At 42.8% G+C, this 57,671-nt stretch carries 55 protein-coding genes, 3 tRNA genes and 1 pseudogene (1 of these 59 running past the window's edge); 12 read left to right on the top strand and 47 right to left on the bottom strand.

All coding sequences use genetic code 11. The annotated features are described in order from the left end of the window. The 4 genes from B7725_RS03090 to B7725_RS03075 all read right to left on the bottom strand — a co-directional run. A protein-coding gene (locus B7725_RS03090; protein WP_000159802.1) for an ABC transporter ATP-binding protein crosses the window boundary here: on the bottom strand, positions 1 to 249 show its 5' portion. Its footprint begins 819 nt before the window's first position; 249 of the gene's 1,068 nt are visible here — the first part of the coding sequence; it begins with the start codon at positions 247 to 249; its stop codon lies beyond the left edge, outside the window. 8 nt (positions 250 to 257) lie between these two features. Then, positions 258 to 1,184, bottom strand: a complete 927-nt coding sequence (oppC, locus tag B7725_RS03085) for an oligopeptide ABC transporter permease OppC (RefSeq protein ID WP_000103693.1) — start codon at positions 1,182 to 1,184, stop codon at positions 258 to 260. Continuing rightward, on the bottom strand, positions 1,184 to 2,680 hold the full coding sequence (locus tag B7725_RS03080; protein ID WP_000759886.1) for an ABC transporter permease: 1,497 nt from the start codon (positions 2,678 to 2,680) through the stop codon (positions 1,184 to 1,186). Before B7725_RS03080 ends, oppC begins: the two co-directional genes overlap by 1 nt. Positions 2,681 to 2,746: 66 nt before the next feature. After that, positions 2,747 to 4,726, bottom strand: a complete 1,980-nt coding sequence (locus tag B7725_RS03075) for a peptide ABC transporter substrate-binding protein (RefSeq protein WP_084874509.1) — start codon at positions 4,724 to 4,726, stop codon at positions 2,747 to 2,749. A 304-nt stretch (positions 4,727 to 5,030) separates the two neighbouring features. Here B7725_RS03075 and B7725_RS03070 point away from each other — a divergent pair. Then, positions 5,031 to 5,101: transfer RNA gene (locus B7725_RS03070), tRNA-Cys, on the top strand. 133 nt (positions 5,102 to 5,234) lie between these two features. On the opposite strand, the gene B7725_RS03065 is transcribed toward B7725_RS03070, so the two are convergent. From B7725_RS03065 to B7725_RS03015, 11 genes are all read right to left on the bottom strand, one after another. Beyond that, on the bottom strand, positions 5,235 to 6,566 hold the full coding sequence (locus B7725_RS03065; RefSeq protein WP_000390007.1) for a hemolysin family protein: 1,332 nt from the start codon (positions 6,564 to 6,566) through the stop codon (positions 5,235 to 5,237). Between the two features lie 125 nt (positions 6,567 to 6,691). After that, the gene (locus B7725_RS03060; RefSeq protein ID WP_084874508.1) at positions 6,692 to 7,525 is read right to left on the bottom strand and encodes a DNA/RNA non-specific endonuclease; all 834 of its coding nucleotides are present in this window, start codon (positions 7,523 to 7,525) and stop codon (positions 6,692 to 6,694) included. Positions 7,526 to 7,565: 40 nt separating this feature from the next. Further along, positions 7,566 to 7,760, bottom strand: coding sequence for a DNA-directed RNA polymerase subunit beta (locus tag B7725_RS03055; RefSeq protein ID WP_061415718.1), 195 nt, complete (start codon positions 7,758 to 7,760; stop codon positions 7,566 to 7,568). Beyond that, positions 7,747 to 9,030 (bottom strand): UDP-N-acetylglucosamine 1-carboxyvinyltransferase, encoded by a 1,284-nt coding sequence (gene murA, locus B7725_RS03050; RefSeq protein ID WP_084874506.1) that lies wholly within the window; start codon positions 9,028 to 9,030, stop codon positions 7,747 to 7,749. The genes B7725_RS03055 and murA overlap by 14 nt, the downstream gene beginning before the upstream one ends. A gap of 23 nt (positions 9,031 to 9,053) precedes the next feature. Then, positions 9,054 to 9,284, bottom strand: coding sequence for a DUF1146 family protein (locus tag B7725_RS03045; RefSeq protein WP_084874505.1), 231 nt, complete (start codon positions 9,282 to 9,284; stop codon positions 9,054 to 9,056). Between the two features lie 55 nt (positions 9,285 to 9,339). Continuing rightward, positions 9,340 to 10,377, bottom strand: a complete 1,038-nt coding sequence (locus B7725_RS03040) for a SepM family pheromone-processing serine protease (protein WP_057489243.1) — start codon at positions 10,375 to 10,377, stop codon at positions 9,340 to 9,342. Beyond that, positions 10,361 to 10,849, bottom strand: coding sequence for a pantetheine-phosphate adenylyltransferase (coaD, locus tag B7725_RS03035; protein WP_001280714.1), 489 nt, complete (start codon positions 10,847 to 10,849; stop codon positions 10,361 to 10,363). The genes B7725_RS03040 and coaD overlap by 17 nt, the downstream gene beginning before the upstream one ends. Continuing rightward, positions 10,839 to 11,378, bottom strand: coding sequence for a 16S rRNA (guanine(966)-N(2))-methyltransferase RsmD (gene rsmD, locus B7725_RS03030; RefSeq protein ID WP_000706936.1), 540 nt, complete (start codon positions 11,376 to 11,378; stop codon positions 10,839 to 10,841). Before rsmD ends, coaD begins: the two co-directional genes overlap by 11 nt. Positions 11,379 to 11,442: 64 nt before the next feature. Continuing rightward, positions 11,443 to 12,435: an aspartate--ammonia ligase gene (gene asnA / locus B7725_RS03025; RefSeq protein ID WP_000747987.1), complete on the bottom strand. Its 993-nt coding sequence runs from the start codon at positions 12,433 to 12,435 to the stop codon at positions 11,443 to 11,445. A gap of 109 nt (positions 12,436 to 12,544) precedes the next feature. Then, positions 12,545 to 13,228, bottom strand: a complete 684-nt coding sequence (locus B7725_RS03020; RefSeq protein WP_061598747.1) for a Bax inhibitor-1/YccA family protein — start codon at positions 13,226 to 13,228, stop codon at positions 12,545 to 12,547. A gap of 54 nt (positions 13,229 to 13,282) precedes the next feature. Beyond that, positions 13,283 to 14,023 (bottom strand): TrmH family RNA methyltransferase, encoded by a 741-nt coding sequence (locus tag B7725_RS03015; RefSeq protein ID WP_084874503.1) that lies wholly within the window; start codon positions 14,021 to 14,023, stop codon positions 13,283 to 13,285. 33 nt (positions 14,024 to 14,056) lie between these two features. Here B7725_RS03015 and B7725_RS03010 point away from each other — a divergent pair, with 33 nt between their 5' ends. Then, positions 14,057 to 14,335 carry an acylphosphatase gene (locus B7725_RS03010; RefSeq protein ID WP_001174619.1) on the top strand — a complete coding sequence of 93 codons (279 nt, stop codon included), beginning with the start codon at positions 14,057 to 14,059 and terminating at the stop codon, positions 14,333 to 14,335. A 77-nt stretch (positions 14,336 to 14,412) separates the two neighbouring features. Beyond that, entirely contained in the window at positions 14,413 to 15,342 is a 930-nt protein-coding gene (yidC, locus tag B7725_RS03005; RefSeq protein WP_007522396.1) for a membrane protein insertase YidC, read from the top strand. A 72-nt stretch (positions 15,343 to 15,414) separates the two neighbouring features. Here yidC and pflA read toward each other — a convergent pair whose 3' ends face one another. From pflA to B7725_RS02945, 12 genes are all read right to left on the bottom strand, one after another. Beyond that, entirely contained in the window at positions 15,415 to 16,209 is a 795-nt protein-coding gene (gene pflA / locus B7725_RS03000) for a pyruvate formate-lyase-activating protein (protein WP_001288284.1), read from the bottom strand. A gap of 121 nt (positions 16,210 to 16,330) precedes the next feature. Further along, complete coding sequence (locus B7725_RS02995; RefSeq protein ID WP_084874501.1) at positions 16,331 to 17,587, bottom strand: diaminopimelate decarboxylase; 1,257 nt, start codon at positions 17,585 to 17,587, stop codon at positions 16,331 to 16,333. Positions 17,588 to 17,653: 66 nt separating this feature from the next. Then, a complete protein-coding gene (purR, locus tag B7725_RS02990; RefSeq protein ID WP_002874197.1) occupies positions 17,654 to 18,481 on the bottom strand; it encodes a pur operon repressor in 828 nt (275 codons plus the stop codon). A gap of 104 nt (positions 18,482 to 18,585) precedes the next feature. Further along, on the bottom strand, positions 18,586 to 19,527 hold the full coding sequence (locus tag B7725_RS02985) for a 3'-5' exoribonuclease YhaM family protein (RefSeq protein WP_084874500.1): 942 nt from the start codon (positions 19,525 to 19,527) through the stop codon (positions 18,586 to 18,588). Further along, positions 19,517 to 20,773 carry a DNA recombination protein RmuC gene (locus tag B7725_RS02980; protein ID WP_162279001.1) on the bottom strand — a complete coding sequence of 419 codons (1,257 nt, stop codon included), beginning with the start codon at positions 20,771 to 20,773 and terminating at the stop codon, positions 19,517 to 19,519. Before B7725_RS02980 ends, B7725_RS02985 begins: the two co-directional genes overlap by 11 nt. Before the next feature lies 1 nt (position 20,774). Next, positions 20,775 to 21,437 carry a thiamine diphosphokinase gene (locus B7725_RS02975; RefSeq protein ID WP_084874497.1) on the bottom strand — a complete coding sequence of 221 codons (663 nt, stop codon included), beginning with the start codon at positions 21,435 to 21,437 and terminating at the stop codon, positions 20,775 to 20,777. Next, positions 21,400 to 22,056 (bottom strand): ribulose-phosphate 3-epimerase, encoded by a 657-nt coding sequence (rpe, locus tag B7725_RS02970; RefSeq protein WP_084874495.1) that lies wholly within the window; start codon positions 22,054 to 22,056, stop codon positions 21,400 to 21,402. Before rpe ends, B7725_RS02975 begins: the two co-directional genes overlap by 38 nt. A 10-nt stretch (positions 22,057 to 22,066) precedes the next feature. Continuing rightward, the gene (gene rsgA / locus B7725_RS02965; protein WP_084874494.1) at positions 22,067 to 22,945 is read right to left on the bottom strand and encodes a ribosome small subunit-dependent GTPase A; all 879 of its coding nucleotides are present in this window, start codon (positions 22,943 to 22,945) and stop codon (positions 22,067 to 22,069) included. Between the two features lies 1 nt (position 22,946). Next, the gene (rsmA, locus tag B7725_RS02960) at positions 22,947 to 23,819 is read right to left on the bottom strand and encodes a 16S rRNA (adenine(1518)-N(6)/adenine(1519)-N(6))-dimethyltransferase RsmA (protein ID WP_084874492.1); all 873 of its coding nucleotides are present in this window, start codon (positions 23,817 to 23,819) and stop codon (positions 22,947 to 22,949) included. A gap of 19 nt (positions 23,820 to 23,838) precedes the next feature. Next, positions 23,839 to 24,546 (bottom strand): dimethyladenosine transferase, encoded by a 708-nt coding sequence (locus B7725_RS02955; RefSeq protein ID WP_084874491.1) that lies wholly within the window; start codon positions 24,544 to 24,546, stop codon positions 23,839 to 23,841. 203 nt (positions 24,547 to 24,749) lie between these two features. Next, on the bottom strand, positions 24,750 to 25,313 hold the full coding sequence (gene rnmV, locus B7725_RS02950) for a ribonuclease M5 (RefSeq protein WP_084874489.1): 564 nt from the start codon (positions 25,311 to 25,313) through the stop codon (positions 24,750 to 24,752). Continuing rightward, complete coding sequence (locus B7725_RS02945) at positions 25,313 to 26,086, bottom strand: TatD family hydrolase (RefSeq protein WP_084874487.1); 774 nt, start codon at positions 26,084 to 26,086, stop codon at positions 25,313 to 25,315. The genes rnmV and B7725_RS02945 overlap by 1 nt, the downstream gene beginning before the upstream one ends. A gap of 151 nt (positions 26,087 to 26,237) precedes the next feature. Here B7725_RS02945 and B7725_RS02940 point away from each other — a divergent pair, with 151 nt between their 5' ends. Further along, positions 26,238 to 28,082 carry an APC family permease gene (locus B7725_RS02940; protein ID WP_084874486.1) on the top strand — a complete coding sequence of 615 codons (1,845 nt, stop codon included), beginning with the start codon at positions 26,238 to 26,240 and terminating at the stop codon, positions 28,080 to 28,082. 199 nt (positions 28,083 to 28,281) lie between these two features. Here B7725_RS02940 and rpmH read toward each other — a convergent pair whose 3' ends face one another. Beyond that, positions 28,282 to 28,416, bottom strand: a complete 135-nt coding sequence (rpmH, locus tag B7725_RS02935) for a 50S ribosomal protein L34 (RefSeq protein ID WP_000831902.1) — start codon at positions 28,414 to 28,416, stop codon at positions 28,282 to 28,284. A gap of 144 nt (positions 28,417 to 28,560) precedes the next feature. After that, positions 28,561 to 29,775: a pyridoxal phosphate-dependent aminotransferase gene (locus tag B7725_RS02930; RefSeq protein ID WP_000657746.1), complete on the bottom strand. Its 1,215-nt coding sequence runs from the start codon at positions 29,773 to 29,775 to the stop codon at positions 28,561 to 28,563. A gap of 241 nt (positions 29,776 to 30,016) precedes the next feature. Here B7725_RS02930 and B7725_RS02925 point away from each other — a divergent pair, with 241 nt between their 5' ends. Continuing rightward, a complete protein-coding gene (locus B7725_RS02925; protein ID WP_084874484.1) occupies positions 30,017 to 30,469 on the top strand; it encodes a universal stress protein in 453 nt (150 codons plus the stop codon). A 35-nt stretch (positions 30,470 to 30,504) separates the two neighbouring features. Here the strand turns inward: B7725_RS02925 and B7725_RS02920 are convergent, their stop codons facing one another. Further along, the gene (locus B7725_RS02920) at positions 30,505 to 31,890 is read right to left on the bottom strand and encodes a Cof-type HAD-IIB family hydrolase (RefSeq protein ID WP_084874483.1); all 1,386 of its coding nucleotides are present in this window, start codon (positions 31,888 to 31,890) and stop codon (positions 30,505 to 30,507) included. Between the two features lie 65 nt (positions 31,891 to 31,955). Between B7725_RS02920 and B7725_RS02915 the strand changes: the two genes are divergently transcribed. Beyond that, positions 31,956 to 32,918: an asparaginase gene (locus B7725_RS02915; RefSeq protein ID WP_007519608.1), complete on the top strand. Its 963-nt coding sequence runs from the start codon at positions 31,956 to 31,958 to the stop codon at positions 32,916 to 32,918. Positions 32,919 to 32,971: 53 nt separating this feature from the next. On the opposite strand, the gene ccpA is transcribed toward B7725_RS02915, so the two are convergent. Further along, positions 32,972 to 33,982: a catabolite control protein A gene (gene ccpA, locus B7725_RS02910; protein WP_084874481.1), complete on the bottom strand. Its 1,011-nt coding sequence runs from the start codon at positions 33,980 to 33,982 to the stop codon at positions 32,972 to 32,974. 206 nt (positions 33,983 to 34,188) lie between these two features. Here ccpA and B7725_RS02905 point away from each other — a divergent pair, with 206 nt between their 5' ends. Beyond that, positions 34,189 to 34,506, top strand: coding sequence for a DUF960 domain-containing protein (locus tag B7725_RS02905; RefSeq protein ID WP_084874479.1), 318 nt, complete (start codon positions 34,189 to 34,191; stop codon positions 34,504 to 34,506). 46 nt (positions 34,507 to 34,552) lie between these two features. On the opposite strand, the gene B7725_RS02900 is transcribed toward B7725_RS02905, so the two are convergent. The 7 genes from B7725_RS02900 to B7725_RS02870 form a co-directional block, all read right to left on the bottom strand. Next, positions 34,553 to 35,836: a hypothetical protein gene (locus B7725_RS02900; RefSeq protein WP_084874478.1), complete on the bottom strand. Its 1,284-nt coding sequence runs from the start codon at positions 35,834 to 35,836 to the stop codon at positions 34,553 to 34,555. Beyond that, a complete protein-coding gene (folK, locus tag B7725_RS02895; protein WP_084874476.1) occupies positions 35,829 to 36,650 on the bottom strand; it encodes a 2-amino-4-hydroxy-6-hydroxymethyldihydropteridine diphosphokinase in 822 nt (273 codons plus the stop codon). The genes B7725_RS02900 and folK overlap by 8 nt, the downstream gene beginning before the upstream one ends. 42 nt (positions 36,651 to 36,692) lie before the next feature. After that, positions 36,693 to 37,247, bottom strand: a complete 555-nt coding sequence (folE, locus tag B7725_RS02890) for a GTP cyclohydrolase I FolE (protein WP_000380931.1) — start codon at positions 37,245 to 37,247, stop codon at positions 36,693 to 36,695. Further along, positions 37,228 to 38,550: a bifunctional folylpolyglutamate synthase/dihydrofolate synthase gene (locus B7725_RS02885; protein WP_084874474.1), complete on the bottom strand. Its 1,323-nt coding sequence runs from the start codon at positions 38,548 to 38,550 to the stop codon at positions 37,228 to 37,230. Before B7725_RS02885 ends, folE begins: the two co-directional genes overlap by 20 nt. Position 38,551: 1 nt before the next feature. Then, positions 38,552 to 39,526, bottom strand: coding sequence for a dihydropteroate synthase (folP, locus tag B7725_RS02880; RefSeq protein WP_162279000.1), 975 nt, complete (start codon positions 39,524 to 39,526; stop codon positions 38,552 to 38,554). Between the two features lie 75 nt (positions 39,527 to 39,601). Continuing rightward, on the bottom strand, positions 39,602 to 40,309 hold the full coding sequence (locus B7725_RS02875) for a CPBP family intramembrane glutamic endopeptidase (protein ID WP_084874471.1): 708 nt from the start codon (positions 40,307 to 40,309) through the stop codon (positions 39,602 to 39,604). A 53-nt stretch (positions 40,310 to 40,362) separates the two neighbouring features. After that, complete coding sequence (locus tag B7725_RS02870; protein ID WP_000359305.1) at positions 40,363 to 41,781, bottom strand: NCS2 family permease; 1,419 nt, start codon at positions 41,779 to 41,781, stop codon at positions 40,363 to 40,365. 189 nt (positions 41,782 to 41,970) lie between these two features. On the opposite strand from B7725_RS02870, the gene B7725_RS02865 reads away from it, so the two are divergent. From B7725_RS02865 to B7725_RS02850, 4 genes are all read left to right on the top strand, one after another. Continuing rightward, entirely contained in the window at positions 41,971 to 42,783 is an 813-nt protein-coding gene (locus tag B7725_RS02865) for a Cof-type HAD-IIB family hydrolase (RefSeq protein ID WP_084874469.1), read from the top strand. Positions 42,784 to 43,063: 280 nt separating this feature from the next. Then, a complete protein-coding gene (locus B7725_RS02860) occupies positions 43,064 to 44,053 on the top strand; it encodes a PTS sugar transporter subunit IIB (protein ID WP_000021989.1) in 990 nt (329 codons plus the stop codon). Positions 44,054 to 44,127: 74 nt separating this feature from the next. Further along, on the top strand, positions 44,128 to 44,940 hold the full coding sequence (locus B7725_RS02855) for a PTS mannose/fructose/sorbose transporter subunit IIC (RefSeq protein WP_009730710.1): 813 nt from the start codon (positions 44,128 to 44,130) through the stop codon (positions 44,938 to 44,940). Between the two features lie 14 nt (positions 44,941 to 44,954). Beyond that, positions 44,955 to 45,866 carry a PTS system mannose/fructose/sorbose family transporter subunit IID gene (locus B7725_RS02850; RefSeq protein WP_000818319.1) on the top strand — a complete coding sequence of 304 codons (912 nt, stop codon included), beginning with the start codon at positions 44,955 to 44,957 and terminating at the stop codon, positions 45,864 to 45,866. A 61-nt stretch (positions 45,867 to 45,927) separates the two neighbouring features. On the opposite strand, the gene B7725_RS02845 is transcribed toward B7725_RS02850, so the two are convergent. The 7 genes from B7725_RS02845 to B7725_RS02815 form a co-directional block, all read right to left on the bottom strand. Then, complete coding sequence (locus B7725_RS02845) at positions 45,928 to 48,156, bottom strand: HAD-IC family P-type ATPase (RefSeq protein ID WP_084874468.1); 2,229 nt, start codon at positions 48,154 to 48,156, stop codon at positions 45,928 to 45,930. A gap of 165 nt (positions 48,157 to 48,321) precedes the next feature. Beyond that, positions 48,322 to 49,656 carry an aminopeptidase C gene (gene pepC / locus B7725_RS02840; RefSeq protein WP_084874466.1) on the bottom strand — a complete coding sequence of 445 codons (1,335 nt, stop codon included), beginning with the start codon at positions 49,654 to 49,656 and terminating at the stop codon, positions 48,322 to 48,324. 110 nt (positions 49,657 to 49,766) lie between these two features. After that, positions 49,767 to 50,489 (bottom strand): pseudouridine synthase, encoded by a 723-nt coding sequence (locus tag B7725_RS02830; protein WP_084874462.1) that lies wholly within the window; start codon positions 50,487 to 50,489, stop codon positions 49,767 to 49,769. A gap of 72 nt (positions 50,490 to 50,561) precedes the next feature. After that, positions 50,562 to 50,792: a GlsB/YeaQ/YmgE family stress response membrane protein gene (locus B7725_RS02825; protein WP_084874461.1), complete on the bottom strand. Its 231-nt coding sequence runs from the start codon at positions 50,790 to 50,792 to the stop codon at positions 50,562 to 50,564. Between the two features lie 9 nt (positions 50,793 to 50,801). Next, a complete protein-coding gene (locus tag B7725_RS02820) occupies positions 50,802 to 52,043 on the bottom strand; it encodes an aminopeptidase (protein WP_084874459.1) in 1,242 nt (413 codons plus the stop codon). Positions 52,044 to 52,064: 21 nt separating this feature from the next. Then, positions 52,065 to 52,217 carry a hypothetical protein gene (locus tag B7725_RS09975; protein WP_061409820.1) on the bottom strand — a complete coding sequence of 51 codons (153 nt, stop codon included), beginning with the start codon at positions 52,215 to 52,217 and terminating at the stop codon, positions 52,065 to 52,067. Between the two features lie 19 nt (positions 52,218 to 52,236). Further along, a complete protein-coding gene (locus B7725_RS02815; RefSeq protein WP_084874457.1) occupies positions 52,237 to 56,628 on the bottom strand; it encodes a PolC-type DNA polymerase III in 4,392 nt (1,463 codons plus the stop codon). A 231-nt stretch (positions 56,629 to 56,859) separates the two neighbouring features. Here B7725_RS02815 and B7725_RS02810 point away from each other — a divergent pair. Next, positions 56,860 to 57,344 (top strand): annotated as a pseudogene (locus B7725_RS02810) (transposase family protein); the annotation flags it as partial. Positions 57,345 to 57,510: 166 nt separating this feature from the next. Here B7725_RS02810 and B7725_RS02805 read toward each other — a convergent pair. Together B7725_RS02805 and B7725_RS02800 are read right to left on the bottom strand one after the other, a co-directional pair. Continuing rightward, positions 57,511 to 57,584 (bottom strand) — tRNA-Pro (locus B7725_RS02805). A gap of 15 nt (positions 57,585 to 57,599) precedes the next feature. Continuing rightward, positions 57,600 to 57,671: transfer RNA gene (locus B7725_RS02800), tRNA-Arg, on the bottom strand.

The following is a 57,671-nucleotide window of genomic DNA, read 5'->3' as shown; positions in this document are numbered from 1 at the left end:
CAAGGCTGTCAAGTCTTGTCCACGATAGTCGATGCTTCCTTGGGCAATGCGTCCATTATCTTCCAACATTCCTGTAAAGGTTTTTGTTAATACAGATTTACCAGAACCAGACTCACCTACCAAGGCAAGAACTTCCCCTTCAATCAGTTCTAGAGAAACGCCTCTGATAGCCGTCAGAACTTTGTCACGAACGTCAAATTCCACGACGATATCGCGAGCAGTCAAAATTACATTACTTTCTTTTGTCATGTCTACTCCTATCTATGTGTACGTGGATCACTAGCATCCGCTAAGTTCTGACCAACAACGAATAGAGATAGGGATACCAAAATCAAAGTTGTCAATGGAATCCAGAACAAGTACGCGTTGGTCGTAACGTTTTGTGAGTAATCTGAGATCAAACGTCCCAAACTTGGCACTGTTACAGGCAATCCCAATCCAAAGAAAGAAAGGAATGCCTCATAAGAGATAAAGCTTGGCAACATCAAGGTCATCGTAGAAACAATAACAGATACCAATTGTGGCATGATGTTTTTCACGATAATCTTAAAGGTTGGTGTTCCAAGTGTTTGAGAAGCAAGGTTGTATTCCAAGTCACGGTAACGCATGATTTGAATACGAATTGAATAAGCAATACCAATCCAAGTCGTCACACTCATAGCGAAGATCAAATTCCAGAAACCAGCACCAATTGAGTAAGTCAAGACGATAACAATCAAGAGAGATGGAATGTTTGAAATAATGTTATAAACTTCCATCATGACGCGGTCAACAGATTTTGAAATTCCCCAAATTCCACCAACAATAACCCCGATCACAAGGTTGATAAAAGTAGCAATTACAGAAATGAGGATAGAATTACGCGCACCAAACCAAACTCCATCAAACAAGGATTTACCATTGCTATCAGTACCAAACCAGTGTTCGGCATTGGGCTTAATAAAACGAGCGCTAAAGTCATTAACCTTACTTACATCGTTAAAGTCAAAGTCTGAAAACATCGGATAGATAAAACTCATCAAAATAATAGCTACCAATATTCCCAACATAATGACTGTTGATTTTTTCTTTAAAAACTGTCTAAATACAGAGCCCCAGTAAGAGTAGGCAGGAGCATCAATCGTTTCAGAGGCAAAATCATCACGTTTTACGAACTGAAATTTTTCTTTATCAATTGTTGACATTATTTGCCTCCTTTCTCTGTCAATTTAATACGTGGGTCAAGCATAGTCATCCAGATATCTCCTACAAAGAGTGAGAAGATAGAAATACATGTAAAGATGAAGACGAGACCAACTACCATTGAGTTATTTGATGCCTTAACAGAGTCAATCAACATTTTACCCATACCTGGGAAGGCGAAGACTGTTTCTGTCAATGTTGCACCACCAATAACCCCGATTACGGCACCTGGAATACCTGAAACCAAAGGAACCATGGCATTTTTAAAGACGTGTTTATTTGAAATTTCTTTTTCAGATAAACCTTTTGCACGAGCAAAACGGACGAAGTCTTGAGATTGCAAGTCAATCATATAACGACGAATCCAGATTGCTGTACTTGGTGCTCCCAGCAAACCTAGAATGACTGCTGGCAAGACATAGGAACGCCAATCTCCAGCACCTAGGATAGGGAATGAGTCTGGAAGACCAATAGATGAGCCAATCAAACGCACGATATAAACCAAGGCAATCGTTGGAAGTGCAAGCAAGAAGGTTAGAGCACCTGTTGAGAAGCTGTCAATCCAAGTATTCTTGTGGCGAGCCATAGCAGATCCAAGAGGAATCGCAATAGCATAAGAAATAATCAAACCAATCAAACCAGCAACAGCTGAGCTTGCAATCATAGATGGATATTGGTAGTTACTTTCTGTAGCTGTATATGGATCGTCTTTACCATAGTTAGCTATTTCACGCGCATCTGCTTGACTTGGAGATTTGTAGGTACGAGAGTAAATATCTACAGACGAAGTCTTTTTACCAGTAGGGAATTGAACTTCTGATGTCTTAGTTTGTCCTTGACCTTGTGTGATAACTTGAAGCACTGGCGTGTTCGCATAAGTTGGGTAAGAGTCACCCAAGTTAATGTTCACAAAGTTTTGGTGTACAAACGGGAATTGATTGTTGAAATACAAAAGGTATTTATGTTTGGTACCTGAACCAACCAATGACCAACCGATAGCAGGGTCATTTTCAAAACGAAGATAACGTTCCAAGTTTGGATTTTCAGGGTCTTGAATCTTGTTTGTATGATCAATATCAAGTAAGTTCGCATAGAATTTGAAAACACGTTCAAAAATCGGAATTTCACGCGTAGCATAGAACTGACCACTCTCTGAAAAGACACCTAACGTCCAACCATTACCGAGTTGGTTGATGTATTTTTCGTAGATTGCCTTATTGGTATCATTGGCATCTACTGTTACAGATGAGTCCATTGTGCTAGCTTTTTCTTGCAACTCCTTGGTATCGTAGTACTCGATATAGCCCATACGTTCATAAACGGTATTCTCATAATTATCTCGCTTATCTGGAGTCGTTGCAATCTTGTTGTAGTTGGTATCCTGCTTGAAAATCAGTTTCCGAGGAACCATCGTATAGATAATCGTGTAGGTCAAGGTTGTCACCAAGAAAATAGACAACAATGAGCGCAAGACACGCATAAAAATATATTTTTTCATATCGTTTCCTTTTAAAATCCCAAAAGAACCTTCTCCTCATGGAGAGAAAGTTCTCTTGAGAGTTATTTATTTAACGTGATTCGTCAATTCTTTTTGAACTTTTTCGTTTGATTCTTTTTTCTCTTTGAGCCATTTCTCACGAGCTTGTTCGTAATCAGCTTTCGTTACAACCTTGTCTTGCAACTGAATATACTTGAAGTATACATCTGAACCCTTATCTCCAGATTGACTGTATGACGCAGAGAATGGTACTACACGAGAAATGAATGGCGCTGCTCCACTAGATGACATAGCAGGAAGGAAGAGAGAGCTATCTGTCAACCAAGCTTGAGCTGCTGCGTATTTTTCATAACGAACATTCAAATCGCTTGTTTCTTTAGCAGCTTCATCAACTAACTTATCGTATTCTTTCAAACCAACTTGAGCTGCTGCAGCATTATCTGCACCTTCGTAACCCATGTATGTTTTTGTTTGTTCAGCATTCGTTGTCTTCAAGATATCAAGGTAAGTTGATGGATCTTCGTAGTCTGGACTCCATGCAACTGCTCCTGAGAGATCCCAATCTTCTGCCGCAGCGCTTGCTGCATAGTAGGTGATATTGTTCAACTCATCTTTAGAAACTTGTTGGATATCAATCACTACATTATCTTCACCAAGTACTTTTTCAACTGATTGTTTAAAGGATTGAATACGAGCGATATAGCTCTTAGCAGTTTGGTCTACTGGAATATCCAAGTGGATAGGGAATTTCGCACCTTCTGCTTCCAATGCAGTTTTGGCTTTCGTAAATTCAGCCTTGGCTTTGTCGGCGTTGAAGAGTCCATCTTGACCATCCGCAAAGTTTACATTCTTCCACTCATCACCATAAGTAGCCATCTTTTCAGTTACCAAGTCACCAAAAGTTTTTTCACCTGCAGAGACAAAACCTGGTTTCACAAAGAGGTTACGAACTGCAAGAGGAGCACCTTCTTTACCATTGATTTGTGCTGAGTAAGAAGTACGGTCAAAGGCAAAGTTCAAAGCCTGACGGAAATCCTTGTTAAGAAGAGCTTTCTTAGTAGAAGTCTTCTCTTCATCAGTTGTCTTAGAAGTGTATTTGTAACCTTGACGGTCAATATTCACACCCAAACCAGCAATCCCTGGTCCTGATGGAGTGTAGAAGATGTTATCCTTATAGCTTTCTGCTACCTTAGAATAGTTTGAACTTGTTGGGAAAAGGCGAGCATAGCTGTATGCACCACTTGTAAAGTTACGTTCAATGGACTCTTGGTCTGACCCATCATAGAAAGCAAGGGTAACTTTATCAAGGTGAACATTATCCTTATCCCAGTACTGCTCATTCTTAGCAAATTCGATAGAAGATTTAGTAGTCAAACCTTTTAGCAAGAACGGACCATTATAAAGTAAGGACGTAGGATCTGTTGCTTTGGCAAAATCTGATCCTTTTGATTTTTCAAAATCTTCGTTCAATGGCCAGAAGATTGAATAAGCCATCTTAGAGTTCCAGTATGGTTCTGGTTGGTTCAAGGTATACTCAAGAGTATAATCATCAACTGCCTTCACACCTACCGTAGAAAAGTCTTTTGAATTTCCAGACAAATAATCAGACAATCCTTTAACAGAAGTTTCTGCTAAATATAGGGCTTCGGATTTCTTATCTGCTGCGTGTTTCAAACCATTTACGAAATCTTTAGCTGTTACTTCAGCGTACTCTTCTCCATCAGATGTCATCCATTTAACACCTTTACGGATTTTGTAGGTATAAGTCAAACCATCTTTTGAGACTGACCAATCTTCTGCCACTGCGGGAGTCAAATTCCCATATTTGTCATTTGTGAAGAGACCATCAATACCATTTGAAGTGGCAATCTTAGTACTTTGTTTACCTGAAATGAGGTAATCCAACGTTTCTGGGTCAGCTGAATAGATATAACCATAATTTTTTGGCGCTGTTGAATCAGATGATTTTGAAGAACCGCAAGCAGCGAGAACGCCAGTTGCCAGCAAAGCAATCCCTGCTGTAACAAATACTCTACTTTTTTTCATGTATGTAACTCCTCTTAAAAAATTTAGGCTTATTGCCAATTATACCATAGATTTCTCAAAAAGTAAACGAATTTTCAGACTATTTAGGCGTGTAACCACAAAAAACTTTCATTTATCAAATTTCTTTATTCTTTGTTTGCTATCTATCAAGTCATAAGGCAAACTTAATGCCCATAAAGCCTGATTTTCAGGTTTTCTCTCCCCATTTTTCTATCCAATCAGAAAGGGCAATCTTCTAAATTGGATTTTCGATTAAGAAACTATTGACGGGAAATGATTTTCAAGGTATAATAATAAACGTTGAGGCGGTATAGCCAAGTGGTAAGGCACGGCTCTGCAAAAGCTTGATCGTCGGTTCAAATCCGTCTACCGCCTTTCAGTACCTGAATTAACAGGAATTAACCAAATGAAAAGCCCGTAAAATCGGGCTTTTTTGTTATTCCAAATAGATAGGGATAACTGTATCTACCATATAGATTTACAAAAAGCAGCGACTCAAGTCACTGCTTTATTCTGTTTCTTCTTCAGTCTCTATTTCAGTGATTTGGACTTTTACCTTGGTAACACGTCCGTTTTTCACCTTGTCATTGGTTAGGATGATTTGTTTGTTTTGGCTGACCAATTCATAACTGAGTTTTTCAGTCGTTGGAATCATTCCCACACCCGTCAAATAATAACCGGCGATGGTATCAACATCATCACTTTCCAGTTCTACATCAAAGTAGTCATTAAAATCATTAAGATTCATGGTACCTTGAACGATATAGGTATCTTCTCCTATTTGATGGACTTCAATTTCAGCCTTGTCAGTCTCATCATCAATCTCACCAACAATTTCTTCTAAGAGGTCCTCCAGAGTTACCAAACCAGCCATTCCACCATATTCATCTAGTAAGATGGCCATTTGATTTTGGGTATTTCGAAGTTCTTTAAGAAGATCGTCCACAAAGATAGTCTCAGGAACAAACAGTGGCGTTTGGAGAATTCGTTTCCAGACAATATTGTCAAAGCCATCCACAAAAGCAGCATTCAACAAGCGCTTGGTGTGAATCAAACCAATCACATTATCCTTATCCCCATCATAAACAGGGATACGTGAGAAATTTTGCTTTAAAATACTCTCGATAATCGTTTGACTGTCATCCTGAATATCCACCATAAAGGCATCTGTCCGAGGAACCATGACTTCTCTCGCCATCAGCTCATCTAGAGAGAAAATCCCTTGTAACATCTCGATTTCGTCTGCATCCAAAGTTTCCTCACTTTTGGTCAACATGTACTCAATTTCATCTCGAGTCATTTTTTCATCCGCATCATCAAAGGTCATTGGCGTTAAACGACTCAAGAGATTAGTTGAAGCAGATAACAACCAGACAAAGGGACTGACAATCTTTCCAAGACCAATAATAATTGGTGCTGTTCGAATTGCCAAAGCATCTTTTAGATTAAGGGCAATCCGTTTAGGATAGAGTTCACCAAAAACAATAGAGATGTAGGTCAAGATTGCCAAAGAGAGAAAACTTGCAATGGCGTAAGCCGTCTCTCCGCTTCCCATCCAAGATGCGATCACTTGTCCAAGGGTATCCGCCAATTTGGCCCCTGACAAGATGGTAATCAAGGTGATACCAACTTGAATCGTTGATAAAAAGTGGTTAGGATTTTCAAGTACCTTTAGCAAACGGATGTAACGTTTGTCTCCCTCTTCTGCCTTTTGTTCTACTCGGGAACGGTTTAGTGACACCATTGCCATCTCAGTGGCTGAGAAAAAAGCATTTAACAAGGTCAAGATAAATAATAATACAAACTGTAGCAACAAATGCTGACTGCTCGGGTCTTCCATAGTCCTTCTCCTAAAATAGTATCTTGTGTTTCATTATATCATAAAATTCTTCAGGATTCACATTATTTTTCATTTAAACTACAACTCCCCTGCCTCTAGAAGACAAAGGAACTGTTTTATTGTATCTATTGTTTCTGATCTGTCACCGTTACTTGACCTGTTCGGTAATCAAGCTGGATTCCCTTTTGAACATTGGGGATTAGCACGTTGAACTCCAATTCACCATCCGAAGATTTGGCTTCAATTTGTGAAGCGGATGGAACTAGATCTTCATTTGTCGCATAGTGGAGTGTCACGCGGTAACGGACCCTCTTATTTTGGTCCAAGGCTTTTCTGACCAAACTCTCATAGTAGTTCTGACCTGTCGAATCCTCAGCCTGCGCTTGGTTAGCCCAAGCTGTCTGGACTGCAATGTTCTTAGGATTGCTGGTAGAGGCATCAAAACCATCCAAACCACCTATCAAGGCATAGCCCAGCAGGTGTCCTCTATCGACTGCATGTGTATAGGCTCCCTTTAGATTCTTGACCTGATGCCATCCTGGTGGCGTCCAAGAAGTGGATCCATTTCCAGTCTCTTCACGATTTTTATACTGCCGAGTCGCTTTAGATAAGATGGCATTGGCAACAGTTGGGACTGTTTCTTTTCCAACTATCTTTGTTTTATTATCCGCATAGGGTTTGCTAGAAACTTTGGCATCTAGATTGGTTTTATTGCCATTGACAATGAAGGCTCCTGCTCCATTCCACTCGAGATCCCCCTTGATTTGGTTCTTAATTGACTCAGTTAAGACACTTTCAGCCAGCTCCTGACTGGGAGCTTCTGAAGCTTGCTTTTTCTGACTAACCCTAGTTCTAGGGGTGTTTGGCGCTGTCTGCATCTGCTTGATATAATAGCTTCCCGCAGCCAAGAGTAAGAATAGAAGTAACCCTATCAGAGCTTGTCTTGTTTTTTTGTCCATTTTTCTCCTTATTTCTTTAGAAAAAGACTGGTCTCCCAGTCTAATTTCCTGTAAATTTGCTAATCAATTCCTGCCACTTTGCCGGAGATAAGATAGCCCACGGATCCTGTCCCTTTCCTAGGATGCCATAGCCAACCATCAAGCCGATTCCTAAAGCAAGGAAACCTATCAAGAGAACAATAAAAATCAACAATAGGCGACGGAGTACATAGCGTAAGTTTTTATTCTTCTTCATCATTTGCCTCAATTCGCTGAATCTTCGCTCCTAGCTGAGCCAATTTCTCATGGAAGCGGTAATAACCTCTATCAAGGTGGACTAATTTACCGACAACTGTTTCTCCCTGCGCAACCAGACCTGTCAAAATCAAAGCAGCACTAGCGCGAAGGTCCGTTGATAGAACTTCTGCCCCCTGTAAAGCCTGTCCCCCTACAATACGAGCTGTATCACGGATAATCTCTGAATGTAAGCCCATACGGCGCATTTCCTCCAAGTGTTGGAAGCGATTCTCAAACACCGTTTCCACCATGGTGGATTCCCCTTTTGCAACTGTCATCAGAGCTGTAAATTGTGCCTGCATATCTGTTGGAAATCCTGGATGTGGCAAGGTTTTTACATGAACAGCCTTGAGATTTTCAAGTCGGGAACGAACACGAATACCTTCAGATTCCTCTGTCACTTCAACACCCATCTCAAGTAGTTTTGAAATCAAGGGGCGATTATGCTCCCATACTGCATCACGAACGAGAACATCCCCACCTGTCATAGCTGCAGCCACCATAAAGGTTCCGGCTTCGATACGGTCCTGTACCACATTGTGGGTCGTACCATGGAGTTCCTCAACACCAATCACGGTGATTGTTTCTGTGCCAGCTCCCTTGACCTTGGCTCCCATTTCATTAAGGAAGATAGCGAGATCAACAATTTCTGGCTCACGCGCAGCATTTTCAATCACTGTCACACCATCAGCTAGAGTTGCTGCCATCATGAGGTTTTGTGTTGCGCCGACACTAGGGAAATCCATGTAGATATGAGCGCCATGCAAGTGGTCTGCCTTGGCTTCGATGTAACCAGCTGCCTGAGTGATTTTAGCCCCCATAGCTTCCAAACCTTTGAGGTGGAGGTCGATCGGACGACTCCCGATGGTGCACCCCCCTGGCATAGAAACTTTGGCATGGCCTACACGAGCAAGGATTGGCCCCAAGACAACGATGGATGCTCGCATCTTGCTGACATATTTATAAGGAGCTTCCTCCGTGATATCACCAGTCGCATCGACCTCGACAATATGAGCTTCCTCATCAAAGTCCACCTTGGCATTCAGACCACGAACTACTTGATTCATGGTGAACACATCTGACAAGATAGGAACGTTCTGCAAGACTGTCTTACCCTTGCTTGCTAGAATAGTCGCTGCCAACAAGGGCAAGACTGCATTCTTTGCTCCCTCGATCGTCACACTCCCGACCAGACGATTATCCCCGCCTTGAACCACAATTTTTTCCATAGTTGTTTCCTTTACTTTTGATTTTATAATAGTCCCTTAAGTGCTTCTTGCCACAGTTGATATAAACTGATAAAGAATGAACTCAAGATGTAGCCCATTACAATACTAAAGAAGCCTACCAACAAACGAACTTTTTTTGTGTTAGTAGAGGTCACTTTTAAAACCTTTTCCCATCTCACAAGATCTTTCAAAAGGTAAAAACTCAAATAAATAAAGAGTATATGACTACTTAAAGTGAATAATAATTGAACCATTTGACTATTATACCATCTTATCCGCTTGCGCGCTAGTTTTCGATTTTTCTACGAATCAGGGGTTGTTTTTAAGGTAATCAATCGCATCCTGCAAGGTTTTAACGGGAACGATTTTCATCTCTGTCTTGATAGTTTTGGCAGCTTCTAGGGCTGTTTCATAGTTGCTTTTCGCATTGGGATCTGCTTTTTTTGCTTCCTCGGTGACTGGATTGTCAGGGGCAAAAAAGACGTTGGCTCCCTGACGAGAGGCTGCAACTACTTTTTTGTCAATTCCACCAATGTCGCCAACATTTCCGTCCCGATCAATGGTTCCCGTTCCCGCAACGATACGGCCATTACGAAGTCCTGGATCTGCTATCTGGGTGTAAATAGCTAGACTAAACATAAGACCGGCACTTGGTCCCCCGATACCAGCTGTTGAAAAGCGAATGGGAACATCACTGGTCACTTCCGTACGGTCAATCAAACCAATCCCAATCCCGTTTTTCCCGTTTTCGAGAGTGATAATTTTACCTTCTGCAGACTTGACTTTTCCGTCTTCTTCATAGGTTACCTTGACCGTGTCCCCTAATTGTTGAGAGTTGACATAGTCGACCAAGTCTTTTGAACTGTCAAATGTTTTGTCATTAACAGCCGTCACGGTATCTGCGATGTTCAGAATGCCCTTAAAAGTTGAATTGTCCGTCACGGTCAAGACATAAACTCCCAGGTACTTGAGTTCGATATCCTTACCAGCCGTCTTCAGTCCTTGATACTTGGCCATGTTTTGAGAAGTTTGCATATAGAACTGATTGATCCGCATAAACTCTGCATCCGTAGAGCCACCCGTTGTCTCCTTAGCGCTTCGAATATCCGTAAATGGTGTTAACCAAGCATAAACAAGATGCGACAGGGTTGCGTGTCGAATCCCAACTGTCACAAACTGGTAAGCTCCTGCTTCCGTATCCTCTGTTTCATTGACTTTCAAAACTCGACGAATATCTTCCGCTCCACCTGGAACTTCTATGTAGTATGGTAAAGGTACTACAAAGGCTAAAAAAGTCAATACTAGTGCTAGGATGACATATAAGGGCCATCTAGTTTTTTTCTTCATGTTCTAATTCCTCCACAACACTGTTTGGGACATATTGCTGAATCTCCTGACCAAACTTCAGAAGTTCTCTCATGGCTGAAGAGCTAATATAAAGATGCTCTGGGCGACTATATAGGTAAATGGTTTCGATTTCTGGAGCCAGTTGATGATTGTAGTAATCAAAACTAGACTCGTATTGCAAGTCGGTGGTATTTCGCAAGCCACGGACAAGGGTCTTAGCACCCAGTCTTCTTGCAACATCTACGACTAGTTGGTCATGAGAAGCCAGCACCTCTACATTATCTAAATGCGCCACCGCTTTTTCGACTGCTCGTTTGCGATTTTCAACAGGGAGAAAGCCTTGTTTGTGGGGATTGTAGAAAACCCCGACATAGAGCTTATCAAAAAGTTTGCTGGCACGTTCAATGATATCTAAATGTCCATTTGTCATCGGATCAAATGAACCTGTAAATAATCCAATTTTATCTGACATAGACTGTCACCTTACTAATTCCATAAATTTTTTCCTTCCAGATGCCTAAGCAGGTGATTTCTTCTGGAAGTTCTACAGACTTATCGGTTTCACAGACAACCATGATCTCTTCGGAGAAAAGGTTTCTTTCTGCCATTTTTTCGATATCTGCAACGATTTGTTCCTTGGCATAGGGAGGGTCTAAAAAGACCAGGTCAAAGGGACCTTTCACTTGCTCCAAGGCCCGTTCAGCCTCCATCTTTAAGAGCTGAAATTTGGAAACTTCCTTGGTCATTTGGATATTTTCAGCGATGATAGCTTGTGCCTTTCGATCCCGTTCCACTAAGACAGCATGGGACATCCCACGCGAGACTGCCTCAATAGATAAGCCGCCACTGCCAGCATAGAGATCCAATACACGACCACCATCAAAATAGGGACCTATCATGTTAAAGATAGCTCCACGCACCTTATCCGATGTCGGCCTCGTCGTCTTTCCTTCTAGCGTCTTGAGAGGACGCCCTCCGTAGATTCCTGATACGATTTTCATACCGTTTATTATACCAAATTATAGGCAAAAAGAGAAAGAAAACCGAACCTTGCGGTTCGATTCTCTACAAGATATTTTCGTAAGTATCGCGGACTTCTTGAGGCCAAACACTAGTCTGAACTTCTCCAATGTGTTTCTTGCGAAGTAAGAACATGGCCATCCGAGACTGTCCGATACCCCCACCGATTGTCAGTGGGAAAAGACCGTTAAGCAGAGCTTTATGCCATTCCAGCTCAAGCCGATCTTCGTCTCCTGTAAGAGCCACCTGGCGACGAAGTGTATCCTCATCTACCCGAATCCCCATTGAGGAAAGTTCAAAGGCACAACCAAGAGATTCGTTCCAAACTAGAATATCGCCATTCAACCCTTTGTAGCCATTTTCAGACTCTGTTGTCCAGTCATCGTAGTCAGGTGCACGGCCGTCATGAGGTTTGCCATCAGGCAACTCGCCACCAATACCAATCAAGAAGACAGCACCAAACTCTTTACAGATTGCATTTTCACGCTCTTTCGGTGTCAAATCTGGATAGCGTTCCACCAACTCTTCTGTATGGATAAAGGTGATTTGTTTTGGCAAGATGGATTCAATATCGTAGCGCGCTTCTACGGCTAGCTCTGTCAGACGAATAGCCTTGTAAATCTTCTCAACGGTTTCTTTAAGATAAGCGATATTGCGTTGACCATTTGGAATCACTTTTTCCCAGTCCCACTGGTCCACATAAACTGAGTGAGTCGCATCAAGCGAATCTTCATCTGGACGAAGGGCCTTCATATGAACAAATAGACCTTCACCTTCTCCAAAACCAAAGCGAGCCAAGGTGTGGCGCTTCCATTTGGCTAGTGAGTGAACGACTTCATAAGTTTCATCTGGAATCTGCAAGACCTTTACGGATACTGGATGTTCGACACCGGACAGGTTATCCTGCATCCCATCACCAACCTTGCTCAAGATAGGGCCTTGAACTTCAACAACTTCTAACTTATCTTTCAAATACTGGGTAAAGGTGTTTTTGACAAAGGAAATCTCTTCTTGCTGATGGATAAAACTTTTCTTCATAAACGGCTCCTCAAAAATTAGTTAAAAGCATTATACACCTATTTCCAAGAAAAGAAAAGAGTAAATAAGAAAAAGTCAGAGCTCTTTCGAACACTGACTCTGTCATTCATTAATCGTTTCGACCAAAGATTCGTAAGATGCTAAGGAAGAGGTTGATAAAGTCTAGGTAGATGCTGAGTGCCATTGAGATGATCCAACCTGTCGCTACTTGTCCTCGTGACTGCTCATAAACATAGCGAATCTTTTGGTTGTCCCAAGCAATCAAACCTGAGAAAACCAAGACCATGGCAATACTAATCATGTAGTCAAAGAAACTATTGGCTAAAAATAGATTCACAACCATAGCAATGATGAGACCAACAAGCGCCGCCATCAAAGCTCGACCCATGCCACTCAAATCTTTCTTGCTGAAAATTCCGATCACCGCCATGACAAAAAAGAGAAGGGCACTGGATATAAAGGCTGATAAGACGGTCCCAGGCGTATAGAAGGCTACGACAAAACTGAGCGTAAATCCATTTAAAACAGAATAAACTAAAAATACTGGGAGAGCTGCTGGGCTGTTCTTCGCAGCCATGCTACTTGCAACAAAGACTAGAGCAAGTTCTGCAAAAGTTGCAATCATCAACCAGAGACGACCATGCATTAAAAAGTAAATCAACTGGGACTGAAAAACTGTCAACATCAAAGCTGACACGAGAGCTGATAGACCAATCCCAAGTCCTACAAAGGCATAAACCTTGGCGTAAAATTGATTGAGACCTGAACGTTCTTGAATAATTGTTTGATTCATTCTGATTCTCCTTTTTCTATAAATATGTCTTGATTATAACAAAGATTTTATAAATTAGCTAAAATAAAACATCAATATACCTGCTGCAACTGCCACGTTGAGACTTTCTGCTCGACCTTTCATGCCAATATGAACCAGCTGATCAGCACTCTCAGCCATGACAGAACTAATCCCCTGTCCTTCATTTCCCATGACTAAAGCAAAGTTTTCTAAGGGAGAAAGCTCATGATAATCCTTGGAATCTTTAGATAAGGTCGTTGCCAGAATGGGCAAGTTGCTCTTCTTTGCCTCTTCTACAAAGGAAGCAAGAGACATCCGATAGATGGGCAAGTGAAAATGACTTCCTTGCATGGAACGCAGGGTCTTGAGACTGTAGATATCCGCTGACTTATCTGAAACAATAACCCCTGTAAAACCTGCCGCATCCGCAGTTCGAATCATGGTGCCAACATTACCAGGATCTTGGATATCCTCTAAAAATAGAAACTTACCCTGACGGAAATCAGGCAGCCCCACTTCTTCTTTCTGAATCACCGCAACAATCCCTTGAGGAGTTTGCGTATCTGCCAAATCCAGCAAAATCTCCTCTGAAACCCAGATAGTTTGAGGAAAGGCGGCTAGCTGATCTCGGTAACTTTCTAGGGCAAAGATCTTTTCAATCGTCACTCCAGCTTGAACAGCTTCTTCAAACAAGTGCCAGCCTTCAATCAAATAGGTAGACTTTCGATATTTTTTTTGATGCAATTTCTTGGCATTTTTTACCACAGAATTGGCTTTTGAGGTTATAATAGTCATAGAAATATTATAACACAATCAAAGGGGTTTGGTATGCAAAAGGTTAGAATGATTGCCCAAGGTAGGGTGCAGGGTGTTGGTTTTCGCTGGGGTGTTTATACTTTAGCGCTTGAAATCGGTGGCATCACTGGTCGTGTCTGGAATAATGACGATGGCACAGTGGAAATTCTTGCTCAGGCAGACTCCTCTGCCACTATGGCAAAATTTATCCAAGAAATCCGAAAAGGTCCGACACCCTTTTCAAAAGTTACCTATCTAGATGTACAAATGAGCAACTTTTCATCCTATCCAGACTTCAAAGTCGCAAATTAGGTCTCTAGAACTATTGTATATTTTACAAAAAAACAGTAGAATAGAAAGGTATAATTTTTAAAGAAGGAATGAAAACATTGAAATCTATTAAACGTTTTGCCCTCTCTGCTATGGGAGTGGCTATGCTACTCGTCTTGACAGGCTGTGTCCAAGTAGACAAAGCAACAGGACAACCTACTGGTTTTATCTGGAACACTATCGGATCGCCTATGGCAGAGGCTATCAAATACTTCGCTACTGATAAAGGTCTAGGCTTTGGTGTGGCTATCATTATCGTAACCATTATCGTACGTTTGATTATTTTGCCACTTGGTATCTACCAATCATGGAAAGCAACGCTTCACTCTGAAAAGATGAATGCTCTCAAACATGTGCTCGAACCACATCAAACACGCCTTAAAGAGGCAACAACTCAGGAAGAAAAACTAGAAGCACAACAGGCTCTCTTTGCTGCACAAAAAGAAAACGGCATCAGCATGTTCGGTGGTGTAGGATGCTTCCCTATCCTCATTCAGATGCCTTTCTTCTCTGCTATCTACTTTGCAGCCCAGTATACTGATGGAGTATCTAGCTCTACCTTCTTGGGTATCAATCTCGGTTCCCCAAGTATGATCCTTGTCGCCTTCGCTGGTATCCTCTACTATCTCCAATCACTCCTTTCACTTCACGGAGTAGAAGATGAGATGCAAAGAGATCAACTCAAGAAAATGATTTACATGAGCCCACTCATGATTGTCGTCTTCTCCCTCTTCGCACCAGCCAGTGTGACACTTTACTGGGTTGTCGGTGGTTTCATGATGATTCTCCAACAGTTCATCGTTAACTATGTTGTTCGTCCAAAACTTCGTCAAAAAGTACGTGAAGAATTTGCCAAAAATCCACCAAAAGCAAGTTCAGCATCAACTACAGGCGGGCGAAAAGATATCACTCCTAACCAAGCAACTGCAATTACGACTACTAAGAAACATAAAAAACGTAATGCTGGTAAACAACATTCTAGAAAATAAGGTAACGGCTTAGCTGAAAGGCTAAGCCTTTTTTGCATTACAAAAGCCTGATGTTCCCATCAGGCTTCTTTTTTATCCATGTACACGTTTCATATAGTCTTGATAGCTTTCTGTGTCCATGAGTTTTTTGGCATTCTTGACACGATCTGCTGTTGGTGGTTTTACCCCTTCAAGTGAGTATGGAATTCCAAGTTCACGCCACTTGAATTCTCCCATAGTGTGATAAGGTAGAATTTCAAACTTATCAACGTTTTTGAGGGTTTTGACGAATTTACCGAGTTCAATCAAGTCCTCATCTCTATCTGTCAAGCCTGGAACCAACACATGGCGAATCCACACAGGCTTCCCAATATCTGATAGATATTTTGCACAAGCCAAGATGTTTTTATTGGTTTGGCTGGTAACAATTCTGTGTTGTTCATCGTTGATTTCCTTGATATCCAGGAGAACCAAATCTGTCACAGCCATGAGTTTATTAAACTTTTCGAGATAACGTGGTTTATTACGGAATGGAAGGGCACAGGTATCCAAGGTACAGTGGATTCCTTTTTCCTTGGCCTTGGTAAAGAGGGCAATTAGGAAATCAATCTGTAAGAGGGCTTCTCCTCCACTGACAGTAATTCCTCCCTTGTCTCCCCAGAATCCACGGTAGCGAAGGGCTTCTGACAAAACATCGTCTACTGTCCGTCTTCGTGATTTATTGGTCTCCATAGCCCATGTATCAGGGTTATGGCAGTATTGGCAACGCATCTGACAGCCCTGCAAAAAGACAATAAACCGAATCCCAGGGCCATCTACCGCCCCAAAACTCTCTGTCGAATGCACCATTCCTGTCACTTGTCCATAGTCAATTGTTTCTTCAGACATATCGTCACCTTCCTTGAAACCGTTTTATAGTTTTATTATATCACGAGTAAGGTGAAAAACAAGGTTTTTTTGTCTATTTTTTAGAAAGCAATCTGTTTTTCACTTTCATTTTCAATTTCTTTTAATGATCCGATTCAAAATCAAAACCATACAAGGTTGCAAAATAGTCCTCAGGGCGCTCTGAACGGCGGATTTGGCGGGCTTTTCCTTCTTCGGTATAGAGGATTTCTGCCGAGCGTAGTTTGGCATTGTACTGATAACCCATGGAGAATCCATGTGCACCTGTATCATGAATTACCAGCAAATCACCGATTTCTGTATGAGGTAGCTCGCGATTCACTGCAAATTTATCATTGTTTTCACAGAGTGAACCGACCACATCTACCACCTCAATAGGTCCATCTGGATGAGTCAGATTGGTGATATGGTGGTAGGCTCCATACATGGCTGGGCGCATGAGGTTGACTGCTGATGCATCCACACCTAGATAGGTACGGTAGGTTTTCTTTTTATGAGTTACTTTGGTGACGAGAACTCCATGAGGCGCCAGCATAAAACGGCCCAATTCAGTAAAAATCTTGACCTGACCAAGACCTGCTGGCGTAAGGACTTCTTCATAAACCTTACGCACACCTTCACCAATCATCGCAATATCATTTGGCTCCTGGTCTGGACGGTAATTGACACCAATACCACCAGAAAGATTGATAAAGTCTAGCGAAATGCCCAACTTTTCCTTGATTTCAACAGCCAATTCAAAGAGCTGACGCGCCAACTCTGGGTAGTAGAGATGGGTGACAGTATTGGATGCTAGGAAAGAGTGAATCCCAAATGTCTTGGCTCCTTTTTCCTTCAAAATTGCAAAGGCTTCAAAAAGCTGGTCCTTGGTCATCCCAAACTTGGCTTCCCCAGGATTGTCCATGATATCTGTTCCTAGCTCAAAAACGCCACCAGGATTGTAACGACAAGAGATGATTTCTGGAATGCCTGCTGCACGCTCTAGATGTTCAATATCTTCAAAGGCATCCAAGTTAATGGTTGCGCCCAATTCACGCGCATAGGCATATTCCTTGTCTGGCGTGTTGTTAGAAGAGAACATGATTTCAGAACCGGGGAAATTCAGTTTGTGGCTCATCAAGAGCTCCACGTAACTAGAACAGTCCACACCACAACCTTCCTCTTGGAGGATTTTCAAGATGGCTGGGGTTGGAGTGGCCTTGACGGCAAAATATTCTTTGAATCCCTTGTTCCAGGAAAAGGCCTTGTTGACGGCTCTTGCTTTTTCACGAATCCCCTTCTCGTCATATAAGTGGAAGGGAGTCGGGAACTCTGCAACAATTGTTTCTAAATCTTCACGACTGATAAATGGTGTTTTCATAGGCGTCCTTCTATTCTGTTTGCAAAGAAAGGCTGGGACAATCGTTCCAACCTTTAGTTCTATCTCTTATTTGTCTTCGTCAAAGATATTTCCAATCTCAACATCGATGGATTGGTTCTTAACATCAATATTGGTTACTTTCAAGAGTGACTTGTAATCAAACTGCTTTTCACGTTCTTCTTGGGCATTGTCTGCAAAGACTGCGACACCAGCTAGTTCAGAGTCGAACTCACGCAAGAGACTAATCATCCCGTTGACAGTTCCGCCGCCTTTCAAGAAGTCATCCACGATCAAGACACGACTGCCTGCCTTGAGGCTACGTTTTGAAAGGAACATTTTCTCTATGCGGTCACCGCTTGAACCTGAAACATAGTTGACGCTGACCGTTGAACCTTCGGTAATTTTCAAGTCACGACGCACAATGACAAATGGAACATTGAGGACATTGGCAACTGCATTTGCAAGCGGAACCCCTTTAGTTGCTACTGTCATAACGGCATCGATTTTTTGGTCCATAAAGCTCTTGGCAATGATACGACCAATATTTTTCAAAATGGCAGGCGTACTAAGCAGATCAGACAGGTAGATATAGCCGCCCGGCAAGATACGATCGCTTTCTGAAAGTTTGTCACGCAAATCTGCGATCATTTCTTTGGCTTCATGACTCGAAATTGATGGTGTAAAGATAACGCCACCACCTGCTCCAGTCACAGTCTGAATATGGCCGATTTCAATTTCCTCAAAGGCACGCTTGATAATCACGATATCCTCTGAAATCGATGATTTAGCAGACTCGTACTTTTCTGCAAAGGTGTTGAGACTTGTTAATTTGTATGGATTATTAATCAAATAGTTGGAAATGACAACCATCCGATCACTTCTTCTTAATTTCATTTTTATTTACCATTCCATTTAATTTTGATATTTTATCCATTATACCATATTCACATAAAAAAACGAACATTATTGCGTAAAAAATGCTCGTTTTTCTTAAATTATTAATCTAAATCTGGTTTATAGAAGGAACGATTGTCCATAGCGAAGATTTTATTGGTCATCTCTCCTTTGTCCACCAAAGCTAGAGCTGTTGACATCATCATCATGCTGGCATCGAGATTATCGATCATATGAATAATCTCTGCCTCCATAATGCGTGGACGGACTGGACTTCCATACTCCAGCAAGCCATGATGACTGAGAATCACATGGCGCAGTAGCACCACTTCTTCTCTGGTATCATCGATGCCGAGTTCCATAACTGTCTTGGTAATTTCGCTATCGATGAGGGCGATATGGCCGATGAGATTGCCTCGCACTGTGTACTCCGTCTGATCAGGACCACTGAGTTCTAAAACCTTGGCCAAGTCATGCAACATAATCCCCGCATAGAGGAGGCTCTTGTTGAGCTGAGGATAGATGTCGCTAATGGCATCTGCCAAGCGCACCATGGTTGCTGTATGATAGGCCAAACCCGTTTCAAAGGCATGGTGGTTGGTCTTGGCAGCTGGATAGGAGTAGAATTCCTTATCATATTTGGTGTAGAGGCTGCGAACAATACGCTGCCAGACAGGATTTTCAATCTTGAAAATCATTTGCGACATGTAGTCACGGATTTCCTTAACATCAACTGGCGACTTGACCTTGAAATCAGCTGGATCGTTGGGTTCGCCAGGCTGAGGCAGGCGGAGAGTAATTTGATTGACTTGAGGAGTATTATTATAAACTTCTCGGCGCCCTTTCATATGGACCACTTTCCCTGCGGTAAAGGCCTCAATGTTATGAGGCTGGGCATCCCAGAGTTTTCCTTCAATCTCGCCACTATCGTCTTGGAAGGTAAAAGCTAGGTAGTTTTTCCCAGCTCGTGTCTGTCTCAGGTCAGCTGATTTGATCAGGTAAAAGCCTTCAAACAGCTCATCTTTTTTCATGTGACTAATCTTCATATTCTTCCTCATCTTCTTGGAAATGGAGTAAATCAAGCGCAGGCTCACCTTCTGATAACTCAATGTGACGGAGCGTTCGCTCAATAGCTGTGGTGCGACGGTTTAATAATTCATCAATATTGCCAGAGGCATGTTGGAGATGCTTTTGTGCCTTGACCAAAATTCCCCCGAACTTGCCAAACTCCGTCTTGACGCTGGCAAGGGTCTTGCTGATATGGTCAGCACTCTTTTGGATATTGAGAGTTTTGAAGCCAACTGATAGAGAGTTAAGCAGGGCTGATAGGGTACTTGGACCTGCGACAATAATCTGCTCTTCCCGTCTCAAATCATCAAAGAAGATCGGATTGCGAACAATCTCTGAGTAGAGTCCCTCTGTCGGAACAAACAAAACTCCAAAATTGGTCGTCCGAGGTGGTGCTATGTACTTGCTCTTGATATCCTTGGCGAAACGCTTAACGCTTGCTAAGAGAGATTTACGACAGCGTTCAATTTCGTCCTTATCACCTGCTTCATAGGCTTCTTCTAAGCGGTAATAATCCGCCAGTGGAAACTTGGAGTCAATCGGCAGGTAGACATATTCCTGGTCGCCTTGGCCAGGTAACTTGATGGCATACTCTACTCGTTCACTGGAGTTTTCAACCGTTGCAAATTCTCGTTCGTACTGGGCTGGTGTCATGATGTCTTCGATGATTTGCCCCAGTTGCAATTCTCCCAGAATGCCTCTCGTTTTGGTTCCAGAGAGAACCTTGTTGAGGGCCCCGACATCGCGGGCAACTGTCTGCATTTCTCCAAGGCCTCGATTGACCGACTCCAATTGCTTGGAAACTGTCTCGAAGGAAGCCTGCAAGCGTGTCTGCAAGGTCTTTTCTAGCTTTTCCTCGACCGTCTGGCGCATTTGTTCTAAACGTTGCTCATTGGACTCCTGCAGGGCTTGGAGACGTTGGTCGGTCTTGTCTCTGGTTTGAAGGAGATTCTCGTTCATCTCCTGTCTAACTTGAGTCAAGCCTTGGTGCAACTCCATTCGCACCTCCTGCAAGCGATCGCTGACAGCCACTTCTAAGTCTTTTTGATCTAGTTGACTGGCTTGTCTGGCTTGTTCAAAGCGATAATCCAGTTGATCTGAAAGATTGTCTGCTTGATCCTCCAAACTCTTGGCTAGGTACTTGTCTTGCTTATCCTGCCTTTGCCAAATGAGAAAGAGCCCAGCTAGATTGGCAATTAATAATAGTAGTAATACAGTCTCCATCCTACCTCCTGTCCTTGCTATGCAGCACGACGACATAGCCATCTGGGCAAGTAACCGAAACTTCCCTATCTATATATTCGTTAGAAGCGTACACTTTTTTAAAGAAAAAATTTTCCTCTGTCAACTCGTACTTGGCTCCGAGAATAGTCAGCTGGCTATCCCGAACCGGCATAAAAGCTAGATAATCATAGTCTGAACGGGGTTCTAGCTGACTGGTCCCTTCTGGACAATAGCTAATCACATTTTGCCCATCCTCAATCGCTATCTGACGCATATAGGGTGCCAACTTGGGATTGCTAGGTAGAAAAACATTGGCCAACATATGGTCAATCCGGCCACCTAGGGCACCGAAAATAGTGACCTGAGCCTGAGGATTTTGCTCAAAGACGGTTAAGAGAGCCAATTCCAGATCTGTATCATCTTTTTCTGGTTGAGCTTGGACAAAATGCTGGGCACGTTTTTGAATCACCTGCCGCTCTTCTGCAGTCACCGAATCAAAATCCCCAACTGCTAGAGTGAGAGGAAGGTCTTCTTCCAAGACCCAGAGCGAACCGCGATCCACACCGACAAAGCAATCAAAATCCGTCCGATAATGACCGCGGTCTCCGCCAGCAAAAACGGCAACCCTAGTCCAGTTGTTTTCTGAGAGTTTGTACTCGCTCATTGACATCTCCCTTAAAGACATAGGAACCTGCTACAAAAACGGTCGCACCAGCTTCTTTGGCTTGGGCAATAGTTTGATCATCAATACCACCATCCACTTCGATTTCAAAGTTCAAACCTTTTTCCTGACGAATGGCAACCAACTCACGGACCTTATCCATGGTTTCAGGCAGGAAGGCTTGACCACCGAAGCCAGGGTTAACCGTCATGACCAAGACTTGGTCAACTAGGTGAAGCACGTGCTTAATCGCTTCAACAGGTGTCCCGGGATTGATAACAACCGAAGGTTTAACACCAAGCGAACGAATTTTTTGGAGGGCTCCATGGATATGAGGCGTCGCTTCTACATGGATACTGATAATGTCTGCACCTGCACGCGCAAAATCTTCTAAGTGGTGTTCAGGATTTGCTACCATCAAGTGGCAGTCAAAGACCATCTTACTATGTGGACGAAGAGCTTCGACCACACCTGCACCAAAACTGATTTGTGGTACAAAGTGACCATCCATGATATCGATATGGGCGTATTCTGCACCAGTTGCTTCTAGGCGTTTGATTTCACGTTCAAAGTTGGCATAATCTGCTGCCAGAATTGACGGAGCAATCTTGTATTGAGACATGGGTTTCTCCTTATTTTGGAATTTTTTTGCTGACTTTTTTATAGGTTTCTCTGCGATTTTCAATTTCGCTGAGGAATTGTAGGTAGTTGTCAAAACGGAAGTTGGCAATGATGCCCTCTTCTACAGCTGGCTTGACGGCACAGGACGGCTCATGGGTATGGGTACAGGTACGGAATTTACAGTCTCGACTGACACTAGCAATCTCTGGAAAGGCCTGATTGAGGTCTTCTGCTGTTGACACTTCATAATCCAGTGATGAAAAGCCTGGCGTATCTGCGATTTTACCACCATTAAGATTGTAAAAACTAACAGCACGAGTGGTGTGGCGACCACGACCTAGACTATCTGAGATTTCTCCTGTTTCAAGATTGAGGTCCGGTGCGATTTTGTTGAGAAGGGTTGACTTCCCAACACCTGTCTGCCCCATAAAGACTGTAATCTTGCCTGTTAACAAGGGCAGGAGTTCCTCCTTACTGGTCACAAAGTCATAGCCAATGGCACCGTAGGTCTGCTGGTAAAAAGCCAGTTCTCCTCTATCTTCCAGCAAGTCCATTTTAGAAATATAGACGATAGGATGGATACCCTTGTGCTCCAAAAGAACCAAGAAACGATCCAGCAAATTGCTGTTGAAGTCCGGTTCCTTGACGGACATGATCACCACAGCTTGGTCAATATTGACAATAGGTGGACGGACCAGACTGTTTTTCCGTTCGTGAATCTTGAGAATATAACCTTCAGAATTTTCCTCCGCAGAAAAATCTACCCAGTCTCCGACGTATGGCGTGTGGCCTTTTTTACGGAAATTTCCACGCGCGCGTGTTTGATAGACCTGACCACCACTCTCTACATAATAGAATCCTGCCAAGGCTTTAATGATTTGTCCCTGCATCTTAGAGCCCTTGTCCTTTAAGCGCATCTGCTAGGCTAGCAAATTCTGCCAAGCTGAGAGCTTCTCCACGTACACTTGGTGACAAACCTGCTTGATCCAAAGCCTTGGTCAGTTTGTCCTTAACTTCCTCGGTCTTTCCAAAGTAACCTATCAAGTTGTTCCACAAGGTCTTACGACGATGGGTGAAGCTAGCCTTGGAAACCTTAAAGAAAAAGTTCTCGTCTGTTACTGCTACAGCCGGCTCTGGACGGCGCACCATTTTTAAAATGGCTGAGTCCACATTTGGTGCTGGCACAAAGACCGTACGAGGTACGATGAAGGCAACCTTGGCTGTCATGTAATACTGAACCGCAATCGATAAGCTGCCGTAAGCCTTGGTATTTGGCTGCGCTGAGATGCGATCCGCCACTTCTTTTTGCATCATGACGACAAACTCACTAAAAGGAATGCCACTCTCGATCAAGTGCATGAGAATAGGCGTTGTGATATAGTAGGGCAAGTTGGCTACCACTTTGATTGGCAGGTCTGGATTTTTGAAATTCTGGATATGCTGCGTCAAATTGACCTTGAGAATGTCCTCGTTGACTACGGTCACATTGTCAAAATCACGCAGGGTATCAGCTAGGATTGGCACCAAACGGTGGTCAATCTCAAAAGCCATGACTTCAGCTGCACGCTCAGCCAAAAATTCTGTCAAGGCACCAATCCCTGGCCCGATTTCAATGACATTGACCTGGTCATCAATTTCAGCCGTATCCACGATTTTTTGAAGGATATTGGTATCCGTCAGGAAATTTTGCCCGAAGGACTTTTTAAAAGTAAAACCGTGACGCTCCAGCACTGCCTTGGTCACGCTATAATCTGCAATTCTCATTTATTCTCTTTTCTATTTATTAGCTAAAAACAATATATAGAACCCATATAATTCCTAGTACCAATACAATCCAAAACACAAAATGAATACGATGCTTGTTTGAATCGGATCCAGTCATATCAAGCGCTTTCTTATCTTCTTGGGGGTTCATTTTCTTCAATTCATCCTGATAGGCAACCGAATCTAGAATATTGTCTTCTGGCAATAATTCTGAAGCATAATAATCAGGAAAACCCATAGCAAGGCCAATTAGGTTCTTATCCGTTAGAGAAAAATCCAAATCTTCTGGTTGATTTTCCTGAATAGCTCGGATATTTTTTAACAGTTTATCAGAAACTACAGACACTTGATTCATAAAAACTACATCCAAAACATCAAATCCAAGCACATCACCGTCTTTGACATTTGCAAGAATATAACGAACAAAGGCATCATATAGTTGCAAGGCTTGCGGGACATTTTCTTCTAAAAAAGAGCGGTTTTGGAGGGCATTTTGCTGGAATTTTTCAATAGAAAGTAAGATATCTACATTCTGCTCTTGGTAGAACTTTTCTGCTTCCTCTTCATCTTCTTCGAGTTTTTCTGCTGTTTCCCAGAGAGCAATAGGAGCTTTTAAATCTTCTTCATCCCAAAACAATTGCCAAAAATAAGGTATTGTGTAAATTCCCTCTGTTAGAATACGGGCTTCATCTCCGTTTTTTAAGTAAATATGGCTTCTATTGGCCATGTTGTTTCCTTTCAATTTTTTAAAAGTAAGATATGGAATTCTACTCATCCCTCTTCCGTAGATAAATCTATATAGACTTTCAACATATCTTCAGAAATTTCAAGTTCTATCTTATGAGGTAGGACACCAGTTCCCATACAGCCAGCATCTCAATCTATTCACTTCTATTGTAACACATTCCGCCTACATTTTGGGACGGTTTCTCAATCCTCATAACTGGTCATAGCATCTTCAACTTCAGCTAGACTAATGCCAAACAACTCTAAGCGCTTAAGGAGTTGCTTGCCGTTAGAATAGCCGATTCGGAGCTGTTCGCCTAGATACTCTCGGCGTCTACGGCTGTCTGCTCCCGCTAGAAAACCTAGGCGAATCAAGTCACCACGACTGATGTCAAACTCGTTCTCGTTTTCAAATTGCTCTGTCACCTGAGCCAGCGCTGTTTTTAGGTCTTCATAGCTGGCGTGTTCGATTCCCAGAGAACGTCCCTTGGACTTGGATTTGGGAACAGCCTCATCTCGCTTGAGAAAGGCATGCTGTACCGTTGGAATGGCCGTCATAATCATGCGACGAATCCGCTCCCCATTAAAGTCAGGGTCTGTAAAGACAATGACTCCATGCAAATCATGCAGGCGCTGAATGCGTTCTATATCCTGGTCATTAATGGCAGAACCTCGTGTTTCATAGGTCTCTACATCAAAGTAACGTTTGAGATTGGCCGTATCATCGCGACCTTCAACCACGATGACTTGGGAAATTTTTTCTTTCATCACTTGCTGTCCAATCCAAAGATACGCTCTGCATTTGCAGTCGTTACTGCGGCTAACTCCTCAGTCGTCATCCCACGCAAGTCGGCAATAAAGTCCACCACATAGCGTGTGTAGGCTGTTTTGTTTTCACGGCCACGTTTAGGAACAGGAGCTAGGTAAGGGGCATCTGTCTCAACAAGGATTTTATCCAAAGAAAGTTCCCTAGCAGCCTCTTGGATATCTGTCGCTTTCTTAAAAGTCACCACTCCTGAGAAAGAAATGGTCATGCCAAGTTCGACAAACTTCTCAGCCCACTCCAAAGAGCCTGAAAATGAATGCATAATCCCACCACGAGGACCAACGCCCTCGCTCTTAATAATCTCATAGGTATCTTCCAGCGCATCCCGGGTATGGACCACAAAAGGTAAATTCAAGTCCTTGGATAACTGAATCTGACGACGAAAAACCCGTTCCTGCACTTCCTTAGGTGCTGTCATCCAATGGTAGTCCAGACCAATCTCACCTAAAGCAACAACCTTGGGATGTTTTAGCTTTTCAAGCAAGTAAGCTTCGACCTCATCTGTGTATGTACCTGCTTCAGTAGGATGCCAGCCAATAGTCGCGTAGAGTTGCTCATACTCATCTGCCAACTCTAGGGCACGTTCAATGGTCGGCTTGTCAAAACCAACAATGTTCATCCGCGTCACACCCATCTCAGAAGCCAAGGAGATTTCTTCGGCTTCACGTCCTGCAAATTCCTCTACATTTAAATGTGTGTGTGTATCAAAAATCATCTCTTCTAACCTCGTTTTCTTCCCTCTATTATACCAAAAATAGCATCCCTCGGCTTGTAAAAATATTCTAATACCAATCGTTCTCCCTTGACTACCTTTTTTCAAAGCAGTATAATAACACTTATTGAAATTTTCAGTAAAGGAAAAGAAAATGTTTAGAAAATTAAAATATACCTTTATCGGTCGGCCACTCAAGTCTCTCACAGACAGCGAAGGGGGCTTATTAGGAAAAATGCAGGCACTTGCAATGTTATCCAGTGATGCCCTGTCTTCTATTGCCTATGGACCTGAACAAGTCATTCTCGTTTTAGTCAGCCTCTCTCCTCTCGCTATTTGGTGGAGCCTCCCTATCGGTATCTTTGTCCTTTTACTCCTCGCTAGTTTGACCATTTCCTATCGTCAAATCATACACGCTTATCCTCAAGGCGGAGGAGCTTATATGGTCACTCGGGAAAATCTCTCCCCCGAACTAGGCTTAATTGCTGGTGGTAGCCTCCTTGTTGACTATATGCTGACAGTAGCCGTATCCGTTGCGTCTGGAGCTGATGCTATTACAGCAGCCATCCCTGCCCTCCATCCCTACAATCTTCATATCTCTATTTTCCTAGTCTGCCTGCTCATGCTCTTGAATTTAAGAGGCTTGAAAGAATCTGCCAGCTCTCTGATGATTCCCGTCTACCTCTTTATCTTCAGTACCGTCTTTCTCTTGCTTTATGGGTTCTTTCAACTATCTACAGGCTCCCTAAACTATCAAGCGACTTCAACCATTGGGCAAACTGTTCCAAGCCTTTCCATCGTTCTCCTATTGAGAGCCTTTACTAGCGGTTCTGCCTCTCTAACTGGGGTTGAGGCTATTTCAAATGCAGTCCCATTTTTCAAAACTCCAAAAGAAAAGAATGCTGCTCAAACCTTGACCATCATGTCACTGATTTTAGGATTTCTTTTTGCAGGCATCACCTTCCTAAACTACTGGATGGGCATCACGCCTCAAAACGGAGAAACCATCCTTTCGCAAATGGCCAAGGGCATTCTTGGTGATTCATTTTTTGGTCATGCTAGCTACTATCTCTTCCAGTTCTCGACAGCCTTGATTCTAGCTGTAGCTGCAAATACTGGATTTTCAGCCTTCCCTATGCTGGCCTACAATATGGCAAAAAACAAGTACATGCCCCATCTCTTTATGGAAAAAGGGGATCGTCTTGGCTACTCCAATGGTATCTTAACTCTGGCTTTTGGGGCTATGATCCTTCTTCTCATTTTTAATGGGAATACTGAACGCTTGATTCCCCTTTATACTATCGGGGTCTTCGTTCCCTTTGCCCTATCTCAAACTGGGATGATTCGTCATTGGAAAAAGGAAAAAGGAGCAAACTTCTTAAAACCTGCCTTTGCTAATATCCTTGGGGCCATCATTTGTTATGCCATTGTCCTCATTTTACTCCTCTTCAGACTAGGTGATATCTGGCCATTCTTCCCAATTATCCTAGTCTTAACCTTCCTCTTTTTGTCCATTCACAACCATTACCAAAAAGTGGCAAAACAACTACGACTCTACGAAGGAATTGAAAAACGCACTTATGACGGTAACCTTGTTCTTGTCCTAGTAGGAAATGTCACTCGAGTAAGTGTCGGAGCCATCAACTACGCTCAAAGTATCGGTGACGAAGTGTTAGCCATGCACATTTCTACTAAAGAAACGGCAGAAAAAGACCAAGAAATCCTCCAGGAATTTGCCGATTACTTCCCAAATATCACTCTGAAGAATATCAATACCAGCTACCGCGACATCATCACCCCTAGCGTCAAGTATGTCAAACGAATCGCCCAAGAAGCTAAGCAAAAAAACTACACCGTTACAGTCCTTGTACCACAGTTCATCCCTAACAAGCCTTGGCAAAATATCCTGCACAATCAAATGAGCCTCAAACTAAAATACGCTCTCAGATGGCACGAAGACGTCGTTGTCGCTAGCTACTCTTATCACTTAAAAGAATAAACAAAAGCTCAAAATCATTTGTTTTTGATTTTGAGCTTTTTTATCTGAACTTCTCAAATTTTCTTATAGATCAGAGACTTATTCCATGATACAAAACTCATACTGAAATGTATGAATTTTTCACTATCTATACTTGTTAAGCAAAACAAAAGCCAGTAGACTCGAGTTCCTACTAGCTTCTTTGCTGAATTTGTTTGGATTATGCAGCCAAAACTTTGCGTCCTTTACGACGACGAGCTGCCAATACGCGACGACCGTTTTTAGTTGACATACGGTTACGGAATCCGTGTTTGCGCGCACGACGAATTTTACTTGGTTGATAAGTACGTTTCACGATGAATACCTCCTCATAGATTTTGTATTCGTTTAGCCGGCTATAAAGTGATCAGTTACTAAACATACTTTACTATTCTATCTGATTCTGATACTTTTGTCAATAGCTCTAGGCAAATGTTTCCAGCTTTTTCTAATGTAAGCCCTATCTACGATACTGTTTCAAGAAACGAGTCATCTTTTCTTGGATTTGTGCTAATTCGTCCACACGAGGAAGGTAAACGATACGGAAATGGTCTGGTTCTTGCCAGTTAAAGCCTCGACCATGAACCAAAAGAACCTTCTCTTGCTTCAAGAAATTGAGGACAAACTGTTCATCATCATCGATGCGATACATATTGCGATCAATTTTAGGGAAAATATAAAGTCCGGCTTTGGGTTTAACAGCAGATAAACCAGGAATATCTTGAATTGCATTGTAAATAAAGTTTCTTTGCTCGTAGATCCGTCCACCAGGAAGGAGCAATTCGTCCACCGACTGGTGCCCACCTAGCGAGGTTTGTACGACTTGCTGGGCCAAAACGTTAGAGCAAAGGCGCATGTTAGACAGCATATTAAGACCTTCAATATAGCCCTTGACATGTGTCTTAGGTCCTGATAAGACCATCCATCCTATACGGAAACCAGCGATACGGTGAGATTTTGAAAGACCGTTCATGCTGACACAGAAGACATCTGGAGCCAGACTAGCTACCGAGACATGCTCATGACCGTCCATGACCATACGGTCGTAAATTTCATCCGCAAAGATAATTAAGTCGTTTTGACGTGCAATCTCAATAATCTCCAACAAGAGTTCCTTGGGATAAAGGGCTCCTGTCGGATTATTTGGATTGATTAGAATAATAGCCTTGGTATTTGAAGTGATTTTTGACTTGATATCGTCAATATCAGGGTACCATTCTGCAGCCTCATCACAGATATAGTGAACGGCATTTCCCCCAGCTAGGCTGACAGCGGCTGTCCAGAGAGGATAGTCCGGCATAGGCACCAAGACCTCATCTCCATTGTCCAAAAGCCCCTGCATGGACATGACAATCAGCTCACTGACACCATTTCCAAGGTAAATATCATCAATATCCACATTTGGGAATTTCTTCAGTTGGCAATACTGCATGATAGCCTTACGGGCTGAGAAAATTCCTTTAGAATCAGAGTACCCTTCGCTATCACGCGCATTCATAATCAAATCATGAATGACCTCATCCGGCGCTGTAAAGCCAAATTCTGCTGGATTCCCTGTATTCAGGCGTAAAATCTTTTCTCCATTTGCTCGCATCCGCATGGCTTCTTCCAAAACAGGGCCACGGATATCATAAGCCACATGCTCTAATTTGCTAGATTTGTTAAATTCTTTCATCTTTTTTCCTCAATTCGTCAGGATAGTAACATTATACCACTAGAAAATCGCTGCGACAAGCTTCCATAAACAAGGAAGCAAAAGAAAAAGTATTGACAATGAGAATCTTCACCAACTTTCTTTTATTTATATATACGCACTAAGTCTATGACCAACAATATGATTTAAAATATGATTTTTACTTTACTTCTTTAGTGAAAAGGGTTACAATTAAAGCAAGAAAATTTCAGGAGGTTTCATTATGGCACAACATTACCAAAATGTTATGGTCGCAATTGATGGTTCTAAAGAAGCAGACTTGGCTTTCGTCAAGGGTGTTTACACTGCCCTACGCAATGAATCCAAGCTCACCATTGTCCATGTTATTGACACACGCGCTCTTCAAAGCGTATCTACCTTTGATGCTGAAGTTTACGAAGAACTCCAAGTTGACGCTGAAAGTTTGATGAAAGAGTACGAAAAACGTGCAAAAGATGCGGGTGTGACTGATATTCATACCGTCATCGAAATGGGAAATCCAAAAACTCTCCTTGCCCGTACCATTCCAGACGCAGAAAATGTTGACTTGATTCTCGTCGGTGCAACAGGGCTTAACGCCTTTGAACGCCTCTTGGTTGGCTCTTCATCTGAATACATCCTCCGCCACGCAAAAGTTGATTTGCTCGTCGTGAGAGAACAAGAAAAAACATTATAGGAACATAAAAGGAGCCTGCTAGGCTCCCTTTTTTCTTACTTATTTCTCTCTTTATGTCGCTCATAAGCCTTGAGCTGACGCTGCAGTTCCTTTCTGATAGCAGGTTCTGGAGCATATTTTTCGTCCCAGTCATCCGGTTTTAAGATTTTATGTGTAATTGGATCAAAATGGGCTTTTCCGTCAGGAAAAACCTTCCCCATGTTTGCCTCATGCACAATATCAAAGATGCGTTCTGGATCCACTCCCATCAGGGCAAAACTGCCGTAAGTAAAATACAGTGTATCGATTAAGGCATCAACCTGCCCGATTAGATCTTTTTGGGCAGGCGTTTTTTGCCTCACCTTTTCGGCCGCCTTATCAAGTGCCTCGTGCATACTTGCAAGGGAGTCTTGGAATTCTTCCTCTGAAGAACTTGCTGCCCGGACAAACTCTACTAATTCTTCAATTTTAAAGTCTGCGCGGTGGGTTGCACCTTCAACATCCCATGCCTGTGGCTCTTCCTGAGTTCGTTCATCCATCATGTGGTGGAAGGTCTTGACTTTATTAAAGTGGTAGTCCCGACTGACAAACACTTTTTCTGAAGCTAAAACGCCAAAGTGCTCAAGCGCCTTATGGATGCCATCTTGTTGATTACTTGCCGTAATGTGTTTAGCAACCTCTTTGGCACTGCTGCTGCCATTTCCCATAGCAACTGACATACCGACACCTGCCAACATCTCCAGATCGTTATCTGAATCACCGAAGGCCATGACTTGGTTGAGATCAAAGCCATATTCTTTCCCAACTCGGCGAATGCCTTCCAGTTTGGAATTTCCTTGGTTAATGATATCTGCGGCAAAAGGATTGCTTCGAGTCAATTTCAAGTCTTCAAAATCAGCTGCTGCCTTCTCAGATTCTTCTGGCGTCATCAGCATCAAAACTTGGTAAATGGGTTGATTAATCAAGTTAAGCAAGTCGTCTTCCTTTTGAGGAACTGCCTTGCTGACCATTCGATTAAAAGAGCGACTAACAGTTCTTGTCAGAACGGTCGGAATAAAACGACTAACCAGTTGGGAAAAGGAGCCAAGACCAAATGACATAATTTTCGAACCAACAACGGCATGCTCGGTTCCAAGAGCGATTTCTTTACGCTCCCTTTTAGCATAAGCAATCAGTTGACGCAAGCTTGACTTAGCAATCGGACTAGCAAAGAGCACCTTTTCTTTATTAAAGATGTATTGGCCGTTGTAGGTCACCGCAAAATCCAAGTCCAAGTCTTCCATCAATTCCTTGACAAAGAAAGGTCCCCGTCCTGTCGCCACCCCAACAAGCACCCCTTGCTCTTTGACAATCTTAATCGCGTCCTTAGTGGATTTCAAAACACTCTTGCGATCGTTGACTAGCGTTCCATCGATATCAAAAAAAACGGCTTTGACTTCCATCCTATTCCATTCTCCCCTTTTGTGTTACAATGATTATACCACATTTCAGAAGGAGTGACTAAATCATGCCTAAGAAAATCCTTGTTTTACATACAGGTGGGACTATTTCCATGCAAGCAGACGCCACTGGTGCCGTTGTAACTAGTCAGGACAATCCCATGAACCATGTTTCCAATCCACTTGAAGGGATTGAGGTTCATGCCCTAGACTTTTTTAATCTGCCAAGCCCTCATATCAAACCCAAGCATATGCTTGCACTCTATCATAAAATCAAAGAGGAAGCTGATAACTACGATGGAGTTGTCATCACACATGGTACAGATACCTTAGAAGAAACAGCTTACTTCCTTGATACCATGAAAATTCCTCCCATCCCCATCGTTCTAACAGGGGCCATGCGTAGTTCAAACGAACTTGGTAGCGATGGTGTTTATAACTATCTGAGCGCTTTACGAGTTGCCAGCGATGATAAAGCAGCCGACAAGGGCGTTTTGGTCGTCATGAACGATGAGATCCACGCAGCCAAGTATGTTACCAAAACTCATACGACCAACGTCAGCACCTTTCAAACCCCAACACATGGACCACTTGGCCTCATCATGAAGCAAGAAATCCTCTACTTCAAAACGGCCGAACCTCGTGTCCGTTTTGATCTCGAGCATATTCAAGGTCTGGTTCCCATCATCTCAGCCTATGCAGGTATGACAGACGAGCTGATCGATATGTTAGACTTGGAACAACTGGATGGCCTAGTCATTCAGGCCTTTGGAGCAGGCAATGTTCCCAAAGAAACAGCTCAAAAGTTGGAAAATCTCCTCCAAAAAGGAATTCCAGTCGCCTTGGTCTCACGATGTTTTAATGGTATTGCTGAACCTGTCTACGCCTACCAAGGTGGAGGAGTGCAGTTGCAACGAGCTGGTGTTTTCTTTGTCAAAGAACTCAACGCTCAAAAAGCTCGCCTCAAATTATTAATCGCCCTTAATGCTGGACTAAAAGGACAGGCTTTAAAAGACTATATGGAAGGCTAATCCTCTTCTCTAGAACGCAAAATCAGGAAATCTTCACGATTCCCTGATTTTTTCTATTTACGTTTTCGTGTAGAGCGGCGTTCTGTCAAACCATGAGGTAGGAGAACTTCGCGTTCTTCCAACTCTTCCTTATGCATAATCTTAGTCAACATACGCATGCTGATAGCACCTAAGTCATAAAGAGGTTGGGCAATAGTCGTCAAGTTTGGACGAGTGAATCGTGCAATTTGAGAGTCATCCGTCGTAATGATTTCAAACTCTTCTGGCACAGATACACCATGGTCAGCTAAACCATTTAGGACACCTGCTGCCAATTCATCACCTGTTACAACTGCGGCTGTAGCTTGTGATGAAATCAAGCGTTCTGCCAAGGCATAGCCATCGTCATAGCTGTATTTTGATTCGAATACCAAGCCCTCACTATAAGAATGTCCAGCTTTTTTTAACGCTTCCTTATAACCGATCAAACGAACCTTGCCATTGATATCATCGACAAGTGGGCCACTCACAAAAGCAATTTTCTCGTTTTCTTTGAGAAGATAGCTCACTGCGTCAATCGTGGCTTGTTCGTAGTCGATATTCACACTTGGAAGTTGGTGTTCTACATCCACCGTACCTGCAAGAACAACCGGTGTCCGTGAACGAGAGAATTCTGAACGAATCTTTTCAGTCAAGTGATAGCCCATAAAGATAATCCCATCGACTTGTTTTGAAAAGAGAGTGTTAACCACTGAAACTTCCTTTTCATCATCCTCATCACTATTTGCTAGGACAATGTTATACTTGTACATTTCAGCAATGTCATCAATCCCCTTAGCAAGTGTCGAGAAATAACCATTGGTAATGTTAGGAATCACAACTCCGACTGTCGTTGTTTTCTTGCTAGCCAAACCACGTGCTACCGCATTTGGACGATAGTCCAAGCGATCAATCACTTCGAGGACTTTTTTTCGAGTATTCTCTTTAACATTCTTGTTGCCATTAACGACACGGCTAACTGTTGCCATTGAAACTCCTGCTTCACGGGCAACGTCATAAATCGTTACTGTATCATCTGTGTTCATTCCGTTTCCTTTCTATATTGAAAATTTCGCTTTCACGCATCTGTTTACTCCATTTTATCACTTATTGTAAACACTTTCAAGCATTTTTAGGAGAAACTTTGAAAAAATTTCATTCTTCATTCTCATTTTGAAAAAGCGAGTACGATTTCTTGATTTTTGAGATATTTTGCTGTATGATAAGAAAAAAATAAAAGGGGGAGGAAAACATGGCTTTTACAAATACTCAGAGACGTTCTGCTAGCTTCGGTGTTGTGACCAGCCTACCCAACGATGTCATTGACTCTTTATGGTTCATTATCGATCATTTTTTGAAAAATGTCTTTGAATTAGAAGAAGAACTCGAATTTCAGCTCCTCAACAACGAGGGGACAATTACCTTCCATTTCTCTAGTCAGAACCTTCCGACTAGCATTGATTTTGATTTCAATCATCCTTTTGATCCCCTTTACCCTCCTAGGGTCCTTGTTGTAGACATGGACGGTAGAGAAACCATCCTCCTTCCAGAAGAAAATGACCTATTTTAAAAACTCTAGCTTCTCGGTGCAAACTGCTGAGGAACTAGAGTTTTTTCTAATAAATAGAGCGACTGACAACTAGACCGTTTGGTTTTGTATACTCTAAATCAAGGTAATCCTGATAAGTTCCTGGTACAATGAAGCCTTGGGGACTCAATATATCAGTCCCAGCTTTTCCCACAATAGAGTCTGCCAGCAAGACACAATTGGTACTTAGAACAAAGTAGGTCTTAAACTCAGATGAGCTGAATTTATAGAGGGTCGCATCTGCTTCCTCTTTCAGTTGGTAGGAGTAGGTATGCTTTACCTCGCCCTCTCTTCTTTTCATCAACTGTGAACTTGGTTCCCAAGGAATCAACAGGTCTTCTATCTCTGCTAGACGAGCTTGGATGGCTGCTTTCTGTTGGTCTGTTAAACTCAGACCATAAGCAAACAAGGTCTTCTGACTTTCCCTCTTACAGAGTTCGATGTATTTTTCCCGATTGGCCTTAAACAAAACACCATCTCCAACCATGCCGAATAAACGCTCCGAGTGAGGATCATAGGAACCATAGGAAATAACCGTCCCTTGATAACAAATATCCACATGTCCCATAGCGAGAAAGAAGGAGGTTTCTGAGGTATGGATAAAAATTTCCAGATCAACCGTCTGGTCGTTTTTTCTTTCTGAATGAACTTCCCCTTCTTGACTTTCATGACTTGACAGCCACTCATTCAATTTGCGCAAGGTACTGATAGGGATCAAAGCCGTCACAAAGATTGGCAAGGTCATTCGCATTCGTCGTTTCAGCTTGGGATTGTTTTCTATCCTTTCAAAAAAGAAACCGTCCCGAAGGCTACTAGCACCTAGCATGAGCAAGTAAAACCCAAGCAAGAGCAATTCAAAATTCGCTGCATCGTGAAAAGGAGAGATGCTATAAAGCCCGAATCCTATCATCCATACAGCATCGAAGAGATGATGAAGCCGAGGATGAATAGCATTTTTTCGATAGAGAGACCAGGTCACAAGACTAATGATGCCCGTAAACAGCTGGTAGCTCGCAATGATAAAAACCAGGAGATAGAGGGCAAGGTCTTGCAAGATGATAGAGTCAAACACGAGAGCCGCAACCACCAGCTTGGCCAAGGTTACAAAGATGTTTTCCCGACGTTTTTTATCCTGAAACCAGCGAGTCAACAAGTGCCAAACTGCTGACAAGGAAAAGTAGCCCATCAGCAACTGGTACCCCATCCGCGGAATAACCTGTCCAAAACAAATCAGGAGAAGCCCTAAAACAATAGCAAGTAGTCCTTCCCCGATACTCTTCCACTTGCTATAGGTCTCGGAAATTTTAGGCATTTCCTTGCTCCAGCTGGTCAACCAAGTAGCGAATTGGTTGTTTTAAGATTGGATGGATAAAATGGGGAGCTATTTCCACTAACGGCTCAAGAACAAAGAGGCGTTCTGCTATATAAGGATGAGGCAAGATGAGGTCATCTGTATAGATGACTTGGTCCTCCACAAAGAGCAAGTCCAAATCAATCAAACGAGGCCCCCAATGCACTTCTCTCACTCGTCCCATTTCTGACTCAATGACTAATAATGTTTCTAACAAGACTGGTGCTGGTAGCCAGGTTTCTACTTCAATCACCTGATTGGCAAAACTATCTTGCTCCACACCCCCCCAAGGGTCCGTCGTCAAGACACTAGACTCTTTGAGAATATGGATACCTCGAGCTCGCAGTTTGTCAATGGCTTGTTCCAAGTTTGCTTGCTTGTCCCCTATATTGCTTCCTAGAGCGATAAAGGCCCGTTGCTTACGACGGTGAATGGTCACCGAGCAGGTATCTAACGGTAAATGAACTGGAGCCCACGGTTTTTTTAGTTCCAACTCAATCTCTTGGACAAGAGGATAGGTCTCAAAGGTACGTTCAACTAGTTTGTAGGCTACCGTTTCAATCAAGTCCTCAGTACTTTCCTGAAACCAAGTCGTCCACTGCTGACACAGTTCTCCGTAATGGATAGAGGCTGTTAAATCCAAGTCTGTAGCCGCCTTGGTCATATCATAGGATAAGCTTGCGGAAATAACAAACTTCTGCCCCAATTCCTTCTCACTAGGAAAAAGACCGTGATAGGCAAAAATTTCCAAATCTTTAATCTGCAGTTGATCCATAACTAGTCCTTTCTAGAAAAATCCGCATGAAGCGGATTCTTTTTATAGTCCCATTAAACGATAAGCCTGGTCTCGGAGGTCTTTATCTGTTTCAAATAGACCACGAGCTACTGTCGTCAAGGTTGCAGTGCCTGGTTTTCTGACACCACGCATGCTCATACACATATGTTCTGCTTCAATAACAACAAAGGCTCCCTTAGCCCCCAGATAGTCCATCAAGGCATCGGCCACTTCAATATTCAACCGTTCTTGAATCTGTGGTTTTTTAGAATAAACTTCAACCGTACGTGCTAGCTTGGACAAGCCTGCCACACGGCCATCTGGAATGTAGGCAATGTGGGCTCTACCATAAAATGGCAAAAAGTGGTGCTCACACATAGTATGGAAAAAGATATCCTTTTCCACTACCATATTATCGTCGATAATCTCAAAGGATTTTGACAGGTGTTCCTCAGCAGTTTGGCCAAGACCTGAAAAAATCTCTTGGTACATACGGGCTACACGAGCAGGTGTTTCCTGCAAGCCCTCGCGGTTAGCGTCCTCACCAACAGCCTCGATAATCATTTTTACAGCCGTTTCAATCTTTTGTGTATCCATTCTCGTTCTTCCTCTCCATCAGATAGGCTCTCACTTGGCTCAAGAAATACAAAGAACCTGTGACAATCCTAACTGTTTTTTTCTCTTCATTTTTATCTGTCAATTTCTGCTCTAGAAAATCCTGCCAACTTTGGTAATTGAGATTTCTAGACTTAGCAGCCTCTTTCAGCACCTTCTCATCAGTCGCCCGACTATCATCAAAATGGGTTAAAGTCAATTGACTATCTGGCACCGTTTCTAGCAAGTCCAGCATATCCTCCAAAGCCTTGGTTTTGATGCAGGTAAAAAGGATTTCCTTATGATAATCCGCAAAGCGTTCTTGCAAGGTTGCTAATAAGGCCTTGATAGCATGGGGATTGTGGGCCCCATCCAAAAACAGCAAGGGGGCACTAGACACGACCTCCAAACGCCCTGGCCATCTGGTTTCTTTCAAAGCTTGAGCAACCAAGTCATTACTTGCTAACTCCCGCCCAGTCTCCTGGCAATAAGTGTCTAGGAGGGCAAGCGCCATCCCCGCATTTTCTATCTGGTGCAAACCAAGCAGACCTGTTTGAAAGCGACCTTGTCTGACAGAACTGGTATAGTCAAAGATTTCACCCGCTACCACGCTTTTTTGATGACGAACCTGGTAATCACTTCCATAGGCAAGTCTAGGTGCATTTTTAGCTTCTGCAATAGGGTCGATCACAGTCAAGGCTTCAGGAACAATATGACCTGTCACCAAGGGAATGCCTTGTTTGATAATACCTGCCTTCTGCTCTGCTATGGCTTCCAAGGTGTCACCAAGTAGGGCTACATGGTCCAGTCCAATGGTTGTAATTCCTGTCAAAATTGGTTGACAGACATTGGTACTATCCAAAAGACCACCCATACCGACTTCCATGATGGCTACATCTACTTGTTCTGAGGCAAAGTAATCATAGGCAAGGGCTGTGATAATCTCAAACTCGGTTGTTCCTTGTAATGCAACGCTCCTCTCCCCCTCAAGCAAAGAGCGATAAACTGCCATGAGGGCCTCCAGCCTCGCTTCTGGGATGGATTCCCCATTGATGCTAATCTGGTCTGTATAATGAATGAGATAGGGCGAGCTGAACACACCAACTCTTAGACCTAGCTTTTCCAGCATCTTTTTCAAAAAAGCAATTGTAGACCCCTTGCCATTGGTCCCTCCGATATGGATGACCTTAAGTTTGAGATGGGGATTGCCTCGTAAAGCTAGGAGTTCCACCATTCGTTCCAAACCGAAATGCGGTTGGTCCGTCCGGTAGTGGGCAATCCATTGATTGTTTTGAATTTCGTTCATCTTATTTATATTGTTTTAAATCTAGATTTTCCGCATCTTCTGCCAATCGAATAGCAGAGGCAATTTCAACTGCCATCCTATGACTGGCTACATCGTGCACGCGCACTACTTCGACACCCTGTCTCACAGCGATACTGGTCACATGAGCAGAAGCCGTGTCCCGATTACGGAAACCAAGTTCTGTCTCAGGATTGACTTCAAAACCATTTTCTTCCAGGATATTGATAACAAATCGCTTACGCGAAATTCCAAGAAAGATTGGATAGCCTTGCTGGTGTAGTTTATCCAGATCCCGTAGAAGGAGCAGATTTTCTTTCTTGGTCAGACCAAAGCCAATTCCTGGATCCAGCAAAATATTTTCTCTTGCAATCCCAGATTGATCCGCTCTCGCTAGAGCTCGTTCAAAGAAAGCCTTCATCAGGTCTTCGATTGGCATTTTTTCAAAGTCAGCTAACTCTTCCTCTGTAAAGGCTTGCCCAAAACCAAAATGAGGAAAGATGAGCGAACTAGGATGCTGAGGACGAGCCATAACTGGATTAAACATGATAACCACCTTCGCTCCAGCCTTAGCAACCACATCCGCCATTTTCTCATCTCCCATGAGACCAGTGATATCATTGACCAAATTGGCACCAGCAGCCAAGGCAGCTTCTGCCACCTGACTTTTCCAAGTATCGATGGAAATGAGAACATCACTTTTCTCACGGATAGCTTTAATCACTGGAACAACACGCTGGATTTCCTCTTCTATCTCAACATAGCTACTGCCCGGTCGAGTCGATTCTCCACCGATATCTAGCATGCTCGCTCCTTCTGCTATCAATTTACGAGCTTGCTGGAGCGCCTGGTCAAGAGCAAAAAATTGACCGCCATCCGAAAATGAGTCTGGGGTTACATTGATAATGCCGCAAATGGCTGTTTTTACGTGGTTGACTTTATTGGACATAACGGTTACTCCCTTAAGGTTCTTTACCATATTATCTCTCTATTTTACCATAAAAAGAAAAAGATGGACACGCTAGTATTCATCTTTTCCAAGTAGGTCAATGGCTTAGAATGATAGGCCTAGATTTCTACTAATCAATACCAATAAGGCCAACAAACAAAATGCAATACCATTGAGAATCATATGAAGCAAAATGGACATCTCCAAACGCTCAGTCTTATAGGCTGTCCAAGTCAAAACTGTTGACATCCCTCCATAAATAATCACAGAAGGCAGATTGGTTGGCGTATGGAGCAAGGCAAAGACGATTGCACCAACAATAAAACCTAGTTTTTCTTTTCCACGGAAAATCTTTTGGGGAATAATCCCACGACATAAAATTTCCTCACAAATCGGAGCAACCAATACAATCAAGAAGAAGGTAGAAATCAAGGAACTATTCTGAACCAAACCATTAAGCGTTGATTGATTACTCGTCGTTGTTTCATTCATCATGCGAAGCAAAGCTGAGCCCAACAAATTAGTAGCAAAGATTACTAGATAACTCAATACCAAGCGAGCTAGGTCCTTAGCTTTAAAAAAGGATAGATTAAAAGTAGCAAGCTTTGTTTTCCGCGCACCAATGATAAATACCACCAAAACGACAATAGACAAGGCACCAACTAAGAGTCCTGACTGCAAAAGCGGAAATTGTCTAGAAGTCAACCAAGCGGATAACCCTAAAGGAAATTGTGATAGGACAAAAGCTGCTAAAAGGATGAGGATCCACTTCCCTCTGTCCCAAACCTCTCGCCAGATCGTCTTTTCTTTCATGATATACCTCCTTATAGTAAGAAGGGGGGGCCCCTTTCTTACTATTATATCATTTAAAGCGCCATACTGATATAGTTAAGGATAAACAAGGCATCCAAAATCCAAATCATCGCGTGCACATCCTTGGCTTGACCTTTGACAACTTTTGTTAACGTATAAGTCAAGAAACCAACTGCAATCCCTTGTGTGATAGAGTAGCTGAATCCCATGAAGATAGACGTAAAGAAGGCAGGGACAGCTTCAGCCATATCATCCCAATGGATGTTTTTCAAGCTACCGAGCATCATAATCCCAACGATAATCAAAATTGGAGCCGTCGCAGCTGATGGAACAATTGCCAAAAGTGGACTAAAGAAACTTGAAATTGCAAAACAAACCGCAACCACCAAGGCTGTCAAACCAGTACGTCCACCCGCACCGATACCCGCTGCAGACTCAACATAGGTTGTCACGTTTGAAGTACCTGCGATGGCACCAATTGAAGTACCAATCAAGTCAGAGTAAAGAGCCTTATCCAACTTATCTGATTGGTGATTTTCACCATTTGTCGCTACGATACCGACTTTTTCACCTGTACCAATCAAGGTACCAATTGTGTCAAAAATATCTGTCAACGAGAAGGCCAGAATAGCCATAAGTGTTTCCGGTAGACGAGCAGTGTCTGAGATTAAAGCACCCAATCCTTGTGAGCCAAGTGCTGCACCAAAGATTGTCTTCAAATCTTCAAAGGCTGCACCTACATGGTTATTAGAAAAATCAATGCTTGATACATCAACCAAACCAACAGCGATAGCAAGAACTGTCGTTGTTAAGATAGAAAGAATGATTCCTCCCTTGATTCCCTTAATAACAAAGAAAATCGTAATAGCCAAACCTGCAATAGCCACTAAAACAGCCGGATTATTAAAGCTAACCAGACCTGGAACTGCTGAAGAGTTTGCTGTAATGGCTGCTTGGGCCTTATCAGCACCCTCACCAGCAACTGTATAACTTCCTGGATCAATAGAGAATTTCAAAAGACCAGCATTCTTAATCCCTACATAGGCAAGGAAGACACCGATACCTGCTGAAATAGCCGAACGAAGCGCATTGGGAATGGATTCAATAATCATTTTACGAACATTTGTTAAGGTAATGATTAGCGAAATAATCCCACAGATAAAGACCATAGCCAAGGCTTCTTGCCATGAATAACCAAGCCCAAATACGACTGTAAAGGTAAAGAAGGCATTGAGTCCCATACCTGGCGCTTGAGCGTATGGCAGGTTCGCATAGAAGGCCATCATCAGGGTACCAGCTACTGCACCAATAATCGTTGCTAGGAAGACACCTTGAGCAGGCATCCCTGTCTGCGCAAGCATTTGTGGGTTTACAAAGAGAATGTAACTCATTGCAAAGAAAGTTGTTAAACCAGCGAGAACCTCCGTACGAACGTCCGTCCCGTTCTCTTTTAGTTTAAATAGTTTATCCATTATGAATCTCCTTTTGTTTTTTACGAACAATATCAATATTATACCACTTATCATTCACCTTTTCAACATGTTTATTTGGTTTATTTACCAAATTGGAACAATTTTTGTTTTTTATCTCGAGTCTGCTTTTCTTTTTTCTTTTTGATATAATAGTAGACATCTTATCTGGAAACGACTAGGAAGGTTCATATGACTAAAAAAATTATCGCAGTCGATTTGGACGGAACCCTGCTTAATAGCGAAAGCAAGCTCTCCGATTTTACCAAAGAGACAATCAAAAAAATTTCAGAAAAAGGACACCATGTCATCATCACGACGGGGCGTCCGTATCGCATGGCAAAAGACTTCTACCGCGAACTAGAGCTACATACTCCTATGATTAACTTTAATGGTTCCCTCACCCATCTACCAGGACAGGCTTGGGAGCACGAAAGATGCTTAACCTTGGACAAAAAATATCTCCTAGATATGGTCAAACGTAAAGAGGATATTCAGGCCGACTTTATTGCAGGAGAATACCGTAAGAAATTTTACATTACAGCTCCGAATGAAGAAATTGCGGACCCTAAACTATTTGGCGTAGAGAACTTCCAACCGGAAAATCAATTCAAACCCGAACGAGTAACCAAGAATCCTAACTGCATTCTCTTGCAAACAAGGGTTGAGGACAAATACGCTCTAGCGGACGAGATGAATCGTTTTTATCAGCATCAACTAGCTATCAATACCTGGGGTGGCCCTCTCAACATCCTCGAATGTACTCCCAAGGGGGTAAACAAGGCCTTTGCTCTAGAGTACTTGCTCAATGTGATGAATCGTGATAAAAAAGACTTAATCGCCTTTGGTGATGAGCATAATGACACTGAAATGTTGGCATTTGCAGGCAAGGGGTATGCTATGAAAAACGCCAATCCTGCTCTTCTTCCATATGCAGACGAACAACTTCCTCTGACCAACGAAGAAGACGGGGTAGCCCACGCTTTACAAACTTTATTCCTATAAAAAAGAGGATTGCTATCCTGCAATCTTTCCTTTTATTTTCATTCCATTTTCATAAAGATCACTCATTTTCAGTATTTTTATATTAAATTTTCCATTGCTATTTTCATATATTTTTTAAAATTATTTATATATTAACATTTTGTAAGCCTATTTTCATTGAAAACTTTTACAATTTTCGAAAAAGTAGTTGATTTTTATATGAAAACGATTTATACTAGGTACGTCTGAGGTTTTTTAGGAAACCTATAAGTCAAACATTTTAAAAGGAGGAATGACAATAATGAGTATCGGAATCATTATTGCGAGCCACGGCGAATTTGCTGCGGGTATTCATCAGTCAGGATCTATGATCTTTGGTGAACAAGAAAAGGTTCAAGTTGTAACCTTTATGCCAAATGAAGGTCCAGATGATCTTTACGCTAAATTCAACAACGCTGTGGCTGCATTTGACGCAGAAGATGAGGTTCTAGTATTGGCTGACCTTTGGAGTGGATCTCCATTCAACCAAGCTAGTCGCGTGATGGGAGAAAATCCTGAGCGTAAGTTTGCCATCATCACAGGGCTTAACTTGCCGATGTTGATCCAAGCCTATACTGAGCGCCTTATGGATGCTACTGCAGGTGTGGATAAAGTCGCTGCGAATATCATTAAAGAAGCCAAAGATGGCATCAAGGCTCTTCCAGAAGAGCTTAACCCAGTTGAGGAAGGGGCTAGTGCTGCGGCTGCTCCAGTTGCCCAAGCTGCTATTCCAGAAGGAACTGTTATCGGAGACGGTAAATTGAAAATCAATCTTGCCCGTCTTGACACACGTCTTCTTCACGGACAAGTCGCAACTGCTTGGACACCAGATTCAAAAGCAGATCGTATCATCGTTGCTTCAGATAACGTTGCAAACGACGAATTGCGTAAAGAATTGATCAAACAAGCAGCTCCTAACGGAGTAAAAGCCAACGTTGTCCCAATCAAAAAATTGATTGAGGTTGCAAAAGATCCTCGTTTTGGTAACACACATGCTCTTATCTTGTTTGAAACACCTCAAGATGCCCTTCGTGCCATCGAAGGTGGCGTGCCAATCAAGACCCTTAACGTTGGTTCTATGGCCCACTCAACAGGTAAAACAATGATCAATAACGTCTTGTCTATGGACAAAGATGATGTTGCAACATTTGAAAAAATGCGTGACCTCGGTGTTGAATTTGATGTACGTAAAGTACCAAACGACACGAAAAAAGATTTGTTTGACTTGATTAAGAAAGCAAACGTCCAATAATTTTAATCTGTTTTATCATTTTTGAAAACAGGATTAAATACTTTATTAAAACTAAATAGAAAAGGAATAAAACCATGTCAGATATTTCAATCATTTCTGCTATCTTGGTTGTAGTTGTTGCCTTCCTTGCAGGTCTTGAAGGTATCCTCGACCAATTCCAATTCCATCAACCAATCGTCGCATGTACCCTTATCGGACTTGCAACTGGTAACCTCGAAGCAGGTGTTATGCTTGGTGGATCTCTTCAAATGATCGCCCTCGGTTGGGCAAACATCGGAGCTGCCGTAGCTCCTGACGCTGCTCTTGCATCTGTTGCTGCAGCAATCATCTTGATCAAAGGTGGTAACTTTACTACTGAAGGTATCGCCGTCGCAACAGCCACAGCTATCCCTCTTGCCGTAGCTGGACTTTTCTTGACAATGATTGTTCGTACAATCTCAGTTGCCTTGGTTCACTCAGCTGACGCAGCTGCAAAAGAAGGAAACATTGCAGCTGTTGAACGCGCTCACTACTTTGCTCTTGTTCTTCAAGGTCTTCGTATCGCGATTCCAGCAGCCTTCCTTATCGCTATCCCAGCTTCTGCTGTTAAAGACGCTCTTGGTCTAATGCCAGAATGGTTGAATGGTGGTATGGCTGTTGGTGGTGCTATGGTCGTTGCCGTTGGTTACGCTATGGTTATCAACATGATGGCAACTCGTGAAGTATGGCCATTCTTCGCTATCGGTTTCGCTCTTGCAGCGATTTCTCAATTGACTTTGATTGCCCTTGGTGTCATCGGTGTTGCCCTTGCCTTCATCTACCTTAACCTTTCAAAACAAGGTGGAAACGGTGGCGGCGGAGCTGCGACTTCTAACGACCCAATCGGTGATATCCTAGAAGACTACTAGAAAGGGGAACAATCATGGCTGAAAAAATTCAATTATCAAAATCAGATCGTCAAAAAGTTTGGTGGCGTTCACAATTCCTTCAAGGTTCTTGGAACTATGAACGTATGCAAAACTTGGGTTGGGCTTACTCACTAATCCCAGCTATCAAAAAATTGTACACTAAAAAAGAAGACCAAGCGGCTGCTCTTGAGCGTCACCTTGAGTTCTTCAACACTCACCCATACGTAGCTGCTCCAATCATGGGGGTTACTCTTGCACTTGAAGAAGAGCGCGCTAACGGTGTTGAGATCGATGACGCGGCTATCCAAGGGGTTAAGATCGGTATGATGGGACCTCTTGCTGGTATCGGTGACCCAGTATTCTGGTTTACAGTTCGTCCTATCCTTGGAGCCCTCGGTGCATCACTTGCTGCATCTGGTAACATTGTTGGTCCTCTTCTCTTCTTCTTTGGATGGAATGCTATCCGTATGGCCTTCCTATGGTACACACAAGAGTTCGGTTACAAAGCTGGATCTGAAATCACTAAAGACATGTCTGGTGGTATCTTGAAAGACATCACTAAAGGGGCATCTATCCTTGGTATGTTCATCCTTGCCGTTCTTGTACAACGTTGGGTATCTATCAACTTTACTGTGAACCTTCCAGGTAAACAATTGGCTGAAGGTGCCTACATCAACTTCCCAGAAGGACCTGTAACAGGTGGAGAATTGAAGGGAATTCTTGGTCAGGCTCTTAGTGGTTTGAGCTTGGATAGCGTTCAACCACAAACACTTCAAGGTCAGTTGAACTCATTGATCCCAGGATTGATGGGACTTCTCCTTACTTTCCTCTGCATGTGGTTGCTTAAGAAAAAAGTATCACCAATCGCAATCATCCTTGCTCTCTTTGCAGTAGGTATTGCAGCTCGTTTCTTCGGTATCATGTAATCCAAGCAATTGAGGATATAGATAAAAAAGAATCAGGATTAAACCTGATTCTTTTTGTGTATCAACTTTTTTTCCTAGTAAGATAATGAAAGCACCCAATCACCACTGCTAGGATGGCAACATAGAGAAGCTGTTGGGTTTCTAAAGGCACAAACGCTCCTTGCAGGATAAAAGTATTGGCAAGTACGCCAACAAGGGCTGCAAGGCTCAACAGTGTGAGCAAGACTAGTTTGTATCGATTAAATGGCAGACTGACCTTGGCAACTAGACACAGACCATTGATCAGGGCAAGGAGGAAGCAAATAAATTTGACCTGACCTGGGACAGTGATAAAGAAGTTAGTCAGGAGAACACTAGCAACCAGAATGCCACCACCAATCGCAGCATTGGTCAAAATATCTCGCATAAAATGTGTGCTAACCTTTTCTTTATTGGACTCAAAAGTTAGGAAAAAAGATGGAATCCCAATCGTAATGGCTGAAATGATTGTAAACTGAATGGGGATAAAGGCGAATTCCAAACCAAATACCACACTCAAAATTGCAAACACGATGGAGAAGAAGGTCTTTGTTAGAAATAGAGAGGCTACCTTTTGGATGTTATTGATGACCCGGCGTCCTTCCATCAAGATATCATAAAATACTGCAAAGTCATCAGTGAGAAAAACAATATTGGACACACTTTTGGCTGCACTAGTAGCACCATTCATAGCAAAACTGATATCTGCTTTCTTGAGAGCCAGAACATCATTGACCCCGTCACCACTCATGGCAACTGTCTTACCCGCATTTTGCAAAATAGATACCATCTTTTGCTTCTGTTCAGGTGTCACACGTCCAAAGATATCGTGTTCCAAGACCACTCTTTCAAAGTCCTCATCACTCACCTTGGTCATATCAATCGTACGGGCTTCTTCCTTAAAACCTGCCTTACGAGCCACCCCATATACAGCCACATGATTATCACCACTGATAATCTTCACTTCAACACCTTGAGATTCGAAATAGTCAAAGGTTTCCTTGGTATTGTCCTTAATCTCATCTGACAAAACGACGTGTCCTAGTAATTCCATATTGGCTGGACTCGTGATTTGGTCCTTACTATGAGCAAGGGACAAAATTCGAAAACCTTGCTGTTTCAGATGCTCATAGTAGGCATCCATCGGCTGGGTAAAGCCTAGAAATTCATAGGCTCCGAAGAAATAGGTCCCACCATCTTTTACTTGGACAAAGGAATACTTGTTTTTGCTTGAAAAGGCACCGACTTCTTGAACTTCCCACTTTTTCTCACAGGTTAAGTAAGTCTTCAGAGCTCGGGAAGTTGCATTTTCATCTTCGAAATAAGCCAAATAAGAAGACAGTTTCTCTGCTACATTAGCATCCATTTCTTGGACCTTCATATTCCCCGTCGTGATAGTTCCTGTCTTATCAAAACAAAGAACATCTACTCGCGCCAAGGTCTCTACACAGTATAGCTCCTGCACTAGAACCTTCTTTTTAGCCAACTTCATGGCTGCTACCGCTAGGGAGACGCTAACCAAGAGAATCAAGCCCTCTGGAATCATGCCGACCAAGGCACCTGAACTTCCCAAGACAATTTCAACATAAGACCGTCCTAGACTAAAACCTCTGACATAGAGCAGAATGGCAACTGGCACCAGCAAGATAGAAACGATTTTTAAAATCTTATCCATATAATCGCGCAGTTGAGAAGGGTATTTTTTGAATTCCTTGCTGGATTTTGCGAGCTTATTGATATAACTATCGGGACCCACAGCTGTCGCCGTGACCAGACAAGTACCGCTGACGACATTGCTTCCGCTCATCAGCTTATCACCAACCGTTTTAAAGACTGAATCACTCTCACCAGTCAGTAAAGACTCATCCACTTCAATATTCCCTTCAAGGACTTCTGCATCGACAGGCACCTGATCACCCAGATTGAGATGCAGATACTCCCCTAGAACGATGTCCTCCGGATCAATCTCAATCGTTTGACCATCTCGATTGACTTTGTACTTACTTTTACCAAGCAAACTCAGCTTTTCTAAGGCATTTTTTGAACGCACTTCTTGGAAAATCCCGATGGCTGTATTGATGGCAATCACACCTAAAAAGAGCATGTTCTCAAATCGCAAGGTTGTGGCTACCAGAACTGCCAGAGCCAAGTTCATGGCATTAAAGAAGGTAAAGATATTTGAAACGACTATTTCCTTGGTTGTTTTATAGGGTTTAATGTCACTGATGTTTCGTTGACGATCCTTGATATCTTGACTACTTAAATACTTCATTTCTACTCCGATATCCTTTTGTACTACTATAGTAACACATATCTTTTTCTCTGTCACTTAAAGACTCAAAATAAGAAGAACTCACTTGGCAAGCATCATCTATCGCAACTTTAAGAAGGACTAAAAAAAGAAGCTAGGATTCCCCTAACCTCTTTTCTTTATACTTTATTCTGCCAAGGCACCCATTGGATCCCATGGTGCTAACACAATTGGTTCTGCTTCATATGCGGCTTGTTCTTCTGCTGTCAGCAATTCCTTACGGACAACGATTTGGTAAGTGTATTCATCCATCCAAGCATCTGAGGCAACGAAGTAACCATCTGTACCGACCTTGTCTCCCCAAGAGTTCTCAACCTTCCACTTAGTTGACTTGCCGTTTTCATCCAAATCCACACCTGTCAAGACCATGGCGTGGGTCATCAAGCTTTCGCTGTAGTCCAAGCGTCCAGCCTTGTCTTGAGTGAGTTTAATATCCATGCTTGATTCAAAGTCATAAACATCTGTCGCAAGGATTCCAGCTTTACGGTTGCTGAGTTGGCCGACATCTGAACCAAACCAAACAGTTTCTCCTGTCTGCATTTGGGCAATCGCTAATTCCTTCAAGCGCTCCATTGGAACGTTGATGTAGCGAACTGCACGGCTACCGACGACATTTCCTAACATCTCAACTGTGTAAGATTTGCCATAAGGTTTATCAGCAGTTGGAGCATTGATAACAGAAACGTAGTCTTCTAGAGGAAGGTCAACATATTTTTTGTAAAATTCTTGTGGTGTAATGCCCTTTTCACTTTGGTAGTTATCATCCTTGTCACGATAAGCAAAGTCAAATTTACGTGGTGGAAGCCCTAGTGACATAGCAAGGAAGTTAAAGATTTCTTGCAAAAGCTCTTCTTTCTTGGCTTGAACAGTCGCTTGATCTGCACCAGAAGCCAACAAATCACGCAAGATTTGAGCATCTTGGCGAAGCAATTTGTTGAGGATAGCATTTAGCTCACGGCTGTTGCTAGATGAGATAGACTCAGGGTAAACAGACTTGGGTACGACACCGTATTTCTCAAAGAGGGACACTACCATATCCCACTGACCACCGTCTTGTTGGGGTGTTTGGAGTAGGAAGCTAACCTTGCGACTCGTCAATTCTTGGTCTGCAGTCGCAATGACTTGCTCCAAGAACCAGTTTGATTTCTCATACTTGTCCCAGAAGAAGGTGTGGGCCTGAGACAATTCAAAGTTCTCTAATTTGTACTGAGAGATGAGTTTGTGGCGGAAGGTGTTGAGAGCTGCGAACATCCAGCAACGACCAGACGCTTTCTGGTTGGTCACCTTGTCCTTGGTCAAATCAAGCGAGAAAACAGGTGTATTGTCAACATGGCTTTGACGACGCTCCAGGGCTGCAAAAATTCCGTTGTGACTGGCAGCATTTTCAATCGCTTGGTATTTGACATTTGCTTCATAGTTAGCAAATAATTTATCTGTAAATGATTCTTGAATCGCGTTCATAGATTCCTCCTTTTATTCTACTGTCTATTATAACTCTTTTCACAAAGGAAGCAACTGAAAAACGAAAAAGGTAAGGACATTCTCCCTCACCTTTTCTAACATAATCCAAACTAAGCAATACTAGCAAGGAGATTCTCTAACTCCTCCTTGGTCAAGCGACGCCATTCTCCTCGTTCTAAGTTCTCATCCAAAACTAGAGTCCCCATCGTCAAACGTTGCAAGTCCACGACTTCCTTGCCACAGTAGGCTACCATGCGTTTAACCTGATGAAACTTCCCTTCTGCTATGGTCACCCGAACCTGGCTCTCATCCTTATCTGAATCCACTGACAAAATCACCAGTTTGCCCGGCTGGCAAGTAAAATCCTTAAGCGGAATGCCCTTGGAAAATGTTTCCACATCTTCTTGGATCATAATCCCCTTGACTTGAGCCAAGTAAGTTTTATCCACATGACGTTTAGGCGAAAGCAACGCATGGGCCAGCTGACCATCATTGGTCAAGAGCAAAAGACCATGGGTATCAATATCTAAACGACCGATAGGAAAAACTTCCTTGGCGCGAGCATAGTCATCTAACAAGTCTAAAACAGTTCTATGCTTGGGATCTTCAGTCGCCGAAATGACTCCTTGGGGCTTGTTCATCATGTAGTAAACAAACTCCTCGTACTCTAGCACTTGACCGTCAAAACGAATTTGGTCTCTTTCTTCGTCAATTTGCAGTTTAGCTGACTTTTCCTTTTTGCCATTTACCGTCACGCGCCCAGCCTTGAGCAAGTTTTTTACCTCTGTCCGACTTCCCACAGCGCAGGCAACTAAAAATTTATCTAATCTCATAGAACTATTATATCATACTCAAAAGGAGGCTGGCTCAATGACCAACCTCCTTTTCTTTTCAGATTTAGGAACTTAACTTCCTCGTCTCCAGAAAATAGCTAAGACAAGCATAGCTCCTAAAATAGCTGGGATAATAGCTGTTCCTGCTAGGATTGGACCCCAAGTTCCAAAGAGCAAGTGGCCCAAAAAGGCACCAATCCAGCCGAGAAATATTTTTCCAAAGCATCCCATGCTCTCTCCACGATTGGTCAAAGCACCCGCCAAGAGTCCCACTAGGAGACCAACAAACATACTTCCAAGCATAGCTTCTCCTTAAATTGCCCAATCTCCATTACGGAAGAGTGGTACGCGTGTTCCATCCTCACGGATACCATCGATATCCATTTGACTCGAACCAATCATGAAGTCCACGTGAACATCTGATTGGTTAAGACCTGCTGCTTCAAGCTCTTCTTCGCTCATCTCTGCCCCTCCAACAACGCTGGTCGCATAGGCTGCACCGATAGCCAAGTGGTTTGAAGCATTCTCATCGAAAAGGGTGTTGAAGAAGGTAATGCCTGACTGTGAAATTGGACTTGGATCTGGTACCAAGGCACATTCACCCAAGGCACGTGCGCCCGCATTTTCAAAGACAAGGTCTTTCATGACCTGATCACCCTTCTCAGCAGTGATATCTACGATTTGACCATCCTTGAAGGTTACTTTAATCCCTTCGATGATATTTCCATTATAGCTAAGTGGTTTTGTAGAAGTGACATAGCCATCTGCACGACGGAAGTCAGGGGCAGTGAAAACTTCCTCTGTCGGCATATTTGGCAAGAATTCTTCGCCCTGTGCATTGATAGCACCAGCTGATTCCCAAACGTGGTTCTTAGGCAAGCCAAGTGTCAAATCTGTCCCTGGCGCTGTATAGTGAAGAGCTGAGAATTGCTCCTTATTAAGCATATCTGCCTTACTCTTAAGAATGGCAGCGTGTTCTTCCCAAGCCTTAACAGGATCGTCTTCGTAGACACGGCAAGTTTTGAAGATTTGATCCCAAAGGAGATCGACTGCTTCTTCATCGCTCGTAGCATTTGGAAAGACCTTCTTAGCCCACTCGAGTCCAGCAGCGGCAGCCACTGTCCAGCTAACCTTGTTAGACTGAGTTGCAATACGCATTGGCTTCATAGCGAGTCCCATCGCTTTAGCAGAAGCTGAAAGCTTGTCAGCGTCCACACCGTTCAAGGCACCTGGGTCAGAAGAACGGACACCAAGACGGCTAGCCTTGTTCTCCAAGAGATAGTTCATCTCAGCAATCTTGTATTCTGGCACATTGTTCAGACGCTCTATCGGCGCGTGGAGGAATTTCTCACGGTTGATCACATCATCTGTCCACTGAACAATAACCTCATGCGCACCCAAGACATAAGCTTCTTTCACGATCAAATGTGCCAACTCACGTTGCTCCACATCGATAGAAAGAGCCAAGGTGTGACCAGGTTGCACATTAATTCCGTTTGCAACCAACAATTTAGCATATTTTTCTAGATTTTCTTTAAAATTTGGTAAAACCATTTTGTTTTCTCTTTTCTATTGTTATTTCTCTTTAAACAAGGACAACAGGCTAACCGCTGCCACAGTGCCGCAAATCAAAGCGGTCATTCTCAAAATCGTATCAGGGTCAAGATCCAGCTGGTAATCAAACACCTTTTGCGCTGGCTTATCCTGAGCAGAAATAGTAAGTTTCATAAAAACCTCTTTCTATATTTTAGAAAAACTCATCAAACAAACTCAATTGGTTATCCTCTGGCATATTGCCGAGAATCCCCATTTCATCCATCTTTTCAACCAAAGTTGATGAGAGGCCACCGCGTTTGCGCAATTCTGTTTTAGAGAGGAATTCTCCCTCTTCACGCGCTCGAACTAACTGCTTGGCAACGTTCTCTCCCAGACCATCCATTGCTACAAATGGCGGAATGAGGGTATCCCCATCGATGAGGAACTCTGTCGCCTGACTACGGTAGAGATCGAGTTTTCCAAACTTGAAACCACGCTCCCACATCTCATTGACAATCTCAAGAGTGGTATAGAGGTCAATTTCCACATTAGAAGCTTCATTGTTCTTCCGTTTTTCAGAGATTTCTTCCATTCTGCGCTTGATAGCATCCAAGCCTGCACCCATAGTCTTGATATCAAAAGCCTTAGCGCGGATTGAGAAGTAAGCACAGTAATAATAAATGGGATGGTGAACCTTGAAGTAGGCTACGCGAAGGGCCATCATAACGTAGGCTGCCGCATGGGCTTTAGGGAACATGTACTTAATTTTCCCGCAGGACTCTATATACCACTCTGGTACCTTATTGGCCTTCATGGCTTCGATGTAGCCATTTCGCTCCTCCTCGGAAATCTTCAACCACAAGCCTTTACGCACCCGTTCCATGATGGTAAAGGCCATCTTAGGTTCAAGACCAGCATGCATGAGGTAAACCATGATGTCGTCCCGACAACCGATAACGGTTGATAGGTCCGCAATCCCTTGCTTGATCAGATCCTGGGCATTGCCCAACCACACATCGGTACCATGGGACAGTCCTGAGAGCTGAAGCAATTCCGCAAAGGTTGTCGGATGGGTTTCATCGACCATCCCACGTACGAAGTTAGTTCCAAACTCTGGAATTCCCAGCATACCTGTCGCCGTTCCGATTTGCTCCGGCGTCACGCCAAGCACATCCGTACCAGAAAAGAGGGCCATCACGCCTTCATCATCCATAGGGATTTCATTAGGATCAATACCAGATAAGTCCTGAAGTTTGCGAATCATGGTCGGATCATCATGCCCCAGTACATCAAGTTTGAGGACGTTCTCATCGATATCGTGGAAGTTAAAGTGAGTGGTCTGCCATTCAGCCGTCACGTCATCTGCTGGATACTGGACAGGCGTAAAATCGTAGACGTCCATGTAGTTAGGAATAACAACGATCCCCCCCGGGTGTTGTCCTGTTGTTCGCTTGACACCAGCCGCACCTTGAGCGAGGCGTTCCACCTCCGCATCACGATAAAATTTGCCATAGTCACGCTCGTAACCCTTGACAAAGCCATAGGCGGTCTTAGCAGCAACTGTACCAACCGTTCCTGCACGAAAGGCATACTCTGAACCAAAGATATCACGCACATCCAAGTGAGCACTAGGTTGGTCTTCTCCCGAGAAATTCAAGTCAATATCGGGAACCTTATCTCCATCAAAACCAAGGAAGGTTTCAAAGGGAATATCCTGCCCATTTTTGCTGAGTTTGTGACCGCAGTTTGGACAGTCCTTATTGGGCATATCAAAACCTGAACCGTAAGAACCATCGGTGATAAACTCACTGTACTGACACTGACCACAGACATAGTGAGGAGAGAGGGGATTGACCTCTGTAATTCCAATCATGGTCGCAACAAAACTGGACCCAACAGACCCACGAGAACCAACCAAGTATCCCCGTTCATTGGAACGTTGCACCAGCATCTGCGATGCCAGATAAATCACGGCAAATCCATTCCCCAGAATCGAAGTCAATTCCTTTTCAATCCGCAAATCAACGATATCTGGCAGAGGATTTCCATAAATCTCAAAGGCCTTCTTGTAGGTCAACTCAGCAACCGTTTCTTCAGCCTTGTCGATGAAAGGCGTGTACAAGTCACCCTTAACAACCTCAACAGGTTCAAAGATATCTGCCAAGGCATTGGTGTTTTCAATAACCAGTTTACGAGCCAGTCCCTCTCCCAAGAATGCAAATTCATCCAACATCTCATTAGTCGTTCGAAAATGAGCTTTGGGAAGAGGAGCTGGTTGGGCATGTTCACCGTGACCAATGGTTCGGTTAATCATAGCACCCTGCCCCAAACTACGGACGATAATTTCACGGTAAATCTCTTCTTCCGGTTCGATATAGTGGACATTTCCCGTAGCTAGAACAGGCTTACCAAGACGGTCTCCGACCTCTATCAAACTCTTGATAATGGTCTGGAGTTCTGCCATATCCTTGACTTGCTCCTTAGCAATCAATGGCGCATAGATAGCTGGTGGCATGACCTCGATAAAGTCATAATACTTAGCCACCTCAACCGCCGCATCCACACCTTGGGAAACAACTGCGTCAAAAACTTCACCCTCGGAGCAAGCCGACCCCAAAATCAAGCCCTCCCGATGGGCATCTAGAACCGTTCTCGGAATCCGTGGTACTCCTTCAAAGTACTTGGTATTGGACAAAGAAACCAGTTTAAAGATATTTTTTAGACCTACCTGATTCTTGACATAAATAGTCGCATGCTTGATCCGAGCTTTTTTATAAGAATCTGGACTAATCAAATCAATGTTTAGTCTAGCTAGGTCGGTCACACTATGTTTTTCTGCTACCTCTTTGATAAAGATGAAAAGCAGACGACCAGTAGCTTCCGCATCGTAATTAGCCATGTGGTGGTGTTCAAGTGCTACACCAAAACGCTTAGTCAAAGGTCCCAAACCATGGCGTTTATACTCAGGATAGAGATTTCTAGCAAACTCCAGCGTATCGATAACTGGCTGGCTAATCTTAGGCAGACCATGACGCTCATAGTTGGCATTCATAAAGCCAACGTCAAAGGTAGCATTGTGGGCGACTAAGACTGTATCCTTGCAAAATTCTTGGAATTCTTGCAAAACTTGTTCTAGTGGTTTGGCATTTTTGACATAATCATCTGTAATTCCAGTCAATTCTGTGGTAAAGGCTGACAAGGGGTGACCTGGGTTGATAAATTCATCAAATTCGGCAATAACATTCCCCTTATACATCTTAGAGGCCGCAACCTGAATCAAGTCATTATAGATGGCTGATAGACCCGTCGTTTCCACGTCAAAAACCACATAGGTAGCTTCTGACAAGTCCATCTCCACTTCGTTATAAACGATAGGAACGCGGTCTTCAACGATATTGGCTTCCATTCCATAGATTAGCTGGATTCCCGCTTTCTTGGCTGCCTTATAGCCATGTGGGAAGGACTGAACATTGCCATGGTCCGTGATGGCAACCGCCTTATGTCCCCACTTAGCCGCTGTCTCAACGATTTTTTCTACCTCTGGTAGAGCATCCATAGTCGACATGTTAGTATGAGCATGAAACTCAACCCGACGCTCACCTTCTGGCATGAGATCCTTTCTTTCATGATGCACCACTTCCTGCACATCCTGCACGTTCATAGTCAAATCGCGTGTGAAGTTATTCATCTCTACATTCCCACGAACACGAAGCCAGGAATTTTTCTTAATGATGTCAAACTTCTGAGCCTCTTCTTCGTTCTTAACCCACTTTTGCATCGAAAAACTTGAAGTATAGTCGGTCATTTTAAAGTTGATCAAAACGCGCCCTGTTCTGGTCACTTTTTGCTCCACATCAAAAACAACCCCTTCAAAGACCAGACGATTTTCCTCAGTCGTGACATCAATCATCTGGGTCACTTCAGCCTTATCCAATTTTGGCTTAGTCGCAGCTTTTTTAGCCTGAAAATCGAAGGCTGGTTTCTCTTCTACCGGTAGAGGAGCCATTTGTTCCAGTTGTTCCATAGCACGTAAAGCTTCTTCGTTGGCAGCTTGAACGATCTGCTCATTCTCCGTATGGAAGGCTTCCTCCTGCTCCTGCGTAAGAGCATCATTCTTTTCGATTTGGAAGACAAAAGCTGGAAAACCAAATTTTTCAAGTTGCTTTGTTAAATTAGGAAGATGATTTTTCTTAAAGTGTTCCTTATCAATCACCTCTGAACCTTCAATAAAGAGCTGATTTCCCTCTGCACGAACTTGCAAATTCTGATAAAGCGACTTAAACCCTTGGCTAGCACATGGACCTTCAGAAAAAGCCTCCTTATAGTAGGCCTGCAAGAGTTGATTTGAAAAATCTTGAGAAAGAGCCTTGATTTCAAAAACAGCTTGATTCCCTGTCTTAGAAAATTCTTCACTCAGCCCTTTCTTTAACTCTAAAAAGATTTCAATCGGTAAAATATTAGAAAATACAAAATGAAACTCCCAAACCTTACTAATTTTATGAACCACGACACGCTCAATGCTTGCATCAATAAGAGCAGGATCCTGTTTCAGTTGATCAGAAATTCCTAGTTGATTCATTAAAATTTCAAACTTACTTGACATTCATTTTCCTCACATTATTCTCTTACTATTTTACCATAATTAAAGAAAATATATAGCTGATGTCATTTGTTAAACTCTTTTATATTCCTCTTATTTCTTTCTTAAAAATAACTCTATAATTCTGTAGTGGGTAAATCCCCTATGGATATTATGGAGCCTCTTTTGTTGTAGAAAAAAAGTCCCATAAGATTTATAATGAAAAGCGACCAAACCATCATTAGAAAGAATCATATGGAACCATTACATTTTATCACAAAACTACTAGATATTAAAGACCCTAATATCCAGATTGTATCGTTAATATGAATACCTACAAGGAAGTCATCGCTAAACTGGACTACGACGCCCCATCTTGTCCTGATTGCGGAAATCAAATGAAGAAATATGACTTCCAAAAACCTTCCAAAATTCCTTACCTTGAAACAACTGGTATGCCTACTAGAATTCTCCTTAGAAAGCGACGTTTTAAGTGTTATCAGTGTTCGAAAATAGCGGTCGCCGAAACCTCTCTCGTCAAGAAAAATCACCGAATCGCGACCATCGTCAACCAGAAAATCACTCAAAAATTAATCGAGAAAGTCCCTATGACAGCTATTGCAGAAAGTCTATCTGTCTCAACTTCGACAGTCATTCGTAAATTGAAAGAATTCAAATTCAAGACAGATTTATCTTTTCTTCCAACCCACATGTCTTGGGATGAATACAGCTTCAAGAAATGATTTTCATAACTCCGAACATCAAAAAAGAAAGGACGAAATTCGTCCTTTCTCGATCTTAGCTGACTTCAACCCACTACAGTTGACAAAGAGCCACAAAAAAGAAGATTCTCAGAATCTCCTTAACATATATAAAAAAGATACCCTTAAGTATCCTCGTAATCGATCGGGAAGACAGGATTCGAACCTGCGACACCTTGGTCCCAAACCAAGTACTCTACCAAGCTGAGCTACTTCCCGCGTTAAATAAAAAAATGCACCCTAGAGGAGTCGAACCTCTAACCGCCTGATTCGTAGTCAGGTACTCTATCCAGTTGAGCTAAGGGT

Origin of the sequence: Streptococcus oralis subsp. tigurinus (genome assembly GCF_002096275.1) — a bacterium.
GTDB classification, from domain to species: domain Bacteria; phylum Bacillota; class Bacilli; order Lactobacillales; family Streptococcaceae; genus Streptococcus; species Streptococcus oralis_CN.
This window is presented reverse-complemented; position numbering and strand designations above follow the sequence as displayed.

Coding starts and splice junctions, on each gene's coding strand:
- oppC (WP_000103693.1), bottom strand. CDS start 1,184: ATGTCAACAATTGATAAAGAAAAATTTCAGTTCGTAAAACGTGATGAT.
- B7725_RS03080 (WP_000759886.1), bottom strand. CDS start 2,680: ATGAAAAAATATATTTTTATGCGTGTCTTGCGCTCATTGTTGTCTATT.
- B7725_RS03075 (WP_084874509.1), bottom strand. CDS start 4,726: ATGAAAAAAAGTAGAGTATTTGTTACAGCAGGGATTGCTTTGCTGGCA.
- B7725_RS03065 (WP_000390007.1), bottom strand. CDS start 6,566: ATGGAAGACCCGAGCAGTCAGCATTTGTTGCTACAGTTTGTATTATTA.
- B7725_RS03060 (WP_084874508.1), bottom strand. CDS start 7,525: ATGGACAAAAAAACAAGACAAGCTCTGATAGGGTTACTTCTATTCTTA.
- B7725_RS03055 (WP_061415718.1), bottom strand. CDS start 7,760: ATGAAGAAGAATAAAAACTTACGCTATGTACTCCGTCGCCTATTGTTG.
- murA (WP_084874506.1), bottom strand. CDS start 9,030: ATGGAAAAAATTGTGGTTCAAGGCGGGGATAATCGTCTGGTCGGGAGT.
- B7725_RS03045 (WP_084874505.1), bottom strand. CDS start 9,284: ATGGTTCAATTATTATTCACTTTAAGTAGTCATATACTCTTTATTTAT.
- B7725_RS03040 (WP_057489243.1), bottom strand. CDS start 10,377: ATGAAGAAAAAAACTAGATGGCCCTTATATGTCATCCTAGCACTAGTA.
- coaD (WP_001280714.1), bottom strand. CDS start 10,849: ATGTCAGATAAAATTGGATTATTTACAGGTTCATTTGATCCGATGACA.
- rsmD (WP_000706936.1), bottom strand. CDS start 11,378: ATGAAAATCGTATCAGGAATCTACGGAGGGCGTCCTCTCAAGACGCTA.
- asnA (WP_000747987.1), bottom strand. CDS start 12,435: ATGAAGAAAAGTTTTATCCATCAGCAAGAAGAGATTTCCTTTGTCAAA.
- B7725_RS03020 (WP_061598747.1), bottom strand. CDS start 13,228: ATGAATCAAACAATTATTCAAGAACGTTCAGGTCTCAATCAATTTTAC.
- B7725_RS03015 (WP_084874503.1), bottom strand. CDS start 14,023: ATGACTATTATAACCTCAAAAGCCAATTCTGTGGTAAAAAATGCCAAG.
- B7725_RS03010 (WP_001174619.1), top strand. CDS start 14,057: ATGCAAAAGGTTAGAATGATTGCCCAAGGTAGGGTGCAGGGTGTTGGT.
- pflA (WP_001288284.1), bottom strand. CDS start 16,209: ATGTCTGAAGAAACAATTGACTATGGACAAGTGACAGGAATGGTGCAT.
- B7725_RS02995 (WP_084874501.1), bottom strand. CDS start 17,587: ATGAAAACACCATTTATCAGTCGTGAAGATTTAGAAACAATTGTTGCA.
- purR (WP_002874197.1), bottom strand. CDS start 18,481: ATGAAATTAAGAAGAAGTGATCGGATGGTTGTCATTTCCAACTATTTG.
- B7725_RS02985 (WP_084874500.1), bottom strand. CDS start 19,527: ATGAAGATTAGTCACATGAAAAAAGATGAGCTGTTTGAAGGCTTTTAC.
- B7725_RS02980 (WP_162279001.1), bottom strand. CDS start 20,773: ATGGAGACTGTATTACTACTATTATTAATTGCCAATCTAGCTGGGCTC.
- B7725_RS02975 (WP_084874497.1), bottom strand. CDS start 21,437: ATGAGCGAGTACAAACTCTCAGAAAACAACTGGACTAGGGTTGCCGTT.
- rpe (WP_084874495.1), bottom strand. CDS start 22,056: ATGTCTCAATACAAGATTGCTCCGTCAATTCTGGCAGCAGATTATGCC.
- rsgA (WP_084874494.1), bottom strand. CDS start 22,945: ATGCAGGGACAAATCATTAAAGCCTTGGCAGGATTCTATTATGTAGAG.
- rsmA (WP_084874492.1), bottom strand. CDS start 23,819: ATGAGAATTGCAGATTATAGCGTGACCAAGGCAGTGCTGGAGCGTCAC.
- B7725_RS02955 (WP_084874491.1), bottom strand. CDS start 24,546: ATGGCCAATAGAAGCCATATTTACTTAAAAAACGGAGATGAAGCCCGT.
- rnmV (WP_084874489.1), bottom strand. CDS start 25,313: ATGAAAGAAAAAATTTCCCAAGTCATCGTGGTTGAAGGTCGCGATGAT.
- B7725_RS02945 (WP_084874487.1), bottom strand. CDS start 26,086: ATGATTTTTGATACACACACACATTTAAATGTAGAGGAATTTGCAGGA.
- B7725_RS02940 (WP_084874486.1), top strand. CDS start 26,238: ATGTTTAGAAAATTAAAATATACCTTTATCGGTCGGCCACTCAAGTCT.
- B7725_RS02930 (WP_000657746.1), bottom strand. CDS start 29,775: ATGAAAGAATTTAACAAATCTAGCAAATTAGAGCATGTGGCTTATGAT.
- B7725_RS02925 (WP_084874484.1), top strand. CDS start 30,017: ATGGCACAACATTACCAAAATGTTATGGTCGCAATTGATGGTTCTAAA.
- B7725_RS02920 (WP_084874483.1), bottom strand. CDS start 31,890: ATGGAAGTCAAAGCCGTTTTTTTTGATATCGATGGAACGCTAGTCAAC.
- B7725_RS02915 (WP_007519608.1), top strand. CDS start 31,956: ATGCCTAAGAAAATCCTTGTTTTACATACAGGTGGGACTATTTCCATG.
- ccpA (WP_084874481.1), bottom strand. CDS start 33,982: ATGAACACAGATGATACAGTAACGATTTATGACGTTGCCCGTGAAGCA.
- B7725_RS02905 (WP_084874479.1), top strand. CDS start 34,189: ATGGCTTTTACAAATACTCAGAGACGTTCTGCTAGCTTCGGTGTTGTG.
- B7725_RS02900 (WP_084874478.1), bottom strand. CDS start 35,836: ATGCCTAAAATTTCCGAGACCTATAGCAAGTGGAAGAGTATCGGGGAA.
- folK (WP_084874476.1), bottom strand. CDS start 36,650: ATGGATCAACTGCAGATTAAAGATTTGGAAATTTTTGCCTATCACGGT.
- folE (WP_000380931.1), bottom strand. CDS start 37,247: ATGGATACACAAAAGATTGAAACGGCTGTAAAAATGATTATCGAGGCT.
- B7725_RS02885 (WP_084874474.1), bottom strand. CDS start 38,550: ATGAACGAAATTCAAAACAATCAATGGATTGCCCACTACCGGACGGAC.
- folP (WP_162279000.1), bottom strand. CDS start 39,526: ATGGTAAAGAACCTTAAGGGAGTAACCGTTATGTCCAATAAAGTCAAC.
- B7725_RS02875 (WP_084874471.1), bottom strand. CDS start 40,309: ATGAAAGAAAAGACGATCTGGCGAGAGGTTTGGGACAGAGGGAAGTGG.
- B7725_RS02870 (WP_000359305.1), bottom strand. CDS start 41,781: ATGGATAAACTATTTAAACTAAAAGAGAACGGGACGGACGTTCGTACG.
- B7725_RS02865 (WP_084874469.1), top strand. CDS start 41,971: ATGACTAAAAAAATTATCGCAGTCGATTTGGACGGAACCCTGCTTAAT.
- B7725_RS02860 (WP_000021989.1), top strand. CDS start 43,064: ATGAGTATCGGAATCATTATTGCGAGCCACGGCGAATTTGCTGCGGGT.
- B7725_RS02855 (WP_009730710.1), top strand. CDS start 44,128: ATGTCAGATATTTCAATCATTTCTGCTATCTTGGTTGTAGTTGTTGCC.
- B7725_RS02850 (WP_000818319.1), top strand. CDS start 44,955: ATGGCTGAAAAAATTCAATTATCAAAATCAGATCGTCAAAAAGTTTGG.
- B7725_RS02845 (WP_084874468.1), bottom strand. CDS start 48,156: ATGAAGTATTTAAGTAGTCAAGATATCAAGGATCGTCAACGAAACATC.
- pepC (WP_084874466.1), bottom strand. CDS start 49,656: ATGAACGCGATTCAAGAATCATTTACAGATAAATTATTTGCTAACTAT.
- B7725_RS02830 (WP_084874462.1), bottom strand. CDS start 50,489: ATGAGATTAGATAAATTTTTAGTTGCCTGCGCTGTGGGAAGTCGGACA.
- B7725_RS02825 (WP_084874461.1), bottom strand. CDS start 50,792: ATGCTTGGAAGTATGTTTGTTGGTCTCCTAGTGGGACTCTTGGCGGGT.
- B7725_RS02820 (WP_084874459.1), bottom strand. CDS start 52,043: ATGGTTTTACCAAATTTTAAAGAAAATCTAGAAAAATATGCTAAATTG.
- B7725_RS09975 (WP_061409820.1), bottom strand. CDS start 52,217: ATGAAACTTACTATTTCTGCTCAGGATAAGCCAGCGCAAAAGGTGTTT.
- B7725_RS02815 (WP_084874457.1), bottom strand. CDS start 56,628: ATGTCAAGTAAGTTTGAAATTTTAATGAATCAACTAGGAATTTCTGAT.